Here is a 57,671-nt window from a genome sequence, read left to right as displayed (position 1 = left end):
CTAACAGCTATTACATTTGCATAAGGAGAATCTTTATCTTCAATTAATATAGAATCCTTTAAAGGATTTAATTTTGCCTCTATAGCATAGTTTGTATTTATTACCGCAGCATCTACATCATTTAATATTCTTGGTAATTGTGGTGCATCTATTTCCTCGATTTTTATATTCTTTTTATTTTCAGCTATATAACCCTTAGTTAAAGTATCTCCTTTTTTAAGTTTTATAAGTCCTGATTTTTCTAATAATCTCAGTGCTCTTGTTTCATTAGTAGGATCATTAGGAACTGCAATGGTAGCTCCATCTTTTAACCCCTCTAATTTTTTTGTTTTATTTGAATATAAAGCTAAAGGTGATATATAAATCTTTTTTACAGCCTCTAACTCTGTTTTCTTTTCTACATTAAAGTTATCTAAATAAGGTGTATGTTGAAAAAAGTTTGCATCTATTTCTCCATCATTTAAAGCAGTATTTGGAGTAACATAATCAGTAAACTCTTTTATTTCTAATTTATAGCCTTTTTTCTCTAATAAAGGCTGAGCCACTTTTAAAATTTCTCCTGCTGGTACTGGAGTTGCACCAACTACAATAGTTTTTTTATCATTAACTGTTTCTTTACTTTCTTTTGAAGAGCAACCTACCACTCCTAATGTTAAGAAAACTGATAATACTATTCCTAATAATCTTTTTTTATTCATAATTAGTTCCTCCTAAAATTTAAAATAATTTTTTAAATTTCTATATGATGCTTATTTATTTAATCTTTTGTAAAATACATTCCCTAAACTTTGTATTACCTGAACCAAAATTATTAATATAACTACTGTATATATCATAATATCTGTTTTAAATCTATAGTATCCGTACTTAATAGCTACATCTCCTAGTCCACCTCCACCTATAGCTCCTGCCATAGCTGAATATGCTACCACTGAAATTATAGTTAAAGTTATAGCCACAATCATAGAAGGCATAGATTCTTTTATTATTACTTTCAATATTATTTGAATATCACTAGCTCCCAAAGACTTAGCTGCTTCAATTACTCCTTCATCTACTTCCTTCATTGCAGATTCCAATACTCTAGTTGCAAAAGGTATTGCGGCTATTGTAAGAGGCACTATAGCTGCTGTAGTTCCAATGGTTTTCCCTACTATAGCTTTTGTAAAGGGAAGTATGGCTACCATAAGAATTATAAAAGGAAAGGATCTTAATAAATTAACAACAAAGTCTAAAGATTTATATATTACTTTATTAGGTTTTAGTCCTTTTTCGTCTGTAATTATAAGAATTATAGATGGTATAAATCCTAATAATATAGATAAAATAGTAGATATAGAAACCATATATAGAGTTTCCTTTAGAGCCTTAAATAACATATCTTGCAACATTTTATTGCACCTCCCAAACTATAGATTTTAAAGATAAATAATCACAAATTTTTTCTTTATTTTCCTTTGATACATTAATTACTAAATTTCCAAGAACATTTTCTCTAAACTTTTCTAGCTTACCCCAAACTATAGATATGTCTATATCTAATTCTCTTGCCATAGTAGTAATAATACTTTCATTGCTTAATTCCTTTGTAAAAAATATTTTTATATTTACCCCTTCTTTAGGCAATACTTCGTTTTCTCCTAATAATTTTTTTAGATGTTTGTCGGGGCTTAAAAACAATTCCTCTGAAAATCCTAAACTTTTTATTTTTCCTTTATCCATAATGGCTACTCTTTCACATATTTCTTTTATAACTTCCATTTGATGAGTTACTATAACTATTGTTATACTTAACTTTTCATTTATATCTTTTAATAAATTTAGTATATCTTTAGTTGTTTTAGGATCTAGAGCAGATGTAGCTTCATCACATAAAAGTATTTTAGGTTCTAAAGCTAATGCTCTAGCTATAGCTACTCTTTGCTTTTGTCCACCACTTAAATTATGAGGCTTTACATAGGCCTTGTCCTCAAGATCTACAAGTTTTAAAAGCTCCTTAACCCTATTGTTTATTTCATTTTTGCTCATTCCCCATATTTCTAAAGGTAATGCAATATTTTGAAAAACATTTTTTCTTTTTAATAAGTTAAAGCTTTGAAAAATCATACCTAAATCTTTTCTTAGAATTCTTAATTGTTTTTTACTTAATTCATCTATTTTTTCACCATTTATTTTTATGCTCCCTTCCTCATAGGATTCTAATCCATTTAGGCATCTTAACAATGTAGATTTTCCAGCACCACTATGCCCTACTATCCCAAAAACTTCTCCTTCTTTTATAGATAAACTTATATCTTCTAATATTACTTTGTCTTTTATTATTTTCTTTAAATTAGAAACCTCTATCAATTTTTATCCCTCCAGTAAAATTACATATCTATATCTATTTGGCCAAATAGAATAAAATAAAAAAATAAGCTAGAGAAAAATCTCTAGCTTTAATAAGCGAAATTTTCTCATCTTCCAGTTAAATCTGCAGGATTTAGCACCATGTATAAAATATATACTGGTTGCCGGGTTTCATAGGGCCAGTCCCTCCACCGCTCTTGATAAGAACGAATATATTCAGTTTTATTAACTTATTATTTAGCATGATAAACCATATTTGACAACTTGTCAATAGTAATTTTAAAATATATTTACTCATTTTTATAATTTTTCCGCTAAAATCCTTATATAAAGTGTTTTTTTATTTCTTAAAATAAAATATTGAGTTAGAGAAAAATACACCTCTAACTCAATATATTTTAATAATTTATATATTTAAGTTTATCAATACTTTATCTTATTCTGCTAGTTTCCAAGGAGTATCCCATGAATTTTCTACTTTTGTATCTGGAGCAAAACCTTTTGTCCACCATTTTGCTATATAAATCTTTCCTTTATAGCTAACTTTATCTCCTTCATAATATTCTTTGTTAGGAGTATATGCAGCGATTTCTCCTGTCTGTTCCCCATCTTTACCATCCTCTGGATCTACTGGATCAGTTGTACCTGGTTTTTCTGGTATTTCTGTACCATTATCTGAATCTCCTATTAGTTCCCATGGTGTATCCCAGGAATTTTGTACTGCTGTATCTGGTGCAAAGCCTTTTGTCCACCATTTAGCTTGATAAACCTTTCCTTTATAGCTAACTTTATCTCCTGCCCAATATTCTTGTTGTGGCTTATATGCAGGAACACCTTCTACTTCTCCTCCATCTTCACCATCGCCTGGTTCTTCTGGGTCAGTTGTACCTGGCTCTTCTATTATTTCTGTACCATCATTTGAATCATATTTTGAAAGTATTTTACCAAATTCAAATTTTTCTTGTACTATAGAACTATCAGTTATAGATACATAATCTGTTGCGCCTTTAGGATTTTGATAATCTCTGTTGACAGACCACATACCTATTAATCTCATTCCTACAGTTTTACCAAAGCTCACAGCCTCTCTTGCTTCATTTTGATCAAGTATACTTCCACTATAATCTAAACCATTCATAGGAGTTACTCCTATCATTTTCCAAATTTCTTTATCAGACTTTTGTATATTAGCTTGTGTGTATATATTCTTTAATTGTTTATGAACGCTTTTAGCTGATTCAATAACTAAATCTCCCATAGTTCCATCTGGAGCCTTCTGTCCAAAACACATAGTCATTACATTTACTCCGCTTAGCTGGACACCATTTTTAACAGCACTCTTTACTACATCCACACCATTAGTCATCCCTGAAGGCAATACAGGTAATGTATACCATATTTCAAGTGGATGATTTTCAGCTTTAAGTTCCTTTTGAAGTAACGCAATAGCCTGTGAACGCCTTTCTATAGAAGCGGTATCAGCTGTCCAAGCTCCTTCAATGTCAAAATCTACATGAGTTAATCCATAATCTTTAATTATTTTCTTATATGCATCTTTTAATTTATTAACATCTTTAATTGATGCTGCTAATGGGGTATTAGCTTCTCCTCCAAAGGAAACCATTACATCTCCACCCATTTGTCTTAAAGCTTTAATTTCTTTTAATAATCCTCCTCCTTGATAATCTGTAGGTCCTTCTTCCATATCATAATAAGTTCCCCAGGAAGGTTGTCCATTTTTATCAACTACAAATCCTAATATAAAATGTTTAGTTCCTGTAGTCTTTGCATATTCAGTAAGTGAAAACACAGGATATGAACAAGCATCTACATAAGGAGCGAAAACAGTAGATCCCCAATATTCTTGTCCCACTCCTATATTAGTAGCTATTTTAGATTGTACACTGTTGATTCCTACCTCTTTAGCTTGTACTACATTTTTCCCTGTAAAAACTGATACAGTGGCTCCTGAAGCTACCAATACGGATAAAATAATTGCAGTAATTTTTCGTGATTTCATTGTATCTACCCCCATATTATTAATATTTTTTTGATTTTTCATAAGTTGATACGGAACTAACAGTTGAAAGTATCGTAGTTCCCATTAACACACTAATGATAAATTTCTTTATGTGTACTTACCACCTAATAAATTTATTTTTAATGCCTTCTTACTTATGAACGCATTAATTCACATAAATTTTAAAATGCTAACCTAAAATTTAATAAAAATATTTAGATTTTCTAATTATTGAATTCCATGCATATTTATTTGATAATATAAAGTCTATTTTCTACTAGAACTGACTATACTCAAATATAATACTTAATTTTTTTAAATTTATTTTAACTTTTTTAGAATCATATCATATGATTATACAATTTTTCAATGTAAGTGGTACAACTAGCATCTATATTGGAATAAATGTTTTCTAACCTGTTAGTTTTACAATTAGCTAATTAATATTTATATTACATAATTTACCTCGTTAAAAAATACACAAACCTTAATACATTTTATAATTATTTTTAAAATAAACTTAGTGCTAATTTTCTTTTATGTTATCAATTAACGATATCTCTACTATCTTAAAGATAAAATAAAATTTTTTTTATAAAATTAGTTAATATAAATAACTCTTACTTTAAAAATAATAATTCTGCCCAATTATTATATATTATGTAAATAGAAACATAAACGTTAATAAAATAATTTATAATATTTATTTTGTCATCCTAAAGTTAATCTTTAATTTTGGACATCATTTTTAATAAAAATTATCCAAAATTATAATGAAAACACGCTTTACTATAAATCTAAAAAATAGAGATTAGTCAATTTTAAAATTAACTAATCCCTCTAAATATATAAAACTTCATATATATTTTTATTTCAAAAAATTTAAAATTTATTTGTCAAGTTACCTGTTCTTTATTACCATAAATTAATAGATTCTGGTGTTAATTTATATACCATATCTTTTCTTTCTACTATTATTTTCGTCTTTTCTTTTACATTTTCATCCTCTACTACCTTCTGAATTAATTCCTTTGTAGGATTAACACAAACAGGATTTTCTACCATTTTAAACATAGAAAAATCTCCAGAAGTATCTCCATAAGCATAACTTTTCTTCAAATCTATATCGTATTTTTCTACCAATTCATTTATAGCCTTTCTCTTACTGTCACTATCCCACATAGGAATAACATCCCCTGTATAAATACTTTCTTTATTAAGTACATATTGAGCTCCTCTAAAATCATCAAATCCATACTTAGATGCCATTTCTTTTACTAGTTCATAGGGACTTCCTGATATAGTTATTATTTTATGTCCTTGCTGCTTATGCCATTTAATACTATCTCTAGTAAAGGTATATACTCTATCACCCTTTTGTTCTACTACTTTCTTTGCAATAAATTCTATTTGGGATTTATGCAATCCTTTAATAGCTTCTATATATATATCTGCCATTTTTAAAAGATAATTATCATAATTACCCTGTCTTTTATCCCATTTAATATATTCTGGTCTTACTTCGTTATACCATCTTTCTGGCTCTATAACCTCATATTTTACTAATTTTTTAAAAACCTCTGTTATAAGTCCTTCTCTGTATAAAGTTCCATCAATATCAAAAAATGCTGCAATGTTCATAATAAACCTCCTTAACTACTTAATGCTCAATAAAAATTCACTTTAAATATTGTTGAATCTAATTATTAGTTTTTATCTATTATATGCTTTATATAAAAAAAGAAAAAGGGGTTAAGCCTTTTTCTTTTATTTAAATTAGCTCATCCAATTACTTACAATAATAAAACTATTAGTTACAACAACGCAATTCTTTTAATGAAACTTTACCTTAATCTAAGAATTACTTAATAGACAATACATATTTTTCTATGTCTCTCATTTGTTCTAATGTTAAAGATAAAAACTCACATCCTACTATAAAATAACCTTCATAGGTTTCTATCCTTCTTACTATAGCCATACACCAAAAGGAAGGTTTTTCTGATAACCTTAAAGAAAAGTTTATAAAATCATCTTCCTTTAGCTCCATTTTAGTTTTTAATCTAACTCCAAATTTAGATATATCTACAACTTCCATTTTGGCTAAATCTTCACCATAATTCTCATATATACTTTTATTATTTACTCTAGGATAGTATATATATATATTGCATTCTTTTCTTTTAGCTTTTCTCTTTTCATCGTCTTTTATATAAATATATTCACTGCTTTTATATATATTTTGTTTTTTTCTCAACTTATTTCACCTCTATAATTTAGCCCCTTAAACTTTACCATACAGCTTAAATAATTAAAATTATATTAGACATATTATATAATTATTATATCATTTAATAAAACCAAACATCTATTTGTTGTTTTTTACAGAATTTTCAGTTTTTATAAAAATCAAATGTAAATTTTATTTTCATATTATAATTTAATATTTTCCCTATAAATCTCCAATATTTATTCTACTCAAAACCTAATATTATTGTTATAAATTAAATTGACTTTCATTATTCTTGATGCTAAAATATTATTATAAATATTGATAACTATTTTCAACAAGGAGTGAATATTATGAGTATCTGTGAATTATTACCTGGCCAAACTGCTAAGATTTCTAGTATTTCTGGCAACGAAAAATTAGTCAAAAGACTAATGGCATTAGGCTGTATCGAAGGCACAGAAATATCCTTAAAAAAAAGGGCCCCTTTAGGAGACCCCATACTAATAAATTTAAGAGGATTTGATTTAGCTATAAGAAAAAAAGATGCTAAATTTATATCTGTAGATAAATAGACTGGAGGACAAATATGATAACAACCGCATTACTTGGTAATCCTAATGTAGGTAAAACCTCCCTTTTTAATCAACTTACCGGCTCTAATCAATATGTTGGAAACTGGGCGGGTGTAACAGTAGAAAAAAAGGAAGGTTTGGTTAATGATTCTATTAAAATTGTGGATTTACCTGGCATATATGCCATGGATACCTTTTCTAATGAGGAAAAAGTATCTAAGAATTTTCTCATCAATGGAAATGTTGATGTAATAATTGATATTGTAGATGCTTCAAATTTGGATAGAAATCTATACTTAACTACCCAATTAAAACAATTTAATAAACCTATTATTTTAGTGCTTAACATGATAGATGTAGCGGAAAATAAAGGCATAAAAATAAATTATGATATTTTATCTAAAGAACTTAATGTTAAAGTTATTCCTATAATAGCCTCAAAGGGTATAGGAATTGATAAACTAATAGAAACTTTAGAAAATAAAACTTTTTTAAGTTACAAAGATAACAATGATTATAATTTTGAAAGTGAAAGAGATGCTTATAAATTCATTGGTAATATTTTCGAAAAAGCAGTTACTTTAGAAGAAAAAAAGACTATTTCTAATACGGATAAAATTGATAAAATAGTCCTTAATCCAGTACTTGCCTATCCCCTATTTTTAGGAATATTATATATTATATTTAAGTTCACCTTTAACTGGGTAGGTACACCTTTAGCGGACTATATAGATGCCTTATTAAATGATAGTTTAATACCTTACCTAGGTACTTTATTAGCAAGCACAGCTCCTTGGTTTAAATCTTTATTATTAGATGGTATAGTAGCTGGGGTTGGCTCTGTAATAGTATTTCTACCTGTAATCCTTACTTTGTTTTTGGGTATATCCTTTTTAGAAGATAGTGGCTATATGGCAAGGGCAGCCTTTATAATGGACAAGCTAATGAGAAAAATGGGACTTTCCGGTAAAGCTTTTATACCTATGGTAGTTGGTTTTGGTTGTTCTGTACCTGGAATAATGTCTGCTAGAACCTTAGAAAGTGAAAGAGATAGAAAACTTACCGCATTATTGGTTCCTTTAATGTCCTGTAATGCTAGATTGCCTGTTTATGCTCTATTTGCTTCTGTATTTTTTTCAGGCCATGAAACTTCTATAGTTTTTTCTTTATATATTTTGGGAATACTATTAGCATTTATAATAGGACTTCTATTTAAAAACACTTTATTTAAAAAAGATGAAGAACCTTTTATAATAGAACTTCCTGAATATAAAATGCCTGAATTTAAAAATTTAATGCTTCATACATGGGATAAGGGTAAAGGATTTTTGAAAAAAGCTGGAACTATAATATTCTCAATTTCAGTTATTGTTTGGTTACTTTCTAATTTTAATTTTTCTGGAATGGTAGACATAAATGAAAGCTTTTTAGCCTCCCTAGGTAGAGTTTTATCACCTATCTTTAAACCATTAGGTTTTTCAGGATGGCAAACTTCTGTCTCCTTGTTAACAGGTCTTATGGCTAAAGAAGTTATTGTTGGAACTATGGGCGTTATATATGGTGGAGATTTAAAAGTTACTCTTTTAAATCATTTTAGTCCATTATCTGCTTATTCTTTCTTAGTTTTTGTTTTATTATATACTCCTTGTGTATCTGTAGTAGCTACTATGAGAAAAGAATATGGCTCTAAAATGGCTTTATTTTCTGTTACTTATCAGATTATATTAGCATGGATTATATCTTTCTTAATATACAACGTAGGTGCTTTAATCATATAATTTAAAAAGAAGGTGATTAAATACCATGGAAATAATTATAGCTATAGTTATAATACTTTTAGCCATATATATACTAGCTAAAAATATTAAAAAGAAAACCTCTGGACAATGTGATTGTTCATCGTGTCCAACAGGTTGTTCTTGTAGCAGTAAAAAAGAAAAAGAACAAATGAATAAAAACAAAGTTTAAGGTAAATAAGAATAACTATGCATTAAACTTTATAAAATACAAGTTTAATTTTTAAATTTAAAAACTATGAATTTAGAATATAATTTCTAAATTCATAGCTTTTCTTTCTTTAATTATTTAAACGTTCATTATATTTATAAGAATATTTATTTTAGTATGTTATAACTGACCCTTTATTTACTTTAATTTATATATTAAACTTTTTAATATATCCTCAATGGATACTATTCCTAAAAGTTTTTTTGAAGAATCCACTATTGGCATTGCTATTATATCTTTGTCTAAAATTTTCTTAGCTATAGATATAACATCCTCCTCCTCTGAGGCAGTAAAAACTTCTTTGGTCATAACCCACTCTACAGGACAAGTATCATAATGTCCTTCTTCCATCAAAAATCTATAAATATCCGCCTTTACTATCATTCCTATTAAATTGCCCTCTTCATTAGCTACAGGTGCTCCATTTATATTGTTTTCACTCATAAGATTTAATGCTTTTTTTATACTATCTTTAGGATTAAGAACAATAACATGTGTATTCATAATATCACAAACCATATTAATCTCCTCCATGAAATCATATATTTACATATAAAAATAGTTTTGTGAAAATTCTATAATTAATGATCATAGTTTAATGATAACACATATTTGATATATATTATATATTTAAAATTATATGGGTATAAAATTTTCTCCCGGGGAATTATCTATGAAAATATCCACTACTTAATATTTTTATTGATTGAAGTATAATTTATTTCAATCCTTTGAAATATGAATACAGCTTACCAAATAATATTGTTTAAAGTAACAATAACTCACTTGTAAATTTTTTATTGATTTTTTCTTCCTATTATCTTCTCGGAAGATTAGATATGAATTCACTAGTTTTCTCTAAACCTTCCATTAAGGTTTTAGAGTCAAAAGCATAGCCAATACGGAAACAATAATCTAAGTCAAAACATTCTCCTGGAGTATAAAATACTCCCGTTTCCTTTAAAAGCTTCTCACAAAATTTATAGGAATGCATGTCCGCATCGTAATAAATTAATGCTGTATTACCGGCAACTGGCTTTACATATGATACTCGTGGTTCTGCGCTCACCCACTGATGGAGTAATTCTCTATTTGTCATAACAATTTTTCGGTTTCTTTCTAAAATTGCTTCCTTATTTTCTAAGGCCAAAGAAGCAAAAATATCATCCAATACACCACAACTTATAGTATCGTAATCTCTTCTTTCCCTGCACAAATTAATTATTTTCTCGTCTTTTGAAACGATCCACCCAAGACGTAGTCCTGCAAGAGAAAATGTCTTAGACATGCTTCCTACACTAATACCTTTTTCATAGAGATCTACAATTGAAGGCATATAACTTCCATCCTCACTAATACCCCTATAGACCTCATCACTAAGCACATAAGCATCTACACTCTTTGCAATATCAACGATTTGTTTAATAAGCTCTACAGGAATTAAAGATCCTGATGGGTTATTAGGATTATTGATTGTGATAAGCTTTGTATTTGAATTCACCATTTTCTTTAGCTCTTGTAAGTCTGGTAAAAAATTATCTTCAGGTAAAAGCTTAAGAATATTAACCTCTGTACCCATAGACTCTGGAATAGAATAATGTTGCTGATATGTAGGGGCTACAGATACCATGCTATCTCCTGGCTCTAAAAGAGTTATAAGCACCTGGTAATTAGCACCGATAGCTCCGTGGGTTGGTATAATTTGTTCTGCCTTCACATCCTGAAAAAGAGAAGCTATTCCTTTTAAAAGATTAGGAGATCCATAGATATGGCTGTATGTCATACGAATATCCCCAAGACTCGCCATGTACTCTTCAAAATTCTTTCCAGCTAAATTTAATAATTCTCTCAATGTTAATGAATCTATACAAGTTTCTGCCAAATTATATATTGCATCATTCTCATATTGATTCATCCACTGCTCTACTTTAAAGGTTTTAATTTTCATTTAACATCTTCCTTTCCCCAATATATAGTTTACAAGGTATACTAGCCCCCTTGTAATGATCATTTACACATAAATTATATATATAAACGTATTCTATAATTTATCATCTAACTTAAAATTACTTGAAATCTCTTATTTATAACCTAATAAATCCAGCAATTTTGTATATCCATTTATATTAACTAATTTATAAGAGGGTGTCTTAGAAATAGATTTAATTTTAATATAGCAAAGATAAAAAATACATGTAATAAACATATAAATAAGCTTTAGTAGTTCTTAATCTGACGCAATTAAAAATTTACGTAATTCCTCACAGGACGTGAGGAGCCGGGAGTGAAGCCAAGGAAGGCGCCTCTACCGGGTAGGAAATTTTTAATGTAGTAAGATTTAGAACTTCTTAGCGAAATGAATTGATTTATAAGTGTATTTTTTATCTTTGCGGTGCTAAAATTAAATCTATTCTATTTTTAAGACACCCTCTTCAATGAATAAAATTATTTACTTTATTTTTTACATTTCTTCAACTACATCTATACCTAATAGGTTAAGAGCATTTTTTATTACTTGACAAGTAGCTTCTACAAGTTTTACTCTTGCTAATTTTACATCATTATCTTCTGCATTTAATATACCATGAGCATTATAAAATTTATTGAAAGCTTTTGCTACTTCAATTACATATCTAGTTACCATAGCTGGTTCTAATTTATTTATAGCGTTCATTATGGCATCATTAAATCCTCCAAGAAGTTTCGCTAATTCAAACTCTTCTTTAGATTCTAATTTAGAATAATCTACTTCTCCAGTTAATTCTCCTGCCTTTCTTAATACGCTTTTTCCTCTTGCATAGCTATATTCTACATAAGGACCTGTTTCTCCATCAAAGGATAGTATTTCCTTCCAGTCAAATACAATATCTCTTTCTCTATTATTTTTTAGATATGTGAATACAACTGCACCTATACCAAGTTTTTTGGCTGTATCTTCTTTGTTTTTCAAATTAGGATTCTTTTCATTTATAATTTTTAATGTTTCTTCTACAGATTGGTTTAATAAATCCTCTAAGAATACAACATCTCCATTTCTTGTAGATAGCTTTTTATTTGCTAATTTAACAAGACCAAACCCTACATGTTTACAATCATCTGCCCAATCATGTCCCATAAGTTTTAAAGTAGTAAATACTTGTTTAAAATGTAGGGCTTGAGGAGTTCCAACTACATATATACATTTGTGGAAATCATAAGTTTTCTTTCTGTATATAGCTGCTGCTAAATCACGAGTAGCATAAATAGTTGCTCCATCAGATTTTTTAATCATGCAAGGTGGTATATTGTATTCATCAAGCATAACTACCTTTGCACCATTACTATCTACTAATAATCCTTTATCATCTATTTCTTGAACTACTGCATCCATTTTATCACTATAGAAACTTTCTCCTGCAAGAGAATCAAATTTTATTCCTAACATGTCATAAACCTTGTTGAATTCTTTTAAGCTTAAATCTTTAAATCTATTCCATAACTCAGTTTCTTCCTCTGAACCATCTTCTAGATTTTTAAAGTTTAATCTAGCTTCTTTTTCAAGTTCAGGGTCTTTTTCTGCTTCCTCATGGAATTTAACATATATTCTTAAAAGTTCTCCTATAGCATCCTTTTCTAGTGCTTCTTCATCTACCCATCTTCTATATGCAGAAATAAGTTTACCAAATTGTGTTCCCCAATCTCCTAGATGATTGATTCCTATACAATTATAACCTTCAAAGGATAATATTTTATATAGTGCATTACCTATAGCTGTAGTAAATAAATGACCTATATGAAAGGGTTTTGCAATGTTTGGTGATGAATACTCAACTACTATATTCTTTCCTTCTCCTACCTTAGAAGAACCGTATTTTTCTTTTTCACTTAAAACTTTTTCTAATACGTCTTTTATTAATACAGTTTTATCTACAAAGAAATTCACGTAAGGTCCTACGGTCACTACCTTTTCAAAACCTTCTTTATTTATTTTTTCTTTTAATTCTTCTGCTATTAAATTTGGTGCTTTTCTAAAAGTTTTAGCTAATTGGAAGCATGGGAAAGCATAATCTCCCATTTCTTTCTTTGGTGGAATCTCTATAAGTTTTTCTATTAAATCAACTTCTAATTCTGTATTTTCTTTTATTCTTTCAGCTACTATATTTTTGTAATCCATGATTTAATCTACCTCCAAGTTTTTATATTTAAGTTTTATTATAGGATTTTAATATTTAAAGTTAATTTTTTATTTAATAATATTTTTAAGCTTCTATATAGTTATTTACTCTAATTTATAGAATATATCTTAAATTATAATTATTAGTTATTGTATATAAAAAACCGCCTCTGTAAAAACAGAGACGGATTATCCGCGGTACCACTCTAGTTGACTAAATAATAATACAAATATCTTTAATATGATTGTAAAGAATTCTCTTTAAATTCCACTTCTAATTATATTAGCTATGATATATTGATACTATTAAGTCCTCTTAAAACTTTAACGCAGTTAACGGCTTACTTATGGAATATATTTTTATTTTATATAAATATGCCTTTCTTAGTAAGCTTCTCCGAGACTCTCTTCCCTTTTAACTAGTTACAGGCTCACACCAACCCCGCTCGCTTTAAACCCTATTAAAAAGTACTCTTCTCATCAATGAATATAAATATTTTACTTTAAAATTATAATCTATTATATGTCTTATTTATTATTTTTGTCAAGTTCTAAAAATATATTCTATTTTTAACCTGCTACCTAAGCCATCTCTTTTTCTGATCTATCATGAATATTCCAAGTGAAAGATAAGAACACTATAGCTAATACAGAAGATATCATTAATAAAATAAATCCTCCATTCCAACTAAATTTATCAACAACTGCTCCCATTGCTACTTCTGCTAATACTTGTCCTCCCATATATCCAAATAATCCTGTAAAGCCCGCCGCTGTACCTGCTGCTTTTTTAGGAACTAAATCTAAGGCACTAACACCTATTAACATAACTGGTCCATATATTAAAGCTCCTATAGAAGATAGTGCACAGTTTATTGCTAGTATACTATTACTTTTCCAATATACATAAGTTGCTATAGTTACACCTATCATACAAAATACACCAACAGGTGCACGTCTACCATTAAACACCTTATCACTTAACCATCCAACAAATATAGTTCCTGGTATTGCTGCATATTCAAACAAAGCAAAGGCTAAAGATGAATCCTTAGGATTAAAATTTTTAACTTCTTTCAAATAGGTAGGAACCCAATTTATAACTCCATATCTAACAAGATATACAAAAATATTTGCAATAGCTATGTACCATAAATATTTATTATTTAAAACATATTTGAATAATATTTCTTTTCCTGATAATTCCTTTTCTCTATCCTCTACTTGTATTTCTGGATAATCATTTTTGTATTCCTCTATTGGTGGAAGTCCCACTGATTGAGGTGTATCCTTTGCAAATACTATAAATAAAATTCCTACTACAATGGCTATTACAGCTGGTAAATAAAAAGCTCCCTTCCAACTTCCAAACACAGATACACCAATTAAAACTACTGTGGCAATAAAACCACCACCTACATTATGGGCAGTATTCCATATAGACATTTTTACTCCACGTTCCTTGTCTGAAAACCAATGGGTCATAGTTCTTCCACAAGGTGGCCAGCCCATACCTTGGAACCATCCATTTAAAAGCATTAATGCAAACATTGCTGTGATACTTTTAGTTATAGGAAAGAATAGGTTTACAATACCAGATAGAATTAATCCTGCCGCTAAAAAATATCTAGGATTAGATCTATCTGATAAATTTCCCATTATAAATTTACTTACTCCATAAGCAAGGCCAAGAGCTGAAGCTACAAAACCTAACTGAGTCTTAGTAAAACCTTCTTGGATCAAGTAAACCTTTGCCAAGGAAAAATTACTTCTTACAAAATAATAAGTTAAATATCCTATATAAATACTTATAAATACCTGTATACGATATCTTTTATAAGCTGAATCAATTTTTTCCTTTGGCAACCTTTCTATATGAGGAGCCGGTTTAAATAAGTCTTTTAACATTATGTCATTCCTCTTTTCTTTTATTATGAATATTTATTAAATCTCTTAAAGGATAGCTAATATTAAATTAGCTATCCTCATTGATCTTTAATTTTTAACATTTAGGCATTTTGTGGCTATAACATTTACTCCTGTATCTGCTATATTTTCTACTATTACATCACCTATTTTTAGAGGTGCTTGTACAGTTGTATCCTTTAATATTTTTACACATTCCATTAGTTTTTCCTTTGGAATATCTTTTTCTGTTTTAACACAAACCACATCTTCTTCTCCATTTTTCACATTAACAGATATAGTTAATATTCTTGTAGGATTTGTGCATTCTTTTTCTGCATATATTTTACCTCTAGGGCAAGTATTTCCCTTAACTGATTTTACTTCTTTATTTTCAATTTCTACTTCTAGATTACATCCTAATGGACATCCTATACATATTAATTCTCTTATAGCCATAATTATTCACCTTCCACTTTAACAGTAATTTTTTTGCAATCTAAATGTTTTTCAAACATATCTTTAGTTAATTTTACTGTTTCCATCTCACCTGGAGCTATAACTTTTTTCTTTCTGTGAACTACTCTTTCATCATCAAAATATACAGATATGAAACTATCTTTAAACACATTTCTTACTCTAAATCTAACATCCACTGTATTTCCTATATTGTTTTTGTGTATTGATTTTGGTACAGTGTATCCTACACCATTTTCTGCAACTAAATCTATTTTTTCACCTTCTACTTTTTTACCCTTTACATAATCTGCAGCATTTTTACCTGCATTATAACTTTCCTCTGTTACAAAGTCTACTAAATCATGTACGTGAAGAACATTACCACAAGCAAATACTCCATCTATATTAGTTTGCATTGTTTCATCTACTTCTGGACCGCCAGTTACGCCTAACTTAATATCTGCTTTTCTTGATAGGTCGTTTTCTGGAAGCAATCCAACTGATAAAAGTAATGTATCACATTTTATATATTCTTCTGTTCCTTTTATAGGTTTTAATTTTTCGTCTACCTTTGCTATAGTAACAGCTTCTAATCTTTCTTTTCCTTCTATTTTAGTTATAGTATGAGCTAATTTTAAAGGAATACCGAAGTCATCCAAACATTGAACTATATTTCTTTTTAATCCTCCCGAATAAGGCATAAGTTCTACTACTGCCTTTACTTTAGCTCCTTCTAAAGTCATTCTTCTAGCCATTATAAGTCCTATATCTCCAGAACCTAAAATAACTACTTCCTTTCCTGGCATTTCACCCTCTATATTTACAAATTTTTGTGCTGTTCCTGCTGAATATATCCCTGAACATCTTGTGCCTGGAATATTTATAGCTCCTCTTGATCTTTCTCTACAACCCATAGCTAGTACTATAGATTTAGCTTGCACTTCTATCAATCCGTCTTCTTCATTAACTGCTGTTATTACTTTATCTTTGTTCATATCAATTACCATAGTATTTAATTTGTATGGTATTTTCATTTCTTCTACTTTATCTACAAATCTTTGAGCATATTCTGGTCCTGTAAGTTCTTCTTTAAAAGTATGAAGTCCGAATCCATTATGAATACATTGATTTAATATTCCACCTAATCTTTTATCTCTCTCTAATATTAATATACTGTCTACGCCTTCTTCTTTGGCTTTTATAGCAGCGGCAAGACCTGCTGGGCCTCCACCAATTATAACTACATCATATTGTTGCATACTACGCCCTCCAATGCATTTGCTTTAAATTACCTCATTAATTTAAATTAGTTTTCTAATATAATATTTTTGAATTTCCGCCAAACTTAGTAACTTCATTTCTTTTTATACCTAACTCTTCTGCTAATATTTCAACTATTCTGTTTGAACAGAACCCTGATTGGCATCTTCCCATACCTGCTCTTGTTCTTCTTTTTATTCCATCTACAGTTTTAGCGCCTAAAGGTCTTCTTATAGCATCTCTTATTTCTCCTTCAGTTACTACTTCACATCTACAGACTATTTTTCCGTAAGCAGAATTTTCTTTTATCATTTCTTTTCTTTCTTCATTTGTCATTTCTCTAAATTTAGGTATATCTTTTCTAATTGGATTAAACTCTTTATTTTCTTCTGGTTTTAATTTTTCAACTATCATCTCTCTTATATACTCACCTATAGCTGGTGCACTAGTTAAACCGGGTGATTCTATTCCTATAGCATTTATGAAGTTTTCAGCATCTTCTGCCTCTCCTATTATAAAATCACTATTTTCTTCATGAGCTCTAAGTCCTGCAAAGGATGTTATAACCTGTCTCATTGGTATTTCTTTTATACTTAATTTAGCTTTCTCTGCTACAGTATCTAGACCTTCTCTTGTAGTTTCAAAATCATCTTTTTCTTCTACATCTACAGAAGTTGGTCCTAAAAGTAAGTTTCCATCTGCTGTTGGAGTAACTAATACCCCTTTCCCCATCTTTGTTGGAAGTTGGAATATTGTTCTTTGAACCATATCACCTACAGTTTTATCAAATAATAAATATTCACCTTTTCTTGCAGTTATATGGTATTTTTTTTCACTTACCATGTTGTTTATTTTATCTCCAAAAACTCCAGCTGCATTTACTACAACTTTAGTTTCTATGTCGCCTTTATTAGTTTTTAATATATATACATCTTGTTTTTTCTCTATATCAATTATTTCTGTTTCAAGTTTAAACTCTACACCATTCATAGCTGCTGATTCTGCAAGAGCTATATTAAATTCATAAGGAGATACTATTCCTCCTGTAGGAAGTCTAAGAGCAGCCACTACATATTCTGATAAATTAGGTTCTAACTTTAAAGCTTCTTCTCTATTTAGTATTTCCATTGTATCTGGAAGACCATTTTTTAGCCCTCTTTGTCTTAGTTCTTCTAGCTTTTCAATATCCTTTTCATCAAAGCATAAAACAAAGGATTCATTTCTTTTAAATGGGAAATCTATTTCTTCTTGTAATTTGTCGAACATTTCATTTCCTCTAACATTCATCTTAGCCTTTAGAGTTCCTGGAATTGGATCTTCACCAGCATGTACAATACCACTATTAGCTTTACTTGTACCACTAGCTACATCTATCGCTTTTTCCACTACACAAGTTTTCAAATTATATTTAGATAACTCTCTAGCCACAGCAGCTCCTGTAACCCCTGAACCTATAATTGTAACATCAAACATATTACTTACTCCTCCTTATAAATCAAAAGAGCCTTAATTTAAAATGGGTATAATAATCCCGTTTTAAATTAAGGCTCTCAATATCTCTGCCTGAAATAATTAAATTTTATAATTAAATTACACTCATATAATATCATATCGTTTTCAAATTTTCAAGTTTTTTTTATATAATTAATTTTTTAACAATAATTACTGTATATATTATTATTTAAATACTAAATTTCTTCCTATATCCACATTTTCTACACAATTCTTCTACTGCTTCTCTCCTTGAAAAGCCATCTAAAATATTGCTAGCTCTTTCACTATCTATTATCCTAGAAAAATCAATCTCATTTATATTTCCAAGATTAATTACCCCTTCCCCATCTAAACAACAGGGTACTACTGTTCCATCTACTAATATAGCTACTTGATTTCTAAGTCCATAACAAAAGCCTTTTCCATCATCCTCTTTTGCTTTTAAATCTGGCCACTCAAATTCATGATCCTGATTTATATATATTCTATTGTAGACTTTGATCCCTTTACCTGGAGTTATTTTTTCTTCAATCTTATAAGGTAATTTAAATTCCTTCTCTATTATCTGGAGCAACTCAGCATTTCTCTTCTTCTTAAGATTTGTTATATTATCCTTATCTAGATTCCATAACCTTAAAGATATAAAAATATTATTATTTTCAATTGTATCTCTTATAAAGGAAAGAATATCATTAATATACTTATCCTTGTTTTTAGATTCTTCATTTCCATCAAAGCTATGTAGAGAAAAGTTAACCTGTCTTAATGCTTTCTTCATTATAATTTTATCTTTAACCTTATTTATTAAAGTTCCGTTTGTAGTTATATTAACCTTAAAACCTTTTTTGTAGCTTAAATCTAAGAATTTATCTATATCTGGGTGAAGAAGAGGCTCTCCCTTTACATGAAAATATATATAATCTGTATAAGGTTTTATTTGATCTAATATTTTATCAAAGATTTCTATTGACATAAATTGTGGTTTCCTTTTTGTCTCAGGACAAAAATCACAGGCAAGATTACATACATTTGTAATCTCAATATAAAATTTTTTAAATCTTTTCACTAATTTATACTCCAATCTTATATACTTTATTTTATTACTATTATTGTTACTAATATTCATATGAAAAACTAATCATTCTAATCAAGCTTCCCGAAAACTTAAAATTTACTTGATACATTTGAACTACCACTTATAATACATGCTATCTATAAAAAATACAAACTTCTCCTATTGCTACCCTTGCTAAAAATCACTTAATCCCATTCTTTCCAAATTTCAGGTTCATATCCTACTGTTGCTTTTTTTCCATTACGTACTATAGGAGTTTTATATAATTTAGGATTATTTAAAAGCAAATCTTCTTTTACACTGTCTGTTCTAATACTTCCTATATTAGTTTTTTTATATTCCCTACTATCTTTATTTATTAACTCATTTAATCCTATCGCAGATTTTATGCTTTGAAGTTCCCCCTTACTTAATCCCTTTATATTTAAATCTATAAATTGGTACTTTATTTTTCTCTCTTTAAAATATCTCTCAGCTTTTTTTGTATCAAAACATTTTTTTATTCCAAATATTTGAATGTTCATTTTTACTTATCTCCTTTAAATATCTACTATATCATATGATACACAGCTCATATTTGCTTATTTTATACATACACCATTATAAACAATTTTAATATATCTTCATAATATAATTTTATATTTTTATTTGTTAGAACTACTATATATTAGAATTATCATAGACTTTATAACTTTAATCTTTAAGTTATACATAATGATATATAAACAATATTTAATATGATTAAACACAGCGTAATATGTCTGGCTATATAAGCTAAATTTATATAAGTAATATTTTAAACTTATCTTTTACTTTTCAATAAAAATAGAGATATAGAATTTTAAAATTCTATATCTCTATTTTTACATTCTTTATTATATCACTAAAATACACTGACTAACATATAAATGATATGAGCTGATATTCCTGCTACTAATCCTCCAAAAGTATGGCTTAGTATAGCTTTACCTGTTAATTTTCTACAGTTTAGGCTATCCATCATAGCTATATGAGTACTTAAGTATCCACTCCAGCACATACCCATAGCAGTAAATACTGCTATTTCATTAGCACCAATCAAATTTTTTGATAAAAATTGAGGAACTAAACTCATAGCTGCACCAACTGCTCCTAAGGAGGTTATTGGAAATGCTATTGCTTCTGGATGTTTAAACCCAAATAATGGATTTAAAATAAAACTTAATTTTTCTCCTACCCAAGGGAAGAATGATATACCTTCATATGCAGCTCCAGTATATCCCTTTGGTGATGGCCCATTAGTTAACATTAATACTAAAGTACAAATTATAACTACCCCTGGAATTATAGCTAGTCCAAGTTCAACACCTGTTTTACCGCCTTCTAGTAAAGATTCAAGTAATCTTGCACCTACGCCGCCTTCTCTAACCTCCCTATATTTTAAGGAATCATAACCATCATCATCATTTTCATAAACCATATCATCTGCATGTTCTCCATAGAATTTTCTAGTATGTCTAACCATTAATCTAACACTTACAATACTACCAATAACAGCACCTATATCGCCTATTATAGCGGCTGTCACAAAATTTTCCCCTGCCGGAGATTTTTGTGCAATCATGAATGTGGTTAGAATTAATCCCATTCCAAAAGAAGTTCCTAAGTTAGTTAATGCTGGTACTTGATATTTTTTAAAATACTTTAAAAATCCTTTATCCTTAGCCAAACTTATAATTGCAGGGTTGTCTGATAAATAAGTTGTAACTACTCCTAATGCTGAAGCCCCTGGCAACTTGTATAAAGGTTTCATTAATGGAGACAAAGCTTTATTTATTAAAGAAATAACTCCAAATTCAGATAACAATCCTGATATAGCTCCAGCTAAAACAGCTATAGCCATAATATAAAAAACTGTTTCCATAAGTAGTTGATATCCTGTTTTCATTAATGTATTAAACATGTTTACTGTTCCCATTTTAGTACCTAAAATAATGAAGAATCCTAAGAACAAAGCTAAACATATAAATCCTTCTTTTCCTATTACAGGTCTAAGATTTTTCTTTTCCACCTCCTTAATTTCAATTTCTTGTTCTGTTATAGTATTTGAATCTGACATAAAATCGTCCCTCCTAGATTTTATATAAAATTTAAATTTTTATAAAAATTTAAGTATTTTTATAAATTTTTTAAGTATATTAATCAGTTTTAAATAAAACAGTTAACTTACATAGTAGTTTTTTATATTTTAACATAAAATCTGTTTTTAAAGATAAGTTTCAATTTTTAGAAAATTTAGATAATATTTTGTATTATATATGTACTGAGCTTAATATAAATATGATAAAGTTTTAACTATTTTTAGCTAAATTTTCCACACATATATATTAACACATAATTCATAATTTTACAAATTATTTATATAAATCAAATAATAGATATAGTTGTATAAAATATAGTCCTTTTCAAGTCTATATTTTATATGTTTTCAAAAAAATATCTTTATTATTTCTTTTATGATTTTGTTATTTTTTATACAATTACTTTTACACCTTAAAGTAGTTTATCAAACTATTTAAATAAAAAAAATTAAATTATAAAAATTTTGCAAGTTTACTTTCTTTAAATGAAATAAAATAAATCCATAAATATTTATACAATCTATTTTGTAATATTTATGTTTTACTATAAATGCTTTTTATAATAGAATATACATCATAGAGTATAAATTAAATTAACAAAAGGATGATTTTAATGATTATAGTAACTGTTGAAAATATATGTAAAAGTTATGGTGAAAAAACTTTATTTAAAGATGTTTCTTTTACCATAAGTGATGAAGATAAAATAGGTTTAATAGGAGTTAACGGTACAGGAAAGTCTTCTCTTTTAAAAATTGTTACCGGTGAAGATAGCCCTGATGGTGGTACCATTACTATTCCTAAGGGAGCTACCATTGAATATTTAGATCAAAATCCAGATTTAGATCCTAATGCTACAATACTAGAACAAGTATTTAAAAGTAATTCTAAAGTAATGTCTGTAATAGGTGAATATGAAAAGACTTTAGACCTAATTTCTAAAAATCCTGAGGATGAAAAACTCCAAAATCATTTGTTAACATTAACTAGTGAAATGGATTCTTTAGATGCTTGGGATCTTGAAAGCAAAATTAAAACCGTTCTTACAAAACTTAATGTAACAGACTTTGATAAAAAAATAAAAGAACTCTCTGGTGGCCAAAAGAAAAGAGTTGCCCTATGCTCCTCTTTAATATCTCCTTGTGACTTACTTATATTAGATGAACCAACAAACCACATGGATAATGACACTATAGATTGGCTTGAAAATTATCTTCAAACTAGAAAAGGTGCCCTTTTAATGGTAACCCATGATAGATATTTTTTAGATAGAGTTGTTAATAAAACTTTAGAACTAGATTATGGAACTATGTACACTTATAATTGCAATTATTCACAGTTTGTGGAAAAGAAAGCTGAAAGAATAGCATTAGAAAATTCCTTAGAAGAAAAAAGACAAAGTCTTTATAAAAAAGAATTAGAATGGATTAGAGCTGGAGTTCAAGCAAGAGGAACCAAACAAAAGGCAAGAATAAAAAGATTTGAAGAACTAGGAGAAAGTAACTACAGTCATAATAGTGATGATATAGACATATCTGTAGCTCATTCAAGATTAGGCAAAAAAATAATTAACATAGAACACTTAACTAAAAAATTTGAAAAGAAAACTTTAATAAAAGATTTTAGTTATATTTTACTTAGAAATGATCGTATTGGTATAGTAGGAAACAACGGTATGGGTAAATCTACCCTTTTAAATATTATTACAAATAAAATAAATCCAGATAGTGGTTCCATTGATATAGGTACTACAGTAAATATTGCATATTTCTCGCAGCATTCAGAGGATATGAATCCAAATTTAAGAGCTATAGAATATATAAGAGAAACAGCAGAATTTATAACCACAGCAGATGGAACTAAAATAAGCGCCTCCCAAATGATGGAAAGATTTCTTTTCACAGATGATATGCAATGGTGCTATATTTCAAAACTATCTGGTGGAGAAAAAAGAAGACTATATCTTTTAAAAATCTTAATGACTGCTCCTAACGTACTTATACTAGATGAACCAACTAATGACCTAGATATTGATACATTAAAAGTTTTAGAAAACTATATTGATGAATTTAATGGTCCCGTTATATCTGTATCCCATGATAGATACTTTTTGGATAGAACCTGTAATAAAATATTTCACTTTGAAGGTAATGGAAAAATTTCTGAATATATTGGAAACTATTCAGACTTTATAGATAAGAAAAAAGAAATCTCAAATATAACTTCAAAGGAAGAAAAAACAAATAAAGCTTCAAAGGAAACTAATAACCAAAAGGAAAAAACACCAAAATTAAAGTTCTCTTATAAAGAAAAACTTGAATATGAAAATATAGATAAGGAAATAGAAAAACTTGAAAAAAAATTATCCAATCTAGAAGAGGAAGTAGAAATAAATGCCTCTGACTTTATGAGACTTGAAGATCTTTTAAAGGAGAAGGATAAAGTTGAGGAAGAACTATTATTTAAAATGGAAAGACAAGAATACTTAGAAAATCTAGCACAGGAAATAGAGGAAAATAAAAAAACTTTATAGTTAGAGAATTAAAATAAAAAATAATTTTGTTCAATAGATAGCTATAAAAATAAAGAATACTAATATTTGTTCTCTAATATTTAAGCTAGCGCTCTAATTCCACGTCCTGTGGCAACAGAGCTAAGTAAACGTCCTGTTTACTTTACGCTTAAATATTAGCTCACAAATAAAGTATTCTAATTATTTTTCTAGATATCTATTTTCTCTAAAATTATTTCTTATTTTAATAACTGTAAAAACTATTTTAATAATTGTTATATAAAAAAACAACTAAGAATCTCTAATCTTATTCAAATGCCTTTTACAGCACATATCCTTATTTTTAAACCACGGGAAAATAGCATACTTTTTAAAGATAATTTCCATCAGTTGCTGTATACATTATGTTGAAATTAATATTAGTAATGTATACAATTAGACTATGATTTAGTATAAGTTTATAATTTATGGGAGAATTTATTTGCATTACATAAAGGAGTTAAAAATATGAAATTAAAAGTCTTAGTAGATAATAATACATACATTGACCAATATTATTGTGGTGAACCTGCTGTTTCATACTACATTGAAGATGAAGATACTAGTTTTCTATTTGATGTAGGGTATTCTGATTTATTTATTAGAAACTCAAATGCACTAGGGATAGATTTACAAAATATAAGTTCTATTGTTATTTCACATGGTCATGATGATCACACAAGAGGATTAAAATACTATTTTGAACAAAATTATAAAGAAAATATTTCTATCATTGCTCATCCCAATGCATTTAAAGAAAAAATGATAGGCAATTTAAAAATTTGCTCTCCTATTTTGGAGAAAGAACTAAAAGAAAAATGTAATCTAATTCTTTCTAAAGAACCTAAAAAAATTAGCAAACATATAACTTTTTTAGGAGAAATACCTGAATTAAATGACTTTGAAAATAGAAAGCCTATTGGTAAACAGATTATTGGTGAAAATTCAATTGATGATTACGTAATAGATGATACAGCTCTTGTATATAAAAGTAAAAATGGCATTTATATTATTACAGGATGTTCTCATAGTGGGATATGCAATATAATAGAATATGCAAAAAAAGTATGTAAAGATACTAGAGTATTAGGAATTATAGGAGGATTTCATTTATTTGAGGTGAATGAACAAGTTAATAAAACTATAGATTATTTAAGACAGAACAACGTAAAAGAATTATATCCTTGCCATTGTACTTCATTTTCTGTTAGAGCAGAAATACATAAAACTTTGCCCGTAAAAGAAGTTGGAGTAGGATTAGAACTGAATTGGTAATATCATGATATCAATTAAAAAAAGCAGCTGAAACAAAGGAAGAAATGGATCTTACCTCTTAATCGGAGATATAATAAAATAGAAATTGTTTATATTTTATGGAGGATAAAATGGTATGAATATAGATATACCAATAATAAAAAACAAATCTGTACAATTAATTATAATTACTTCTATTGTCCTGATGTGCTGTATCATTATGGGTATCGTGGATGCTATAATTAAACCCAGCTATGCTGTGAAATCTGCAATTAAAATCATTTTATTTTTAGGGTGTCCCTTGGTATATTCTCATCTAACCAAGCAGTTATCTTTAAAAAAATTGTTTTGTTTTAAAAAACAAAGCTTTTTTATGTCATTGTTCCTTGGCATGGGAGTTTTTATTGTTATAATGGGTACATATTTTTCCTTAAGAAATGTATTGGATTTGTCTGGAATTACAATTGCTCTGCAAAGTAATATAGGTGTTAGTAAAAATAACTTCGTGTTTGTCTCCTTATATATCTCCTTTATTAATTCGCTCCTTGAAGAATTCTTTTTTCGTGGTTTCGCTTTTTTGTCGCTGAAAAAATTTACCTCACGATCTTTGGCATACAGTATCAGTTCCATATCTTTTGCCTTATATCACATTGCAATGATGATTGGATGGTTCTCTATAGTTACCTTTGTGTTGGTAATGATGGGACTAGTAGTAGGTGGAATTATATTTAACTTTTTAAATGAGAAAAATGAAGATATATACTCCTCCTGGATGGTACATATGTTTGCTAACTTTGCAATTAATGTAATAGGATTTATTTTATTTGGAATATTTTGATTTATAACAACTGTAATTTGTAAGGTATTAACTAAATTTATTGATTTAAAGAGTTATGCTAGCTTCCCTTGGTTTAAAAAATAGGGCTATGTGGTGTAAAAGGCATTTCAACAAGATTAGAGATTCTAGCCTGTTTTTTCAAAATATATGTATGTTCCAAATTATTGTCCGAGCGTTCATTAAGTTTGATTTGGAACCATATATTTTAAGAAAAAACAAATTAGAATCTCTTATTGAAGTGAGTTGCCGATCTCGCCACATATCCCTTTTTTAAAGCACAGGTAGTATAACTTCTTTTTAAGTCGTAATTTCCTTATTTTATTCCTTTTTCTAGATACTCTTTCATTCTAGTATTCCATAAATTGTGATATTTAGGATCTTCCTTTTCAACTTGAAGTAAAAAATCATCTAATACTTTAAGTTTATTTAATCCTTTCATTAAATGTCTTGGATATATAACAGTTTTAGAATAATTATTTTTAGGGTCTATTATTCTTAGTTTGCATTTCTTATCTACATAAATATCTTTGCATCTTATATCTAATTTTTTAAATTTTAATCTTTCAAACTCTTTTATAAGTTTAATTATATTGTGAGTTAATCTTTTGTTAATTCCATTTTGTTTTATATAGTGATCCAATCTTTCTCCCCTTATGTACTCCCTTAGTATAAAATAGTCTCCATAATCATATACTTTCGGAAAATATTTGCTAGTATTAGTTTTTTGTAAAATTTCTCTTTCTTTTTTACATACCTTTTTTTCTTTAAAAATTTTGATTGCTTTTTTATCTGGTAATAGATATACTATACCGTTATGACCACTACCTAAAAACTCTCCTTTTCTAAGCATCCTTTCTGCTTTATTATTCAGTTCTATATAATATTCTTGTTTTTCCATAACTCCCTCTTATATATTAATCTCTTCATAGCTATTATATGAGCATAAAACAAAATAGTGCTTAAAGTTCCTCTTTGTCCTTTAGCACTACTGTATCATTATTTATAAATTTAAAAACTACTTTAATCTAATATTTTTAAGTTCCTTTAATATAAATAATAAGTTTAATTTTTGATTTCATAATCCTTCATTTTGTAATCTAATTTGTCTATGGTCTTTTTAAATTCATTTTTAGTAATTAAAAATTGTTCCATATCATTTAAAAATTGAAAAAGCAAAGCTCTATTTTCAAATTCTTCTCTTGTGCTTGGCAAATTCATATTTTTAAAACTTTCTCTTAAATCCTCTAAATCTAAAAGTAAATCCTCTCCTGTATTTTCTTCATGCAGAGAATCTGCTACTTTTTTTGTAAAATCTGCTATCATTTCTGTCTGCTCATAGGTCATAAAGAATTTTTGAAAGTGCTGTCTCATTTTTTTCAAAGTTTCGAATTGTTGTATTCTCATTTCCATATAAGTTGCATAATAACTTACATCTAAAAGAAAATAGTTATTTAAATTAATATATGCTCTTTTTTTTGCCTTAAAAAGTCTTTCTTCTAAATCCTTAAATATTTCATCTTCCTTAAGTGAAACAGACAGTTCTCTTAATGCTATGGACATTTGAATAAGTATTTCTTTCATCTTTTCTTCTATATATAATTGATCTTCCCTTATTTCTTTCTCTATACTTGGCATATATAAATTAAGTAATAAAGCAATTCCTGCTCCTATAAACATTAATAGAATTTCATTTAAAAATAAATTTATACTTACATATTTTTCTGCTAATATATGGGTCGCTAATACAGAGTTTACTACAATTCCTTCCTGTAAATTAAATTTAACTGCTAAAGGTATAAATACAAGTAAAAATAATCCAAAAACTATAGCATTATGACCTAACAGGGTAAACAAAATTGAGGATATAGCTAAAGCTAATATACAAGCTATCATCCTTTGGATGGCTACATTTAATGATTTTCTTTTTGTATTTTGAATACTTAAAATAGTAATTATTCCTGCAGATACTGAATACTTTAATCCTAAAGCTCCTGCAATACTCATAGCAATTGTAGCTCCAATTGCTGTTTTTAATGTCCTATATCCAATAAACTTCATATTTCATATTTACTCCTTCTATTTATTAATTAACTCTTAAATATGTGAAAATAACTATCATTTAGTTTATTATATTATAAATACCAAAATTAAAAAATAATAATTTTATTAATCAATCTTAAATTTTTTAAGCCTTCGCTATGAAACTATAACGAAGGCTTATATTAAATATTTCTTTACTATCCCTAAGAATCAGTAGATAATACAGATTTAAATTTTTCTAAATCCGTTATAGGTTCTCTACAAGCATAGTTTTGGCATATATAAACTGTGGTTTTATCTTTTATAGGAGTTTTATCTTTTAAATTTTTATTTATTTTTTCTATTTTATTACTTTTATCATTTAAGGTTATTATTGAAAAAGGTATATATCTATTATTCAATTCATTTATAAATTCATAAAAAGCTTCATCTTTTTCACTATAAGCTAATGTTATTTCCTTTACAGGTGATACATTATACATATAAGCTATTAGAGAAAACAAGTGATACATTGGTCCACTTTTTATATTTGCTGCAAAAAACTTAAATTGTTTATCCACTAGATCTTTATATTTATCTTCTCCTGTAATATAGTAAAGTAAACTCAATGCTAAAGATGCCACAGCGTTCCCTGACGGCATAGCTCCATCATAAATTTCCTTCGGTCTTACTATGAGCTTTTCACTATTCTTGCTGTATAAGTAAAATCCACCCTTTTCTTTATGCCAGAATAAATCTATCATGCTATCAGCAACTTCTATAGATTTTTTTAAATAATAAATATCAAAACTTGCTTCGTATAATTCTATAAGTGCCCATAAAAAGAAAGCATAATCATCTATAAATCCTTCATTTCCTCTTTCTTCCTCTCTAATTCTTGCATATAATGTACCCTTTTCATCCATTAAGTTTTTTATTATAAAATCTGCTGATTGTTTTGCTATGTCTATATAATTATTATTTTTAAAACTTCTACCTGCCCTACAAAAAGCTATTATCATTAAAGCATTCCATGAAGTTAATATTTTATCATCTTTATGAGGATGTATTCTTTTTTCTCTATACTCAAATAATTTTTCTCTAATTCTTTCTAATTTATCTTTATTATTATCAACATCCTTTAAGTTAGCCTGTATAAGATTAGCTATATTTTTGTTTTCAAAATTTCCTCTGGATGTTATATCATAAAGTTTACAGTAAAACGCTCCGTCCTCTTCTCCTAAAATATCTATTATTTCCTTTTTAGTCCATAGATAAAATTTTCCTTCTACTCCTTCAGAATCTGCATCCTCTGCAGAATAAAATCCTCCCTCTTCACTAGTCATAGATTTTTTTACATAGTCCAATATTTTTTCTGTTACAACTTTATATAAAGGATTCTTTGTAACCTCATAAGCTTCTGTATAAGCCATAGATAAGAGCGCATTATCATAAAGCATTTTTTCAAAGTGAGGTACAAGCCACTTATTATCTGTAGAATATCTTGAAAATCCAAAACCTATATGATCAAATATGCCACCTTTATACATACTAGTTAAGGTTTTATTTATAACATCTAGCACTTCTTCATCCTTTTTAAAATAATAGTATCTTAATAAAAATAATATATAATGAGCTGTAGGAAATTTAGGTTTTGTACCAAAGCCACCATATTTGCTATCAAAATTATCTAGTAGAGTTTGAGCGGCTTCTTCAATAATATATTCTTCAAGTTCATCTTCTCCATAATTATCTTGAAATCTTTCTATTTGTTCTAAAATTCTATTGCTAGATTCTAATATCTTATTTTTATCTTCATGCCAAAGCTTATTTATAGATTTCAAAATTTCCATAATTCCAGGTATATTATATTTTCCCCATTTTGGGAAATAAGTCCCTGCAAAAAAAGGCTTTTTATCTGGAGTTATAAGTATAGTTAAAGGCCACCCCCCACTGCCTGTATATGCTTGGCAAAAACTCATGTATATATTATCTACATCTGGTCTTTCTTCTCTATCTACCTTTATCGAAATAAAATTATTATTTAAAACTTCCGCAACTTCCTCATCCTCAAAGGACTCTCTTTCCATAACATGGCACCAATGACAGGTAGAATAGCCTATACTTAAAAATACAGGCTTCTCCTCTGCTTTGGCTTTCTCAAAAGCTTCTTCCCCCCAAGGATACCAATCTACTGGATTATGAGCATGCTGAAGTAAATAAGGGGATTTCTCATTTATTAATCTATTCGTACTTGTTAGGTTCATAAAAACACCTTCTTAAAATTTATTAATAAAATTAGTATACCCAGTAAAATTTCTTTAACTCCCCTTAAAATAAAAAAAGCAACAAAAAAGAGTAGATGAGTTACCCCTATCCTCTTATTATTTTTGTATAGTTTCTCACTATAAAAGCCTGATTACTCATAAATTACTAATATAAATTAAATCCATAGGCATTGAAATTCTTTTTAAACAAATAAGAGGGCGTCCCATAATGCATAAAATTCATTATGAGAAGGCCCTTCTCTGTTTATAGTTAAATTTTATTTATGACTATCTCAATCATAGATATAATTAAAATTCAATATATCTAGTTTGTCTTTTCCCAAAGGGTAGGAGTATTTATAGGTTCCCATCCTATTAGAGAAGTATGTGTCTGTATGCATCTGTAATTAATTCCTTCATAATTTACAATGTCTCCAGCTTTATATAAAATATTTGTTCCCCATTTTTCTACATCAGATTCAGATTTAGTCTGTACTATTATAGCTTTACTCCATTCGCTATTCCCTACTGAATTCACAGCCCTTACCTCATAGCTATGCATAGAGCCTGGTTTGAGATTAATATGTTTGTATGGATTATTCACATTATTTATTATGTTTCCATCCACCTTTAAATCATAGCTAGTTGCTCCAAGTGCTAAATTCCATGTTATATTTATTTGTGTCTTACTTATAGCTTCTCCCTTTAAACCTATTGGTATAGATGGTTTCTCAGTTACTGGTGGTTGCTTAAAATTATCAAAATATTCTCTATAACTTGTTGAAAATTCATAATTACTTTTTGCATCCCAATTAATTGACCATGTCATTAATCCTTTGAAAGCTGGATATCCATTACTATCTACAAGCTTATACTTTCCTCCATAAGGAATTCCTCTCATAAGATAGTCCAATGCCTTTTCCATTTCGCTAGGTTTAATATATCCTCCACTAGGAGCAGCTGACGGACAAGCTGGTAAACCTATTACCACCTGTTCTTGCTTTAATGGTGGAAATATATTATCTGCATTCCCTGCTACAGGAAAGCCTTGTAATAACATTTCTGCCATTGCCACCTCATAATCTGCTGTTCCCTGTGTATAATTGTTTCCATCAAGTGCTGTATTTCCTCCCGCATTATAATGTTGTACATGAATATAAGTAAGTTTGTCTCTTAATCCATGTATTATTGGTAAATAAGCTCCCCAGTTTCCTGCATAAGCCACATACCCACCTTGTACATATGCTGTTTCAGGAGCCATACTTAATATAAAATCTGAACCATAATGGTTACATATATCTCTAACAGCAGATATAAGATTTACAATTTGTGGAGTTTTAGGATTCTTAAAATCTTTATCATTATTTATTAAATTTATCCCAGATTCAAGATCAATATCTATGCCGTTAAATCCATACTTATCAATCAAAGATATCATAGAATCTATAAAATTCTTTTTTGCGTTTTCATCAGGTAATAATACTACCCCATTTTGCCCTCCAATAGAAAGAACAACTTTTTTTCCTATGCTATTAAGATATGCAATATCTTTTTTAAATTCTTGATCGGTTCCTATTTCCGGTGAAAATTTTATAGTAGCCCTATCTCCTATAGATTCTCCAAATGCTACATTTATAACATCCCACTTAGTAGATACATCTTTTAGTCTAATAATTCCAGTGCCATTGTCAAAATTATGCCAATATCCTACCAATATTTTGTCAGAAGAATTTGAGCTAGCAAATACATTAGTTATAGGCATAAACAAAAATAACATAACTAATACTAAAGAGATTGGAAATATCCTTTTAAATACTTTTTTCATTTTTCTAATCTCCTTTCATTATTAATACTTCCATACTAATACATAGGACGCTATCCATTAAATTATTCCAAATATATTATAATGATTAAATTTTTAAATAAAATTTGGCTATAAAGCAGATAAGGGACTTTTCACATTGTATTTTTATACATTGTGAGACAGCCCCTTTATTTTATATTAACAATTTTTAATGTTCATTCTTACAATCACATTTACATTTATTACAACAACGACATTTAAAACAAACTATAAAACATCTGCAAACCTTTATAGTAGCAGTTGATGTGTTATTACTTAGGTTTGGATCTGGTGTTGTTGAAGTTACTCTTGCGGTATTAGTTATATTAGTTATACATTTACATTTTGTATTTGATGATACTACCTTACCTCTTATTAGTATAGTTCTTGAAGCCCCTGCTGGTAATGTTCCTATGTCAAGACTTCCTGGCCATGGATTAAAGGTTACTCCTCCATCTATTGAAAATTCTGGTCTTATAATTTCAGGTGGAATAGTATCCGTTAAAACAACATTTTGGGCATCTGATGGTCCTGCGTTGGATACTACAATTGTATAAACTACCGTATCTCCTGGCCTTACTTGCTTTGTGATTGCTGTTTTTACAACTGAAACATCTGCTGATACACCAGCACTAACTTCTGTATTTACTGTAGATTCATTATTGTTTGGATTAGGATCTGGTGTTGATGAAGTTACAGCTGCAGTATTGGTTATAACTCCTGTAGCTGATTGTGACACTGTTCCTCTTATTAATATAGTTCTTGTTTCGCCAGCTGGTAATGTTCCTATAACATAAATTATTGGCCATGGATTAAAGGTTACTCCTCCGTCTATCGAAAATTCTGGCGCTATAATTTCAGGCGAAATTGCATCATCCAAAACAACATTTCGGGCATCTGCTGGTCCTGCATTTAATACATCAATTGTATAAGTTAATATTTCTCCCGGCGTTACCGGATTTGGGCTTCCTGTCTTTACAACTGAAATATCTGCTAAAGCACTAATTTCTGTATCTACTGTTGATGTGTTATTATCTAGATTAGGATCTGGTGTTGATGAAATTACACTTGCAGTATTAGTTATGGTTCCTGTTGCTGATGGCGATACTGTTCCTCTTATCAATATAGTCCTTGTTTCACCAGCTGGTAATGTTCCTATAACATAAATTGTTGGCCATGGATTAAAGGTTACTCCTCCATCTATTGAGAATTCTGGCCCTATAATATTAGATGAGATTTCATCATTCAAAATAACATTTTGGGCATCTGCTGGTCCTGCATTGGATACTACAATTGTATAAGTTAATATTTCTCCTGTTACTATTGGGTTTGGACTTCCTGTTTTTACAACTAAAATATCCGCTAAAGCATTAACTTCTGTAATTGTTGTAGATTCATTATTGTCTAGATTAGGATCTGGTGTTGATGAATCTATATTTGCAATATTAGTTATAGTTCCTGTAGCTGATGATGACACTGTTCCTCTTATCAATATAGTTCTTGTTTCACCACTCAGTAATGTTCCTATATCAAAGCTTCCTGTCCATGGATTAAAGGTTACTCCTTCATCTATTGAGAATTCTGCTCCTATAATATCAGGTGAAATGACATCCGTTAAAACAACATTCTGGGCATTTGATGGACCTGCATTGGATACATTAATTGTATAAACTAGCATCTCTCCTGGTATTACTGGATTTGGAGCTGCTGTTTTTGCAACTGAAACATCTGCTGATGGCACAACTTCCACATCTACTGTAGATGTGTTATTGCTTGTATTAGGATCTTCTGTTGTTGAACTTATCTCTGCAGTATTGCTTATAATCCCTATAGCTGATGGTGACACTGTTCCTCTTATTAAAATATTTCTTGTGTCACCAGCTGGCAATGTTCCTATATCAAGACTTCCTGGCCATGGACTAAATGTTACCCCTCCGTCTATTGAAAATTCTACTCCTATAATTTCAGGAGAAATAGCATCGGTTAAAACAACATTTTGGGCATCTGCTGGTCCAAAATTTGATACTCTAATGGCATAAAATACCATCTCTTCTGGAGTTACCGGATTCATCTCTACTGATTTAAAAACTCCAACATCTGCTACTTGAGTAGATCCATTAACTTCTATATCTACTGTTGATGTATTATTACTTGGATTAGGATCTGGTGTTGTTGATGTTACATCTGCAGTATTAGTTATGAAACCTGGAGCTACTGGAGCTACTGTTCCTCTTATTAAAATAGTTCTTGTTTCACCATTTAATAATGTTCCAAGATCAAGACTTCCTGTCCATGGATTAAAGGTTACTCCTCCATCTGTTGAAAATTCTGCTCCTGTTATTTCAGGTGGAATAACATCACTTAAAGTAACATTTTCAGCAAGGGATGGCCCAAAGTTTGATACATCGATTGTATAGGTCAAAGTCTCTCCTGATATTACTGGATTTGGACTTCCTGCTTTTATAACTGAAATATCTGCTAAAGCATTAACTTCTATATCTACTGTTGATGTGTTGTTATCTGGATTAGGATCTGGTGTTGTTGATGTTACCTCAGCAGTATTAGATATAATTCCTGAAGCTGATGCCGCTACTGTCCCTCTTATTAAAATAGTTCTTCTTTCACCATTTAATAATGTTCCTATATTAAAACTTCCTGGCCATGGATTAAAGGTTACCCCTCCATCTATTGAGAATTCTGGTCCTACAATTTCAGGTGGAATAGTATCCGTTAAAACAACATTTTGGGCATCTGCTGGTCCTGCATTTGATACTCTAATTGTATAAGTTAGTATCTCTCCTGGGAATGCTGGATTTAAATCTGATGTTTTTATAACTCTAATATCCGCTGTATTAATTTCTGTATCTACTGTTGACATATTATTATCCAAGTCAGGGTCAGGTGTAGATGAAATTACCCCTGCAGTATTCCTTATAGTTCCTATTGCTGATGGTGATACTGTTCCCCTTATTAAAACAGTTCTTATTTCGCCATTTAATAATGTTCCTAGATCAAGACTTCCTGGCCATGGACTAAAGGTTACTCCTCCATCTATTGAAAATTCTCCTCCTATAATTTCAGGTGAAATAGCATCCGTTAAAACAACATTTTGGGCATCTGCTGGTCCTGCATTTGTTACATCAATTGTATAGGTTAATATTTCTCCTTGATTTACTGGGTTTGGACTTGCTGTTTTTACAACTGAAATATCTGCTAATGCATTAATTTCTGTATCCACTGTTGATGTATTGTTATTTAGATCAGGATCTGGTGTTGATGAAGTTACAGCTGCAGTATTGGTTATAACTCCTGTAGCTGATGATGCTACTGTCCCTCTTATTAAAATAGTTCTTGTTTCACCTACTAATAATGTTCCTATATCATAAATTGTTGGCCATGGATTAAAGGTTACTCCTCCATCTATTGAAAATTCTGGATCTGTTATAGTAGGTGGAATTTCATCATCCAAAACAACATTTTGGGCATCCGCTGGTCCTGCATTTGATACATCAATTGTATAAGTTAATATTTCTCCTGGCATTACTGGGTTTGGACTTGCTGTTTTTACAACTGAAACATCTGCTAAAGCACCTACCTCAAGTGGAACAACATTAGACTCCTCAGTAAAACTAAGTGGTATTCCCCCTTCTACAGGTGTATAAGAATAATTTATTGTTGCTGTATTAAGGGTTGGATTAGGGGTTGGAACAATTTTAACTACAGCATCAAAAGTCACAGTAGCAGTAAAACCTCCAGGAATATCCGGTATATTGAATCCCACATTAGGATCTAAGCTTGCATCTAATACTCCATTAACTGTTACAGTTCCAGATACAAAAGATAAACCATTTGGTACAGTATCTTGAAAAAATACATTTGTAAGTGGACTACTACATGTGTTAGTTAAAGTTACTGTATAAGTTACTGTTTCCCCAACAGTTGCAATAGGAGTATTAACAGTTTTTACAGGAATAAATTTAGGAATCTCAACCTCTCTAAATGCTATATCATCTACAGCATAATCATTTCCCGTAGCAGCTGGCCCTTCACTTACGAATTGCACAGTTAGTTGTGTATTATTTTGAGAATTAATTACAGTACCTATTTCTTTCCATTGTGGAGCGTTCGTATTAACAGGAATCTCAGTTCCCAATGTTTCACTAAATAGCACATTTCCAAATTGATCCAATATTAGTACGCCAAACTCAGGATTTACAAGTCCTGTTAATTTAACTAGATTTAAAATCCAAGAACTAAATAAATAGTCTGTATTAGGTTGTACTGTAATTACATCTCTAAAGAAAATAGCTCCTGGATTAAAACCATTTACCGCCATAAACCTACCTGTTTCATTACCTGTAGTATGGTCTGCAATACGCCACCAAGTTCCTACTAAATTTGAGTGGGAATTATTCATGATATTTTGTACTGTATACTGACCATCATTAGGTGTAACTACAGCTGGATTTGGCAATACATAAGTGAAATCTGGGGTTACACCTGGATATGGTTCAACTGGAGCACCCGTATTAGCAAGAGTACCTGCAGGGAAAAAACCAAATGTTCCATCATCAGCAACATTAATAAGATTTACATTGGAAATTGATACACATGGATCTAGTATATTTTGTATAGGTGTATATATAACTGGACCATCAAGAAAGTTTTGATTTGTTAAATTTGCTCCAGATACAGTTACCAAAAGTGTATCTCGAGTTACAGAATCTAAATTAGTTGAACCTGGTGGAGGATTCGTTGCAAAGCTTATTGGAGGATTTGTTCCAACTGGAACAGATCCAACTACTGCGTTATTGAAATTTCCTGGTGTTGGAACACCTCCAGATGTTCCATAGGATTGTACAATTCTATAACTTCCATTTGGGACATTTATAAATGAATAATTTCCATTAGCATCTGTAAGAACTACAAGTCTAACATTTGTTATTGTATTCTGTAATACTACAGGCACATTAGCTATACCTGAATCTCCAGCATCAATTGAATTACTTCTATTTCTGTCGAATACAACTCTACCTGATATTGTTGCCATGTATACTCACTCCTTATAATTATTTTAAATAATAACTACTTTAATAAGTAATAGCTACTTATTTCATATTACTTTAAAACCTAATTTTTAGATGTCTCAATTGCATTAGTTACATTTCCTACTACTATAAATTCCTAATTCCTTAATTACAACATACATTAGTAGTCTAAAAAATGTGCCTAATTATATAGTATTCATTTTACTTATCTGGTGATATGTAAACTAATGGGATTTTCACTACTTAAATAAAGTTTAAATTTATCCGATGACTACCCGCTCTAATACTCCCATCTTCTTCAAAGTGGGAGTAAAGAGTGGCTATGTACCTAGATAACGATTTCTCCTAAAGGATAACGACTTCTAAGGAGTAAAACTCCTAAGAATTCTGTTAATAAGCCTTAGTGGGAGTAAAAACTCCCTCTAAAGCCAAGAACTCTGTTTATGATAAATACCGTAATAATATTTATTAACATTTTCTCATTCTCCATTTTGAAAATAAACTATTTTTTAACTTTTATCTTCTTTTAAAAGCATTACAACAACATAATCATATTATATAAATATGGATCTAATTTTAAATTAAAAATTAATTTCCTATATATTTTTTAATACCTTAAAAGGAGTTGATATAGTGGAAGCTAAGAAAAAAATAGCATTCTTTATTTTACCAGGATTGGATAACTTTATTGATGATATTATTGAATATTTATCGGAAGAGTATGATACAAAAAAAGTAATTGTAAATTATTATGATCAAATTGATGAAGAGATGAAAAAGGCTGATATTTGTTGGTTTGAATGGTGTGACCCTCTTGTAGCTTATGGAAGTAAGCTTGAAATGGCAAAAGATAAAAAAATAATATGTAGACTCCATAGTTATGAATCCTTTACTAACTATATATATCAAGTTAACTGGAGCAATGTTGATAAGATTATATTTGTAGCAGAGCATATAAAAAGATTTGTTTTGAGTAAGGTTTTTATACCTCAGAATAAGGTTTATGTTATTCCTAATGGTATCGATTTAAGTAAGCAGGAATTCAAAGAAAGAAAAAAAGGATTTAATATAGCCTATGTTGGATATATAAATTTTAAAAAAGGACCTATGTTACTTATGCATGCCTTTAAAAAAATTTTTGATACAGACAATAGATATAAACTTCATATTGCTGGAACTTTTGATGAAGAACGATATAGATTATATTTTAATCAAATGATTAAGGAATTTGGATTAGAAAAAAACATTATATTTTACGGATGGCAAAAGGATATAAATAAATGGTTAGAAGATAAAAATTATCTCATTTGTACCAGTGTATTAGAGAGCCAAGGTCTTGGGATTATGGAGGCTATGTCAAAAGGGATCAGGCCTCTTATTCATAATTTTGTAGGAGCTAAAGAAGTTTATCCTGAAAAATACGTATGGAGCTCTTTAGATGATATCGTAAATATGCTCTCTGATGAAGAATATTCCTCTATAGAATATAGAAATTTTATAGAAAAAAATTATTCAATATCGGATACAAACCATAAGATTATAAGTGAAATTATAGAAGGAAAAGACACAAAAACACAACAAAACCATAATTTAATAAATCTTAATTCTGAAATATCTTTATATAATAATAAGATTATAAATACTCAAGGGAAACTAATATACAGTCATAGCAATATAGAAAAAGAAATTACTGTAGTTACACCTATTTATAATGGAGAAATTTTTCTAGAAAATATTTTTAATAGTATAGGAAGTCAAACTATTAAAAATAAAGTGGAATGGATATTAGTAGATGATAAATCCACAGATAACAGCCTAAATAAGTGTGTATCTTTAGCAGAAAAAAATAAAGACAAAATAGGAAATATAAAAATTTACTCTTTGGATAAAAATTCCGGAGCAATATATGCTCTTAAATTTGGGTTTAATATGGCTGAAACCAATTATATAGGATGGATAAGCGTAGATGATTTATATGTAGATGCAGATAAATTAGAACAAGATCTATATCTATTAAAGAATAAAAATTATGATATTGTTTTCTCAAATAAAATGATTCTTGGAACTAATATTACACATGGAGCATTATATAATATGGATAATAATATTCTCAACTTGATGCAATCAGATAATACAATGAAAAAATTAGCATATTTATCATACAGTAATCCTATAAATGGAAGTAGCCTTATTTTTTCAAAGAAAGCATATAAAAAATGTGGAGGTTTTGATACAAGCTTAGTTAGTGTGGATGGTGATTGGGATCTACTAAGCAAAGCTATTTTATTAAATCTGAAATTTATTCACGATGATAAAACTGTTTTTAACACTTCTCATCCAAATCAAACCTCTAAAAGTACAATAAAAATGATAGTAGGTTCAAATATAACTAGACTAAGAATTTTAAATTTATTAAAAAAACATGGAAATATGAAAGACTTTTTAAAATTTATAGAAGAATTTAATTGGTTTAACGATAGCTGTTTAAATATACGTCCTATATTTAGTTATCATCTAATTAAATTAAATAAAGATACTCTTAAAGATATAGGAAATAATTTTGCATATAAAATGGAAAATACATTTTATAAAAAAGATTTACAAAATATTTTTGAAAAATCAATAGAACTAATGGATAGTGAATCCTTTAGTGAATTTTATAAAAATATTAATCTTATAAAGGGGATGTAAAGAATTGAAAGATGTTATTTTAGTTACAGGTGGATTAGGCTTTATAGGTAAAAAATTAGTTGAGAAATTAAAATTAGAATATAAGGATTACAAAATAGTTGTTTTAGATCAATATATTAGAGATTATGATGATTATATAAGATCAGACATTACCGATTTCGGTGAAATCTATACTAATGTAAAAAGAATAGATGGGAATATAAAATATATAATTCATGCTGCAAGTGAGGTTGGTAGAATAAATGGTGAAGAGCATCCTTGGAAAATGATTGACTCTGCAGTAAAAGGAACTTTGAATTTAATAAATATTGCATTAGAGTATGATGCTAAATTTGTATATTTTAGCACCTCAGAGGTTTATGGAGATATTTTTGACGATAAAGAAGTTATGGAAGATGATATGCTAAATGTAAGCCCTTTAACTTTAAATAATGTTTATGCTATAAGTAAATTATTTGGTGAAAGTTTAGTTAGACATTATGTTAAAAATTATGGATTAAAGGCAGTCGGTATAAGACCTTTTATGGTATACGGACCAGGAGTATATTCTTCAAAATATAAATCTGCCTTGGATATTTTTACATGGAAGCTTTTAAATGGCGAAGAAATTAATGTTGATAAAAATTGTGTTCGTTCTTGGTGTCATATAGATGATTTTATAGAAGGAATATTATTAATAATTAAAAAGCATAATTTTGATAGTCATGAATATCATGCATATAATATAGGAAATAACAAAGAATATAAAACTATAGAAGAAAGTGCAGAATTTATCAGAAAAGAATTATCTGCAGATCCTAGTTTAATAAAAAAGCAAACATTTAATGGCAAGTTTAAATCTCAAAGCAAATATTTTAATGCAGATAAATTGCAAAATCTGGGATTTATTCCAAAAGTAAGTATTGAAGAAGGTATAAAACAAATGATTGATTGGTATAAACAAATTAAAGAAGAGAATATAAAATGATAGCAGTTTTAGGAGCTAGTGGATTTATAGGACAAAATATTCAAAGTATCTTAAGTAAAAACTATGAAGAAGAATATAAAGATATATTAATGATATACTTTAATAAATCAAATAATATATTACAGGGATTTAATAAAATAAGTTTTGATAATTTTGTAAAAAATGAAAAACTTATGGATAAAATTGATACTTTAATAGTTACTTGTGGAAATAGCAACACGAATATTAATACAAATAATTTCTATGAATTTATAAAAAAAGACACCAATTATATATTTGAAATGAAAGATAAAATAAAATGTAATATTGTATTTCTCTCTAGTGCAGCTGTATATGACGGAAACTTTGGCTGTGTTAAAGAAAACCAAAATATATATCCTAATAGTCTATATGGGATATGTAAATATAACGCTGAAATGGCTATAAAATATATAATGAAAGATGTAAAGAATAAAAAATTGATTATATATAGACTTACCTATGGTTATGGAAGGTTTGAAAGAGATAACAGATTAATGTCCTTAATTGACAGGTGTATTAAAGAAAATAAAGTTTTAAAAGTTAATGGCTATAATAATTATTTTAATCCACTATCTGCTGAATTTATATCTAAAGTTATGATTGAGTCGGCTAAAAATATCAGTGTTTTTCCAGGGGAAGAAATTATAAATTTAACACCTTCAAAAAAAATCAAATTAAAGGAAATGTTATACATTATTACATCCAACACCAATCTAAAATATGAATTAACCGTAGAAGAGCCTATTATTAAATACTTTCCTTGTAATTATAAACTAGAATACTATTTAAAAAAATTAAAATTACCAGAAGAGGATTTTGAAAAAAATATAATAGATTATTTTTCTTAGTTATAAAAATGGGGTTTAGGCTTTAAATTTTTATTTAATAGCTTGAGCTCTATTTTTTTAAAACAATTTTATTTTTTATTGTAGCATTTACTATGAAAACTGCATAGTATGTATTGAAGCTTTTGAAGGCTTCATTTTTTATAGAGGAAGTGATTTTTATATGGCTAACAGTATAGTTTTCTCGAATTCAGCTGAGGAACTAAAAACCTCTGTTTTTGGGTATGACGGCAGTAATTATTTACCTCTTAAAGTAAATCAATATGGTGAATTAGATATTAATGTAGGAACAATAAGTAAAATAGATTCTATCACTAGCGGTACTGTAAATGTAACTCAGGTTAATTCATTGACAAATGGTACTATTACTAAAGTAAGTTCCATCACTAATGGTACTGTTGATGTTACTCAGTTGAATTCATTAACAAATGGTACTATTACTAAGGTAAGCTCTATCACTAATGGTACTGTTGATGTTACTCAACTAAGTTCATTAACAAATGGTACTATTGCTAAAGTAAGTTCCATCACTAATGGTACTGTTGACGTAACTCAATTAAGTTCACTGACAAGTGGTACTGTAAATGTAACTCAAGTTAATTCATTGACAAATGGTACTATYRCTAAAGTAAGYTCYATCACTAATGGTACTGTTGATGTTACTCAATTAAGTTCATTGACAAATGGTACTATTACTAAAGTAAGCTCTATCACTAATGGTACTGTTGACGTAACTCAATTAAGTTCATTGACRAGTGGTACTATCGCTAAAGTARRYTCTATCACTAATGGTACGGTAGATGTAACTCAATTAAATTCATTGACAAGTGGTACTATTACTAAAGTAAGTTCCATCACTAATGGTACTGTTGATGTTACTCAGTTAAGCTCATTAACTAGCGGTACTGTAAATGTAACTCAAGTTAATTCATTGACAAATGGTACTATTGATGTAACTCAATTAAGTTCATTGACAAATGGTACTATTACTAAAGTAAGTTCTATAACTAATGGTACTGTTGACGTAACTCAATTAAATTCATTGACAAACGGTACTATCGCTAAAGTAGATTCTATCACTAACGGTACTGTTGATGTTACTCAACTAAGTTCATTAACAAATGGTACTATTACTAAGGTAAGCTCTATCACTAATGGTACTGTTGATGTTACTCAGTTAAGCTCATTAACTAGCGGTACTGTAGATGTAACTCAAGTTAATTCATTGACAAATGGTACTGTTGATGTAACTCAATTAAGTTCATTGACAAGTGGTACTATTGCTAAAATAAGTTCTATAACTAATGGATCAGTAAATGTAAACATCACTGATAGATATTTTAACGAAACTTCTGAAACAGTTTCTTCTATAGCATTAGCTACGCCACAATATAGTACTGCAGTAGACACTTCAAAAATGCAGGACATTACCTGGTATGTTAAGAAAGTTGCTGGTGGAACTATGCCAGTAACAGTTAGCGTAGCAGTATGTCCGGAAGAAAATGGCACCTATGTGCTAGTTGGAGAAACAGCTACTATAGGAGCTGTTGGTAGTGCCAAAGCTTTGAGTAGCTCTTATTATATGCACTATACAAAAGTTTATTGCACAACTGCTGCAACTACAAACCAAAGTGTACAAGTCTTCTTTAATGGTAGGTATTAATAAATTAGCTGAGAAGTACCATTTGGTACTTCTTGGTTTCTTTGAAATAGAGGTGATAATATATAATGGGTCATGATATAAGTTTATGCATGATTGTTAAAAATGAAGAAGAAAATTTAGGAAGATGTCTAAAAAGTGTACAAGATTTAGTAGATGAAATAATAGTAGTAGATACTGGCTCCACAGATAAAACTGTAGAAATTGCAAAAGAATATGGTGCAAAAGTTCATTATTTTGAGTGGTGCAATGACTTTAGTGCTGCTAGAAATGAATCTTTAAAATATGCCTCAAAAAATTGGATTTTGATAATGGATGGCGATGATGAATTTTGCAGTGAAGATAAAGAAAAATTTAAAAATCTTATAAAAAAAGATTTAAATGAAGATACAATATACTTTTTTGAAACATTAAATTACTCTGGATATAGTGTAACCACTACAGATATAACCATAAACTTAAATCCACGACTATTTAAAAACAATTATGGATTTCATTATGAAGGTGAGGTTCATAACCAATTAGTTAATTATGAAAAGGATGTAAAAGGTAAAACCTATGATATAAGAATATACCACTATGGTTATTTGAATAAAAATATTGTATCTAAAGATAAAAGAAATAGAAATATTACTCTTTTAAGAGAGCAAATAAAAAAAGGTGAAGATATTAAATTTGCATATTTTAATTTAGGTAATGAATATTTTGCTTTAGATGATAAAAAATCAGCTTTAGATAATTATTATAAATCTTATAATGATTTTGATCCAAGCACTGGATATGCTTCAAGATTAATAGAAAGAATAGTCATATCAAACTATACTTTGAAAGATTATGATAAAGCTCTAGAATTCATTGGAATTGGAACAAGATATTATCCTGAGTTTACTGATCTATATTATTTAAAAGGACTTATATTAAAAGAAGAAAATAGCCCTCTTTTAGCAATAAAAGCCTTTGAAAAATGTATAGAAATTGGAGAACCACCTTCAGTTTTAAAATCCATTTATGGAGTAGGTGGATTTAGACCTAAATATGAACTATCAAAAATTTATATGAATCTAAAAGAATATGATACTGCATATAAATACTCTGTTGACACTATTAAAGCAAAGCCAGATTTTTTAGTTCCCCTTTATAATATATGTCATATACTAAAAGAAAAAAAATTAAATATAGAAGAAATTAAGAGAATTATAGAAAATTTCTTCACTGATTTTCCAAGAGAATATCCTATAATTGCAGATTTATTCTATATGGAAGGAGACTATGAAACAGCCTTAGAGTATATAAACAAAAGTGAAGAATCCGGGGTATTTTCAGAAAATTTAAAAATATTCAAAGTGAAATCTCTACTATATTCTCGTGAAATTGATGAGTGTATAAAATATATTGATACCATAGATGAAAAAAATTTATATTATTTCCAAATAATGATGTATAAATCTCTATGTTTTATTATAAAAGATAAATATGATCTAGCACTTGTTGCAATAAATCAATTTAATAAAAGTAATTTATCTGAATACAACAGGACTACTTTAAAAGTATATAAAGAAATGCTCAATTTATTTACAAACAAAAATACTAATGTTTTATCTGAGGATAAAACTATGTTAGATTTTACTCCAGCTATTCTACAAATATGCGAAGTTATGCTTATAAACAAAGAATTTAATAAATTTGAAAAAACCTTAAATTTATTAAATTTGATAAGCGACCAGTCAGTTTTACTAAATTTAGGTAAATTATATTTTAAATATGACTATAAAGAAATGGCTAAAAAAGAAATTATTAGATCAATAAAAATGTTTGAAGTTATTGACAAAGAAGGAGCAAATATATTAGAAAGTCTTCTATAATTTAACCTACTAAAAATATTTACTAAAGATTAAAAAATTGTAAAAGTAGGAGAAGATATTTTATAAAGTCTTCTATAATTGGGAGTGATAAAAATGCTTACTGAACCTACTAAAATATTTACTAAAGATGAAGAACTTATAGAAGTAACCGAAGATATTTTAAACTGGCTTGAAACCTATAGTCCACCGCCATTATCAAGTAATGTAACTCTAGTTGGAAAAAAATTTACTGAATATAGTTTAGATATTACTGCTCTAAGTAGTTATCAATATACTCCACCCTTTGAAACAATGCAACAATCTCTAGTTACTTTTTTCGTAAAAAATATCGGTTCAAATAGTGCAAAGGTTAAATTACAAATAAGTCCTAAAGAAAATGAAGCAGATTATGGATATACTGATGATAGTGTTGTCACTACAGATGTAAATCCAGGGAAAATAGTTACGTTGGTGCCTATGATTTTTTCAAGATATGTTAGAATAGCATATAAATCAGATTTAGGAACAAATTTAAAAATAATTGCTCAAATGCAAATATAAACTTCAAATCAAAAGGAACTATCTCATTTTGAGATAGTTCCTTTTGATTTGAAAGAAAACACTAATAAAATACTTTTTAATATATAATTTTATTTTTATTTCAAATATAAAACATATTTAAACCTTAATTGTTTTATATATTGTGACTGTAGCATCATCAACAGGATAACTTTCAGCATGAGTAATTAAAATTCTAGCATAAGACATATATGCAGTTGTAGTTAATATTATATTATCATCTTTTAAAAGAATATAATCACTAATATAAGGAGGTTTATTATCTATCCAATTTATATTATCAGAACTAAGCTGAATCCTTACACTAATAGCTCCAAGCCCATGATTTTCTATTGCAAAAGTACCTATACTAGGACCAAGAGGAATAGATGAAGAATTAACAAAATCATCTGTTGATAATAGTTCAATCGTTTCAGCAGGGTACTCACTCAATCCTTCATTATATCCGTAGTATATTTCTAGATTAGGAAATTTAGTATCATCACTATCAAATGTGCTAGAAAAACCGACAAAGCTAGCCTGAGTTTCTAACCCTTTCATTAACATTCCATAATTAAGTGTAGGTGAATTGTACCACTTTATTAACAGATTCTTTATATCGACTTCAACAAATTGATTAATCTCTGCATTTATATTTAATGTTGCATAAGGGTTGTTCTCAAATGATGGTTGATTTGAGTAAGTGACAGTATTTTTATCAAAGGGCTGGAGTAAATTGTGGATTGTTATCGGTTTTGTAATATTATTAACAATGTTTATTTTGACATAAAGCCTTAATATAGCTTTATCAATAAATATATTAGATGGAAGACCTGAAATATCAAAGTACATTAGTGTTCTGTAAATATTATCTTGAGTATAGTATCTACCACAACCTAGCAGAGGTTCACCATTAAAATTAGTATTGGGATAAAGCTTTGCAACATACAAATCAGCTTGGGGAATTTTTCTTACATTTCCTACAAAGTCCATAAAATCCACTCCTTTATTGTAGTTAACAACTTGTAAATTTCATATAAAATTTTTCCCCTATAAATCATAATATGCTTATAATTTATGATTTGTGATTAAAGTAAATTCATTAAAATTTACTTTTCATTATTACCAAAACAATAGCTCTTTGCCCTGCATCATTGCTCAAATCAGCTGGATCTATTTTAGTATTTTCACTCATATATTTAAAATATCTTTCTTTTACTACTTTATTTATTGTTTCAAATACTATCTTTCCTCCCTTTGAAACTTCTCAACCTATTATGATCATTTCTGGATCAAAAGAAGTAATTATATTAGCAACACATATTCCAAGATAATTCAAAGCTTTATTAAGTACACTTTTAGCTACAATATCTCCCTTTTTTGCTTCCTTAAATACTTCATAAGCAGTTACTTTTTCATAATTAAATAATGAAGTTTTTCCCCTTTTCTTACTTGTCCACTTGCTAATTTAGCTATGGCAGTACCTGAAGCCAATGCCTCTACACATCCATAATTCCCACAGTTACATCTTGGGTAATCTTTTTCTAAAGTCATATGCCCTATTTCTAATGCATTGAAAGTACTACCCTATATATTCTGTCATTTAATATGGCTCCCCCTCCTATACCTGTTGAAACTGTTATAAACACCATATTATTTGTCCCTTTCCTACTCCAAAGATTTATGCTCCATCAAAATTATTTCCTTTCTATTTATACTATCTTCCTATTTTACCATTATAAAAATATCATAAATATCTTTGTATATCAAATAATGCTAATCCTAAAAAACTAAATAAAAATTTATTCTTTTGTATTCCTACCTTATCTCCTTTTAACTTCTATTTTCCCTATTGTATCATCCTATTGTACATTATCATAATATGTATGGATAACTTAAATATATCAGTTATTAATTACTTTACGGAGGTCACTATTTATGAATGTTTTTCGTTATGATGATATTCCCCCACTATATTGGAATAAAAATAATCGTATAGGAAAAGTAAGAATTACAACTGAAGCTACACCCTTAAGAGTTGAGGATAAAAATCTACCTGGAAGAAGACAATTGTGGGTTATTAATGATGCAGCTACTTATATTTACCACTCTACAGATCCAAACTTTACACTTGAAAGTGGAAAATATGTTTTTAATGTTCCTGCAGAAGTTATTGTGTATGATCTTAATCCAGATGAAGATTTAACTATTTATGCTAAAACTAAAGAATATCCTGTAACAATTAGAGTATTTGAGGTGGTTTGATATGGCAATCTCCAGTTATCAATTTAGAAATCAACCCTATTGGCTAGGATTCGTTTTTGCTGGTCAGGCATTTACTATCTCATCTAGAAAGATAGTTTTACCAGGTAAAAGTCTTAATATACAAATATCCACAGGGAAAAATACTATTACACACATAAAAGATCAAAGAATTATAAGCCAAGGAGAACAATTAGGCATTAAACTAATTAAAAGTCCTAAATTTACTCCTGGGACTAAAAAAATTCCTGTAATAAACCTAGATGATAGATCCAAAATAAAAGCAGATACATCCTTTTATTACGATGCTTATAACATACAAGATGGTATAATATTAGAACAAAATCTTATACCAAGATTTTCATTTAGCCAGGGTGGAACCCCCATAGAATCTGCATCTTTCGAAAGAATATTACAATATGATACTAATTATATATTACAAATAAAAAATGAAGGTTTTTGTTCCACTAACGTTATGCTAAATATGGTATTTTATGAATCAGGTAATTAGTCCTGTATATAAAGAAGCTGTCTCAAAATATATTTAGTTTTAATATATCAAATATAAAAGTTTATAAGTGTATTTTTTATATTTGTGGTTTTAAAACTAAATATATTTTATTCCATGACTAACAATTCTAATCCCCCCTATCCTATAAGAGCTAGATAAACATTGTAAACTCCCTATATCTGTTAAATTAAAATTAGCATATAGTAAAATATGTGAATTAGGTTTCATTTTATAATACTTTGAAATAACTACTAGTATACTTATAAAATCTATTCAATACATTTTAAAGACTTGTTGCTACAAACTAATGAAATTAATTCCATATTCTACGATATAATAAGTGTAAAAACCATACAAAACTTGAAAAATTCTATTAAAGGAGGCATATTTATGAATATATCTTTTTCACCCAAACATCAGATGGGTTCAATAAATTTAAATTATCCATCTAATGCTAAAACTTTTGTTAACAACAAGAAATCTCAAAAACAGAACCTTATTAATAAAGGTAATAAGGGCACATCCTTTACAGGAAATTCCCGAAAAAATGATATATTAAAAAATCTAATGGAACAAAAATCAAATTTGATGGAAAGTAAAAATTCTATTATGGAAAGAGGATTGAAAAATGGTAACGATCCTTTAACTATAAAAGAAAAGCTTCAAAGTATTGATAAACAGATTAAAGAGATTGATAAACAAATAAATGATCTTCAATTAGAAGAACAACGTAATTCAATGGGCATTGAAAGTAAAGATAAAGACAAAAATAAGAAAAATCCAAACTCTAAGAAGACATCAAATACATATTCAGAAAAGAATATGAAAACAGATGAATCTATGGACAATCTTTTAAATCTTTCTACCAATCTATCACAAGCTAAATCATTATCTTTTCAAAAAACTTTAATGTCAGGTACAGCAAGGGTTTTAGATTGCGAAATAAAAACAGATGAAAAAAGAGGACTAGACCCTGTTAATAAGAAAAAGCAACTTGATAAAATAAAAAATGGTCTTGAAAATATTAATAAAGAACTAGGTAACAACTTAAAAAATATAAACAATAATAATACAGAAAATAACACTTCTAATAATATAGTTGATAATAATAAACAAAGTAAAGATGCAAATTCTAGTTCAGCCTCTGAAAATTCAAATGAACTATTTATAAAGCAACAACAAATTGCACAAAATATTAAGCATTATGAGGACAATCTTCCTGATAAAGCTAGAGATAATAAATCTAAAGATAATAAAGAACAAATTAATATAATTGCTTAAAACTCATTTTATTACCATCTAGTTTTAGCCTATAAACAGATTTCTAAGGGGCTGTCGCACTAAGAATAAATCCTACAATATATTGTGTTAACTTTAAATTTGCAAAACAATATATTGTATGTAAATTTTTTAATGCGACAGCCCCTTATTAACAGACTTCTTAGAAGTTTTACTTCTTAGAAGTCGTTATCCTTTAGGGGAAATCCTTATCCAGAGACGTAACCGCTCTTTACTCTCACTTTGAATAAAATGGGAGTATTAGAGCGAGTAGTCATCGGATAAAAATTTTATTTATAGACTTAATTAGATGGTATACTTATTTTGGAGGTGATTCAATGCTAAAGTTAGCTATTTGTGATGATGAAAAAGGCCAAAGAGAAGAAATAGTAGGTATTATTGTTGAAGCTTTACATTTAAAAAATAAACAGTATAAAATATTTCAATTTGATAATGGAGAAGATTTAATATCCTCAACGGATGACTTTGATATATATTTTTTAGATATAAAAATGGATAAATTAACAGGCTTAGAAGTTGCAAGAAAAATTAGACTTATAAATGAAGAAGCAGTTATTGTATTTATAACAGGACTTAAAGATTATGTTTTTGACGCATTTGATGTAAAAGCTTTTCACTATATTTTAAAACCCATTAATGAAAGTAAACTTAAAGATGTTTTATATTCAGCTTTACTGCAGTTTGATAAAAAAGATACGTTTATTATTGCTAAAACAATTAGCAAAGCTACTAAAATTTTTCTTAAAGATATAATGTACATAGAATCACAACATAGGAAACTAAAAATCCATACTAAAAATAATATTATTGAATATTATCATAAAATATCTGATATTGAAAAAGAACTTTATGGATGTAATTTTTTTAGATGTCATAAAAGTTATATTGTAAATTTAAAGTATGTTGAAAGCTATGATAATGTATTTATAACCCTAATAAACTCAGAAAAAATATATGTTTCAAAATATAGATTAGATGATTTTTCAAAAGCCTTTATGTATTATTTAAAAAATGAGGTTCAGTAATTATGGAAAAACAACAAATATTAGAGATTTCTCGATTTTTATCAGGATATTTAACAATGCTTTTTCTATATGCAATCAAATACTATTTCTATAAAAATTTTTTAGGATTTAAAAGTAAAGTTTGGCATTTTACTTTATGTGCATTATTAGTAACAGTTATTGATTTTTATATGATGAAATCAATGTCCCTACTATGGAGTATAATTATAAATAATATAATTTGGCTACTAATTATATGTTTTTTATGTAATGGTAATTTCTTAATGAAATTTTATGCTGTTATTCTTGAAGAAGCAGCATTACTACTTATTAATCTGACTTTTTTAACCTTTGATTTTACAATTTTGCCTACTATCCATAACATTAATGTATCTTTTAATAAACATATAATTATTAGTTTTATGACCAACATTATTAATGATCTTATACGTTATACTATATTATTTGTATTTTTAAAAAACATTTGTAAATTTCTAAATTTAAAAGAAAAATCAATAAAATTATATGAAAACTTATTTTTGCTCATTCCTTGTTTATCAATTTATAGTTTAGGACTTATTTTTTATATCATTCAACCTATTAATATTGATAATAAAAGATACTATTTACCTTATATTTTTCCTAGAATTTATTATACCCTCCCCTTTATAACTTTTGCTTTGTTAATATCATTATTAATTATGGCCTATACCTTTAAAAAAATGCTTGAAGGCCAATTAGAAGAGAAAAAAAGCATTCTTATGGAACAACAATTTAAGCTACAGCTTACCCATAGCAACAACATAGAAATGCTTTATAAAGGGATAAGAGGCCTAATCCACGATATGAATAACCATGTTTCTTGTTTAAAAAATTTAGCTGCTACTAATAACATTGAAGATATAAAAAAGTATCTTATAAATATTAATGAAACTATAAGTAAACTTGATTTTAAAATAAAAACAGGTAATTCTATATCTGATGCAGTTATAAATGAAAAGTATAACATTGCTAAGGCTAATGAAATAGAGTTTATATGTGATTTCCTATTACCTACAAAAACCTTATTAGAGCCTGTAGATTTATGTGTTATTTTAAGTAATGCATTGGACAATGCCCTTGAAGCTTGTATGAGAATTACAGATAGTAATATTCTAAAAAAAATATGTATAAAATCTTACATAAAAAATATATATCTAATAATTGAAGTTTCTAACAGTGCTACAGATAAGATTCAGTATGCTGAAAATAAAATTATCAGTACAAAAACTGATAAAACTAATCATGGTATAGGGATTTCTAACATAAAAACTGTTGCAAAAAAATATAATGGCATAGTTGATATACTAGAAGAAAAACATAAATTTATTATTAATATTATGCTTAAAATAAAATAATAATAACATATAATGGCTTATATAAAATTCATATATATATATTCCTTAAAAATCATATAATAATTATCTCTTTTATATAAAAAGCTACATAAAAAATAAAAGTCTATTAAAAGACTAAAATTAATGTTTGTCTTTCAATGGACTTTTAATTTATAACACTATTCCATTTTATATACTTATAAAATTTCAAAATAAATTTATTTTACTCTTCAGATACCTGTTGAAGTTTCCACAAACGAGCATAAAGTCCCTTTAGCTTAATTAGTTCTTCATGTTTCCCCTTCTCTACTACCTTACCATCATCTAATACAATAATATTATCTGCAGAGTGTATAGTCTTTAATTTATGAGCAATAACAATTACAGTTCTTCCTTTAATTAATTGATTTATAGCCTTTTGTACATCCATTTCATTTTCCGGATCTAAAGATGCAGTGGCTTCATCTAACAATACTACCGGGGCATCTTTAAGCATGGCTCTTGCAATAGAAACACGTTGCTTTTCACCACCGGATAAAGTACAGCCACCCTCTCCAACTGGGGTATCATATCCCTGTGGCAATTTCATAATGAAATCATGACAACAAGCTTTTTTTGCAGCCTCTTCTACTTCTTTTTGAGTTGCATCCTCTCGCCCAAAACGGATATTATTTCCTATGGTATCCTGAAACAAATATACATCCTGAAAGACCATGGAAATCCTTTTAAGTAAACTTTCTGGATTCATACCTTTCATATCTTCTCTACCTAAAAGTACTTTTCCCTGTTGTGGATCATAGAATCTAGCAACCAATTTTAGCACCGTACTTTTTCCACTACCAGAGGGTCCTACTAAAGCTGTTAATGTACCCTCTTTCATCTTAATTGATACATCCTTTAGTACCCTTACATTATCATAGCTAAAATCAACATGTTGTAACTCTATATCATTGGAATATGGTGGATTCTTTTCTCCTGACATAACAGGCTCTTCCATAAATTTTATAATTCTTTCACCAGCTTGAGCATCATAGCGAAGCTCCGCTAAATTTACAATAGCTTCAGAAAGAGGTTCAAATATTCTTGTACCTATAACTAAAAAAGTTGCTAGTGTCATAATAGTTAGAGTACCACCCATTAAAAGATAACTACCTACATAAACCATCGCTGTAAGTCCTGCCCTAAGTAAAGGGGTTACTGTTAACACAATAGATTGTAAAAGCCCCTCCATTTTGATACTTTTCTTCATTAAGTTGTAAAAAGAACCCTCTAGATGATGAAAATGTTCTCCTGTCATGTTACAGGACTTAATGACACGAATACCTGTTAAATACTCCTGTAGACGATTAGATGCATCTATCTTTGCCTCTGTTAATTCTCTACCCAATACCTTCTGCAATTTGGAAGTACCTATGATAATAAGCAATGCTACTGGCATTGCAGCAAACATAGAAAGGGACATACGCCAATCCATAAAAGCAAGTCCTATAAAAGCTAATACTGGTGTCACTAAAGCGCCCATTAATTTTGGAACAACATGACTCATACCATTCTCTACCATGGCAAAATCACCCATCATCATGTTTCCAAGCATTCCAGCATCCTTACAAAATAGATATCCTAGTGGTAACTTCCTCATATGCTCTGCAAGATTTGCTCTCCCCTCAGCAGCTGTCATGTATGCATCCCTATAAGCATGTCTATAAGCAGGGATTTCTGCTAAAAACATAATTACCATGGATAAAATAAGGCCTACTACAACTATCCATAACTTTCCTATATCAAGAGGTACTCCTGGTGTTACAAAGGGTTGAAAAATTATTTGAATAGCTCCTATTGCAAAGCCGAAAGGCAACATACCTATGACATTCGCTAAAATTGTATAAATAACAGGTTTTACTAGTTTTTCTGGATGTCCTGCTGTAATATTTCGGAAAATTTTCATGCTAAATCCCCTCCTTTGTTCATACCCCACTTAGACGCCACTGTATATGAATTCCAAAGCTTTCTATATAATCCATCTTTATTTACAAGAGCATCATGAGTACCCGCCTCTACAATAGTTCCATCTTTCATAACTACTATATTTTCAGCATCTTTAATAGTTGTTAACCTATGTGCAATCATGATAACAGTTTTATTTTTCATAAGCTCCCTTAGAGCTAGCTGCATGTGATGCTCATTTTCTGGATCTGAAAAAGCAGTAGCCTCATCTAAAACTAGTATAGGAGAATTTTTCAAAATTGCTCTTGCCACACATACTCTTTGTTCTTCACCACCTGAAAGATGAGTTCCTCCTTCACCAACAATAGTGCCATAACCTTTTTCAAGTCCTGTAATAAACTCATGACACTGAGCAGCTTTTGCAGCCTTAAATATTTCTTCCTTTGTAGCATCTGGTCTGCCTACACGGATATTTTCATATAAGCTATCATGAAATAAAAATGTATCTTGAAAAACAAAGGAAACTAAATCCATCAAGTTCTCTGTAGAAATTTCTTTAATATCTATTCCACCGATTCTAATATGACCTTTTTGAATATCCCAAAAACGTGGAATAAGATTAGCCACTGTAGATTTTCCAGAACCTGAAGGTCCTACAAGTGCTGTACATGAACCTTTTTTCGCCTTAAAACTTACTTTTGATAATGCTTCTTTCCTAGTGGATGTGTCCTCAGACTCATAAGAAAAGGACACATTATCAAACTCAATATCATAAGAGGAAGGTATCCTAGGATTCTTTGCCTCACAAATAGTTTTCTCAGCAAAGATCTTATCAATACGCTGAACTCCCTCAGAAATATCTCCTAATGAAGATGCAAAAGTCATAAAGCGCAACATAGGTGATGCAACTCCTGGTGCTAAAATAATAAAAAATAAAAGAGTTTGTGCAAAGGAAAGATCTCCTGATCTTCCTCCCATTAAAAAGATACCCACTGGCAATATAAATGTTAGAGTTGAATTTAATAATACCTTTGAACTTATATAAGTATTTTGATACTGATCTGTATATTTTACACAATAATCCCTATAAGATATCATATCATCATAAAATTTACGAAAAGAATATACGTTTCTACCAAATATCTTTACAGCAGGCACTCCCTTTACATATTGAATAGTTGATGAGTTGATTCTCTCTAAGGCATTATAGTATTTTTTTGCACTTTCCTCTGCTGCCTTACCACTTCTTTTTTTCATCTGTATTAAGAAGCCTAAAACAAGTGGTATCATAGCTGCTAATGTAAGCCATGGATTTAAAGTTAGCATCATAATTATTGTAATAATCATTGTTACAAATACATTTACCATATCCGGTAACTGGTGAGCAACAAAGGCTTCAATCTTTTCTACGTTTTGTTCAAAGGTTTTCTTTACTATCCCCGTTGATGTATTACTTAAATAGCCTAGAGGTAATTTACCAATATGCTCTGACATACGAACCCTTAAGCTATATAATATCCTGTATGCTGCTGTATGAGACATTAACCCAGATATATACATGAAAACAATTCCCCCAACCAATCCTACAAGAGCAATGGTTCCCCAATGCAGCATTTGTGTAGAATCAATATTTCTAGGATTGGAAGCATTTTTTAAAAGTTCCGCCATTATAAAATAAACCGCTATATATGGTAATAGCATTAAAATTGCACTGATAGCTGAAAATATGGATGAGACAATAAGTAGCCCTTGTTTTTCTCCAGCTATTTCCAAAAGCCTTGGAATGCCTTTCTTTTTCTTCTCCATTTGCAATTCCTCTTTTCTATAAATTAATTATTCACTTATACCGTTACTATCTACCCTAATACTCCTATCTTATAAAAAGTTAGATATATTAGAATTCTTCAGCTTAAGTCTCTTAGAATTCTTATACTGTGTATAAAATCTGCTAAGTCTTTAGATAAGGATTTCTAATCCTAAATTTGAATTAAAACTTCCTCCAAAACTAATGATTTTCTTTATGAAATAATTTATAAAAAGTAAAACCCCTATAATTGATTCCCATTATCAATTATAGGGGTTTATTTATCTCATCTCTACTCAAATCAGGATTATGTTAGCTCAAATTAGGATTTTTACAAAAAAATACTGCAATACAATAGCATGTATGCAGTAAAAATTAATAATTTATTTTGAAATATCTTTTACATATTCACTAGGATTTGCCCCATATTTTTTTCTGAAAGCTGCTGCAAAATGACTCATGTTACCATATCCAACAAGATTAGCTACATCACTAACACGGAATTTTTTCTCCTCTAAAAAAAGTTTAGCAAGCTCCAATCTTTTATCTAAAAGATAAGTGTACACGGGCATTCCGAACAATTCCTTAAATCCTTTTTTTAGTTTAAATTCATTAAGACAAACTTCCTTTGAAAGATAACTTAATGTTATTTTCTGAGTAATGCTTTTATCTAGTATGTCCTTTGCTTTATAAATACTTTTAACATCATCTTTAGATAAACTTATACTCTTTGAAATTCCTTTACTCTGATACATAACCTCATTTAAATATACAGCTACAAGTTCCATAAGCTTGCCTTCCATATATAAATATCTTAAGGATTCTTCATAAGGACATTTTAACATCTGATGTAAAATTGCATTGATAGAAGGTGTTATTTTTAAATTATCACACCATACTCTTTCTGAAAAATAATTATAAAAACCAGAATCTTTACAAATTTTATCAATATTATCTTTCATTTTCTTCAAAGGCATTTTAATTTCAATCAATTTAACATCACACTTCGCAGGATAAATGCATCTTTTCACAGTTTCCTCACTAGTACCCATATAGCTTTCACCGGACAGCATCTCAAATCTTTTACCGGTTTGGGGTAACTCCCACTGTAGATCATCACCAAGACAAAAGAGCATATCTATGTGAGGCACTCCCGAAGTACCATTAAGTTCCACTTGTTTTAGCAAATTCATATCAAATTCCATAATACGAGCATTTTCACAACTTAATAATTGTTTTAAATGTCCACTTCCTAGCTCTTGGGGAATTTGGTAACTATATTGTCCACAGCCTTTATTGTAAATTTTATTAAAGCCATCACAAATGCAACAATCATTAGCTTTTGAACTTTTTATTTCATATTGTTTAACTGTACACAATTCCATCCCCATTACTCCCTTCTCAACTGCTATATCTAAATT

Annotated in this window: 42 protein-coding genes, 1 pseudogene and 1 riboswitch (1 of these 44 only partly in view); of the genes and pseudogenes, 17 read left to right on the top strand and 26 right to left on the bottom strand. The window is 28.8% G+C overall.

Translation table 11 applies throughout. The features are described from left to right. From ACYUEW_RS11730 to ACYUEW_RS11705, 6 genes are all read right to left on the bottom strand, one after another. A protein-coding gene (locus ACYUEW_RS11730; protein WP_460276828.1) for a MetQ/NlpA family ABC transporter substrate-binding protein crosses the window boundary here: on the bottom strand, positions 1 to 698 show its 5' portion. The gene continues 115 nt to the left of window position 1, outside the view; only the first 698 of its 813 coding nucleotides appear in the window; it begins with the start codon at positions 696 to 698; its stop codon lies off the left edge, out of view. A gap of 51 nt (positions 699 to 749) precedes the next feature. Beyond that, entirely contained in the window at positions 750 to 1,391 is a 642-nt protein-coding gene (locus ACYUEW_RS11725) for a methionine ABC transporter permease (RefSeq protein ID WP_003489516.1), read from the bottom strand. A 1-nt stretch (position 1,392) separates the two neighbouring features. Beyond that, positions 1,393 to 2,349 (bottom strand): methionine ABC transporter ATP-binding protein, encoded by a 957-nt coding sequence (locus ACYUEW_RS11720; protein WP_460276827.1) that lies wholly within the window; start codon positions 2,347 to 2,349, stop codon positions 1,393 to 1,395. 104 nt (positions 2,350 to 2,453) lie between these two features. Beyond that, positions 2,454 to 2,556: riboswitch (SAM riboswitch) on the bottom strand. Positions 2,557 to 2,785: 229 nt separating this feature from the next. After that, positions 2,786 to 4,369, bottom strand: coding sequence for a chitinase (locus ACYUEW_RS11715; protein WP_460276826.1), 1,584 nt, complete (start codon positions 4,367 to 4,369; stop codon positions 2,786 to 2,788). A 915-nt stretch (positions 4,370 to 5,284) separates the two neighbouring features. Next, entirely contained in the window at positions 5,285 to 6,010 is a 726-nt protein-coding gene (locus tag ACYUEW_RS11710; protein ID WP_003489511.1) for an HAD-IB family hydrolase, read from the bottom strand. A 220-nt stretch (positions 6,011 to 6,230) separates the two neighbouring features. Continuing rightward, positions 6,231 to 6,626 carry a PilZ domain-containing protein gene (locus ACYUEW_RS11705; RefSeq protein WP_003489510.1) on the bottom strand — a complete coding sequence of 132 codons (396 nt, stop codon included), beginning with the start codon at positions 6,624 to 6,626 and terminating at the stop codon, positions 6,231 to 6,233. A gap of 326 nt (positions 6,627 to 6,952) precedes the next feature. On the opposite strand from ACYUEW_RS11705, the gene ACYUEW_RS11700 reads away from it, so the two are divergent. The 3 genes from ACYUEW_RS11700 to ACYUEW_RS11690 are packed head-to-tail and all read left to right on the top strand — an operon-like array spanning position 6,953 to position 9,142. Further along, on the top strand, positions 6,953 to 7,174 hold the full coding sequence (locus tag ACYUEW_RS11700) for a FeoA family protein (protein ID WP_003489509.1): 222 nt from the start codon (positions 6,953 to 6,955) through the stop codon (positions 7,172 to 7,174). 14 nt (positions 7,175 to 7,188) lie between these two features. Beyond that, a complete protein-coding gene (gene feoB, locus ACYUEW_RS11695; protein ID WP_003489508.1) occupies positions 7,189 to 8,952 on the top strand; it encodes a ferrous iron transport protein B in 1,764 nt (587 codons plus the stop codon). Positions 8,953 to 8,977: 25 nt separating this feature from the next. Continuing rightward, positions 8,978 to 9,142 carry a FeoB-associated Cys-rich membrane protein gene (locus ACYUEW_RS11690; protein WP_003489507.1) on the top strand — a complete coding sequence of 55 codons (165 nt, stop codon included), beginning with the start codon at positions 8,978 to 8,980 and terminating at the stop codon, positions 9,140 to 9,142. A gap of 177 nt (positions 9,143 to 9,319) precedes the next feature. Here the strand turns inward: ACYUEW_RS11690 and ACYUEW_RS11685 are convergent, their stop codons facing one another. The 10 genes from ACYUEW_RS11685 to ACYUEW_RS11640 form a co-directional block, all read right to left on the bottom strand. Then, on the bottom strand, positions 9,320 to 9,700 hold the full coding sequence (locus ACYUEW_RS11685) for a CBS domain-containing protein (protein ID WP_042386407.1): 381 nt from the start codon (positions 9,698 to 9,700) through the stop codon (positions 9,320 to 9,322). 298 nt (positions 9,701 to 9,998) lie between these two features. After that, positions 9,999 to 11,129 (bottom strand): aminotransferase, encoded by a 1,131-nt coding sequence (locus tag ACYUEW_RS11680; RefSeq protein WP_460276825.1) that lies wholly within the window; start codon positions 11,127 to 11,129, stop codon positions 9,999 to 10,001. Between the two features lie 513 nt (positions 11,130 to 11,642). Beyond that, positions 11,643 to 13,334: an arginine--tRNA ligase gene (argS, locus tag ACYUEW_RS11675; RefSeq protein ID WP_003489504.1), complete on the bottom strand. Its 1,692-nt coding sequence runs from the start codon at positions 13,332 to 13,334 to the stop codon at positions 11,643 to 11,645. A 582-nt stretch (positions 13,335 to 13,916) separates the two neighbouring features. Further along, positions 13,917 to 15,242, bottom strand: coding sequence for a glycerol-3-phosphate transporter (gene glpT, locus ACYUEW_RS11670; protein ID WP_460276824.1), 1,326 nt, complete (start codon positions 15,240 to 15,242; stop codon positions 13,917 to 13,919). Between the two features lie 87 nt (positions 15,243 to 15,329). After that, positions 15,330 to 15,698: a DUF1667 domain-containing protein gene (locus ACYUEW_RS11665; protein ID WP_460276823.1), complete on the bottom strand. Its 369-nt coding sequence runs from the start codon at positions 15,696 to 15,698 to the stop codon at positions 15,330 to 15,332. A gap of 2 nt (positions 15,699 to 15,700) precedes the next feature. After that, positions 15,701 to 16,957, bottom strand: a complete 1,257-nt coding sequence (locus tag ACYUEW_RS11660) for an NAD(P)/FAD-dependent oxidoreductase (RefSeq protein ID WP_163243767.1) — start codon at positions 16,955 to 16,957, stop codon at positions 15,701 to 15,703. 55 nt (positions 16,958 to 17,012) lie between these two features. Continuing rightward, complete coding sequence (locus ACYUEW_RS11655) at positions 17,013 to 18,431, bottom strand: FAD-dependent oxidoreductase (protein ID WP_460276822.1); 1,419 nt, start codon at positions 18,429 to 18,431, stop codon at positions 17,013 to 17,015. Positions 18,432 to 18,639: 208 nt separating this feature from the next. Continuing rightward, on the bottom strand, positions 18,640 to 19,533 hold the full coding sequence (locus ACYUEW_RS11650; RefSeq protein ID WP_080443696.1) for a radical SAM/SPASM domain-containing protein: 894 nt from the start codon (positions 19,531 to 19,533) through the stop codon (positions 18,640 to 18,642). 179 nt (positions 19,534 to 19,712) lie between these two features. Beyond that, positions 19,713 to 20,051: an arsenate reductase family protein gene (locus tag ACYUEW_RS11645; protein WP_003489491.1), complete on the bottom strand. Its 339-nt coding sequence runs from the start codon at positions 20,049 to 20,051 to the stop codon at positions 19,713 to 19,715. Between the two features lie 359 nt (positions 20,052 to 20,410). Next, on the bottom strand, positions 20,411 to 21,625 hold the full coding sequence (locus ACYUEW_RS11640; RefSeq protein ID WP_003489489.1) for a CD0519/CD1768 family membrane protein: 1,215 nt from the start codon (positions 21,623 to 21,625) through the stop codon (positions 20,411 to 20,413). A 635-nt stretch (positions 21,626 to 22,260) separates the two neighbouring features. Between ACYUEW_RS11640 and ACYUEW_RS11635 the strand changes: the two genes are divergently transcribed. From ACYUEW_RS11635 to ACYUEW_RS11625, 3 genes are all read left to right on the top strand, one after another. Further along, positions 22,261 to 24,180 (top strand): ABC-F family ATP-binding cassette domain-containing protein, encoded by a 1,920-nt coding sequence (locus ACYUEW_RS11635; RefSeq protein WP_045516164.1) that lies wholly within the window; start codon positions 22,261 to 22,263, stop codon positions 24,178 to 24,180. 486 nt (positions 24,181 to 24,666) lie between these two features. Next, complete coding sequence (locus ACYUEW_RS11630; protein WP_003489484.1) at positions 24,667 to 25,473, top strand: MBL fold metallo-hydrolase; 807 nt, start codon at positions 24,667 to 24,669, stop codon at positions 25,471 to 25,473. A 115-nt stretch (positions 25,474 to 25,588) separates the two neighbouring features. Then, a complete protein-coding gene (locus tag ACYUEW_RS11625; RefSeq protein ID WP_003489483.1) occupies positions 25,589 to 26,290 on the top strand; it encodes a CPBP family intramembrane glutamic endopeptidase in 702 nt (233 codons plus the stop codon). A 313-nt stretch (positions 26,291 to 26,603) separates the two neighbouring features. On the opposite strand, the gene ACYUEW_RS11620 is transcribed toward ACYUEW_RS11625, so the two are convergent. The 5 genes from ACYUEW_RS11620 to ACYUEW_RS11600 all read right to left on the bottom strand — a co-directional run bounded on the left by ACYUEW_RS11620 (position 26,604) and on the right by ACYUEW_RS11600 (position 37,469). Further along, positions 26,604 to 27,188 (bottom strand): hypothetical protein, encoded by a 585-nt coding sequence (locus tag ACYUEW_RS11620; protein ID WP_003489481.1) that lies wholly within the window; start codon positions 27,186 to 27,188, stop codon positions 26,604 to 26,606. A 164-nt stretch (positions 27,189 to 27,352) separates the two neighbouring features. Beyond that, positions 27,353 to 28,348 carry an aromatic acid exporter family protein gene (locus tag ACYUEW_RS11615; protein ID WP_460276821.1) on the bottom strand — a complete coding sequence of 332 codons (996 nt, stop codon included), beginning with the start codon at positions 28,346 to 28,348 and terminating at the stop codon, positions 27,353 to 27,355. A gap of 185 nt (positions 28,349 to 28,533) precedes the next feature. Further along, the gene (locus ACYUEW_RS11610) at positions 28,534 to 30,576 is read right to left on the bottom strand and encodes a thioredoxin domain-containing protein (protein WP_460276820.1); all 2,043 of its coding nucleotides are present in this window, start codon (positions 30,574 to 30,576) and stop codon (positions 28,534 to 28,536) included. 325 nt (positions 30,577 to 30,901) lie between these two features. Then, positions 30,902 to 32,401 carry a glycosyl hydrolase family 18 protein gene (locus tag ACYUEW_RS11605; protein ID WP_460276819.1) on the bottom strand — a complete coding sequence of 500 codons (1,500 nt, stop codon included), beginning with the start codon at positions 32,399 to 32,401 and terminating at the stop codon, positions 30,902 to 30,904. A 187-nt stretch (positions 32,402 to 32,588) separates the two neighbouring features. Next, on the bottom strand, positions 32,589 to 37,469 hold the full coding sequence (locus ACYUEW_RS11600) for an SdrD B-like domain-containing protein (RefSeq protein WP_460276818.1): 4,881 nt from the start codon (positions 37,467 to 37,469) through the stop codon (positions 32,589 to 32,591). A 631-nt stretch (positions 37,470 to 38,100) separates the two neighbouring features. On the opposite strand from ACYUEW_RS11600, the gene ACYUEW_RS11595 reads away from it, so the two are divergent. The 6 genes from ACYUEW_RS11595 to ACYUEW_RS11570 all read left to right on the top strand — a co-directional run bounded on the left by ACYUEW_RS11595 (position 38,101) and on the right by ACYUEW_RS11570 (position 46,053). Continuing rightward, positions 38,101 to 40,158, top strand: a complete 2,058-nt coding sequence (locus tag ACYUEW_RS11595) for a glycosyltransferase (RefSeq protein WP_460276817.1) — start codon at positions 38,101 to 38,103, stop codon at positions 40,156 to 40,158. Positions 40,159 to 40,162: 4 nt separating this feature from the next. Next, on the top strand, positions 40,163 to 41,125 hold the full coding sequence (locus ACYUEW_RS11590; protein ID WP_003489470.1) for an NAD-dependent epimerase/dehydratase family protein: 963 nt from the start codon (positions 40,163 to 40,165) through the stop codon (positions 41,123 to 41,125). Further along, positions 41,122 to 41,994, top strand: a complete 873-nt coding sequence (locus tag ACYUEW_RS11585) for an NAD-dependent epimerase/dehydratase family protein (protein ID WP_045516610.1) — start codon at positions 41,122 to 41,124, stop codon at positions 41,992 to 41,994. The genes ACYUEW_RS11590 and ACYUEW_RS11585 overlap by 4 nt, the downstream gene beginning before the upstream one ends. A gap of 160 nt (positions 41,995 to 42,154) precedes the next feature. Continuing rightward, entirely contained in the window at positions 42,155 to 43,654 is a 1,500-nt protein-coding gene (locus ACYUEW_RS11580; protein ID WP_460276816.1) for a beta strand repeat-containing protein, read from the top strand. 65 nt (positions 43,655 to 43,719) lie between these two features. Further along, positions 43,720 to 45,513, top strand: a complete 1,794-nt coding sequence (locus ACYUEW_RS11575) for a tetratricopeptide repeat-containing glycosyltransferase family 2 protein (RefSeq protein ID WP_460276815.1) — start codon at positions 43,720 to 43,722, stop codon at positions 45,511 to 45,513. A gap of 93 nt (positions 45,514 to 45,606) precedes the next feature. Then, the gene (locus tag ACYUEW_RS11570; RefSeq protein WP_243190763.1) at positions 45,607 to 46,053 is read left to right on the top strand and encodes a DUF6385 domain-containing protein; all 447 of its coding nucleotides are present in this window, start codon (positions 45,607 to 45,609) and stop codon (positions 46,051 to 46,053) included. Between the two features lie 117 nt (positions 46,054 to 46,170). On the opposite strand, the gene ACYUEW_RS11565 is transcribed toward ACYUEW_RS11570, so the two are convergent. Together ACYUEW_RS11565 and ACYUEW_RS11560 are read right to left on the bottom strand one after the other, a co-directional pair. Beyond that, complete coding sequence (locus ACYUEW_RS11565; RefSeq protein WP_460276814.1) at positions 46,171 to 47,043, bottom strand: DNRLRE domain-containing protein; 873 nt, start codon at positions 47,041 to 47,043, stop codon at positions 46,171 to 46,173. Between the two features lie 109 nt (positions 47,044 to 47,152). Then, a pseudogene (locus tag ACYUEW_RS11560) lies at positions 47,153 to 47,717 on the bottom strand (ROK family protein); the annotation flags it as partial. A 271-nt stretch (positions 47,718 to 47,988) separates the two neighbouring features. On the opposite strand from ACYUEW_RS11560, the gene ACYUEW_RS11555 reads away from it, so the two are divergent. The 5 genes from ACYUEW_RS11555 (at position 47,989) to ACYUEW_RS11535 (ending at position 52,523) form a co-directional block, all read left to right on the top strand. Next, a complete protein-coding gene (locus tag ACYUEW_RS11555) occupies positions 47,989 to 48,315 on the top strand; it encodes a hypothetical protein (protein ID WP_265203541.1) in 327 nt (108 codons plus the stop codon). 1 nt (position 48,316) lies between these two features. Continuing rightward, positions 48,317 to 48,823 carry a hypothetical protein gene (locus ACYUEW_RS11550; protein WP_460276813.1) on the top strand — a complete coding sequence of 169 codons (507 nt, stop codon included), beginning with the start codon at positions 48,317 to 48,319 and terminating at the stop codon, positions 48,821 to 48,823. A 390-nt stretch (positions 48,824 to 49,213) separates the two neighbouring features. Continuing rightward, complete coding sequence (locus tag ACYUEW_RS11545) at positions 49,214 to 50,104, top strand: hypothetical protein (protein WP_460276812.1); 891 nt, start codon at positions 49,214 to 49,216, stop codon at positions 50,102 to 50,104. Positions 50,105 to 50,439: 335 nt separating this feature from the next. After that, positions 50,440 to 51,147 (top strand): LytR/AlgR family response regulator transcription factor, encoded by a 708-nt coding sequence (locus tag ACYUEW_RS11540; RefSeq protein WP_460276811.1) that lies wholly within the window; start codon positions 50,440 to 50,442, stop codon positions 51,145 to 51,147. Positions 51,148 to 51,149: 2 nt separating this feature from the next. After that, positions 51,150 to 52,523: an ATP-binding protein gene (locus tag ACYUEW_RS11535; protein ID WP_460276810.1), complete on the top strand. Its 1,374-nt coding sequence runs from the start codon at positions 51,150 to 51,152 to the stop codon at positions 52,521 to 52,523. A 202-nt stretch (positions 52,524 to 52,725) separates the two neighbouring features. On the opposite strand, the gene ACYUEW_RS11530 is transcribed toward ACYUEW_RS11535, so the two are convergent. From ACYUEW_RS11530 to ACYUEW_RS11520, 3 genes are all read right to left on the bottom strand, one after another. Further along, the gene (locus ACYUEW_RS11530; protein ID WP_460276809.1) at positions 52,726 to 54,447 is read right to left on the bottom strand and encodes an ABC transporter ATP-binding protein; all 1,722 of its coding nucleotides are present in this window, start codon (positions 54,445 to 54,447) and stop codon (positions 52,726 to 52,728) included. Continuing rightward, positions 54,444 to 56,252, bottom strand: coding sequence for an ABC transporter ATP-binding protein (locus tag ACYUEW_RS11525; protein WP_460276808.1), 1,809 nt, complete (start codon positions 56,250 to 56,252; stop codon positions 54,444 to 54,446). Before ACYUEW_RS11525 ends, ACYUEW_RS11530 begins: the two co-directional genes overlap by 4 nt. 381 nt (positions 56,253 to 56,633) lie before the next feature. Next, on the bottom strand, positions 56,634 to 57,635 hold the full coding sequence (locus ACYUEW_RS11520; protein WP_460276807.1) for a helix-turn-helix domain-containing protein: 1,002 nt from the start codon (positions 57,633 to 57,635) through the stop codon (positions 56,634 to 56,636). Positions 57,636 to 57,671: the final 36 nt, after the last annotated feature.

This window comes from Clostridium sp. CTA-1, from assembly GCF_054768215.1.
The sequence above is the reverse complement of the archived record's forward strand: the minus strand, read 5'-3'. Positions and strand labels throughout refer to the sequence as shown.

Bases quoted from the DNA above. Each gene is read 5' to 3' on its own strand.
- ACYUEW_RS11555 (WP_265203541.1), top strand. From the start codon at position 47,989: ATGAATGTTTTTCGTTATGATGATATTCCCCCACTATATTGGAATAAA.
- ACYUEW_RS11710 (WP_003489511.1), bottom strand. From the start codon at position 6,010: ATGAACATTGCAGCATTTTTTGATATTGATGGAACTTTATACAGAGAA.
- ACYUEW_RS11585 (WP_045516610.1), top strand. From the start codon at position 41,122: ATGATAGCAGTTTTAGGAGCTAGTGGATTTATAGGACAAAATATTCAA.
- ACYUEW_RS11575 (WP_460276815.1), top strand. From the start codon at position 43,720: ATGGGTCATGATATAAGTTTATGCATGATTGTTAAAAATGAAGAAGAA.
- ACYUEW_RS11640 (WP_003489489.1), bottom strand. From the start codon at position 21,625: ATGTCAGATTCAAATACTATAACAGAACAAGAAATTGAAATTAAGGAG.
- ACYUEW_RS11690 (WP_003489507.1), top strand. From the start codon at position 8,978: ATGGAAATAATTATAGCTATAGTTATAATACTTTTAGCCATATATATA.
- ACYUEW_RS11545 (WP_460276812.1), top strand. From the start codon at position 49,214: ATGAATATATCTTTTTCACCCAAACATCAGATGGGTTCAATAAATTTA.
- ACYUEW_RS11535 (WP_460276810.1), top strand. From the start codon at position 51,150: ATGGAAAAACAACAAATATTAGAGATTTCTCGATTTTTATCAGGATAT.
- ACYUEW_RS11605 (WP_460276819.1), bottom strand. From the start codon at position 32,401: ATGAAAAAAGTATTTAAAAGGATATTTCCAATCTCTTTAGTATTAGTT.
- ACYUEW_RS11600 (WP_460276818.1), bottom strand. From the start codon at position 37,469: ATGGCAACAATATCAGGTAGAGTTGTATTCGACAGAAATAGAAGTAAT.
- ACYUEW_RS11660 (WP_163243767.1), bottom strand. From the start codon at position 16,957: ATGCAACAATATGATGTAGTTATAATTGGTGGAGGCCCAGCAGGTCTT.
- ACYUEW_RS11570 (WP_243190763.1), top strand. From the start codon at position 45,607: ATGCTTACTGAACCTACTAAAATATTTACTAAAGATGAAGAACTTATA.
- feoB (WP_003489508.1), top strand. From the start codon at position 7,189: ATGATAACAACCGCATTACTTGGTAATCCTAATGTAGGTAAAACCTCC.
- ACYUEW_RS11635 (WP_045516164.1), top strand. From the start codon at position 22,261: ATGATTATAGTAACTGTTGAAAATATATGTAAAAGTTATGGTGAAAAA.
- ACYUEW_RS11565 (WP_460276814.1), bottom strand. From the start codon at position 47,043: ATGGACTTTGTAGGAAATGTAAGAAAAATTCCCCAAGCTGATTTGTAT.
- argS (WP_003489504.1), bottom strand. From the start codon at position 13,334: ATGGATTACAAAAATATAGTAGCTGAAAGAATAAAAGAAAATACAGAA.
- ACYUEW_RS11520 (WP_460276807.1), bottom strand. From the start codon at position 57,635: ATGGAATTGTGTACAGTTAAACAATATGAAATAAAAAGTTCAAAAGCT.
- ACYUEW_RS11625 (WP_003489483.1), top strand. From the start codon at position 25,589: ATGAATATAGATATACCAATAATAAAAAACAAATCTGTACAATTAATT.
- ACYUEW_RS11610 (WP_460276820.1), bottom strand. From the start codon at position 30,576: ATGAACCTAACAAGTACGAATAGATTAATAAATGAGAAATCCCCTTAT.
- glpT (WP_460276824.1), bottom strand. From the start codon at position 15,242: ATGTTAAAAGACTTATTTAAACCGGCTCCTCATATAGAAAGGTTGCCA.
- ACYUEW_RS11620 (WP_003489481.1), bottom strand. From the start codon at position 27,188: ATGGAAAAACAAGAATATTATATAGAACTGAATAATAAAGCAGAAAGG.
- ACYUEW_RS11685 (WP_042386407.1), bottom strand. From the start codon at position 9,700: ATGGTTTGTGATATTATGAATACACATGTTATTGTTCTTAATCCTAAA.
- ACYUEW_RS11530 (WP_460276809.1), bottom strand. From the start codon at position 54,447: ATGAAAATTTTCCGAAATATTACAGCAGGACATCCAGAAAAACTAGTA.
- ACYUEW_RS11655 (WP_460276822.1), bottom strand. From the start codon at position 18,431: ATGTTTGATGTTACAATTATAGGTTCAGGGGTTACAGGAGCTGCTGTG.
- ACYUEW_RS11715 (WP_460276826.1), bottom strand. From the start codon at position 4,369: ATGAAATCACGAAAAATTACTGCAATTATTTTATCCGTATTGGTAGCT.
- ACYUEW_RS11525 (WP_460276808.1), bottom strand. From the start codon at position 56,252: ATGGAGAAGAAAAAGAAAGGCATTCCAAGGCTTTTGGAAATAGCTGGA.
- ACYUEW_RS11680 (WP_460276825.1), bottom strand. From the start codon at position 11,129: ATGAAAATTAAAACCTTTAAAGTAGAGCAGTGGATGAATCAATATGAG.
- ACYUEW_RS11700 (WP_003489509.1), top strand. From the start codon at position 6,953: ATGAGTATCTGTGAATTATTACCTGGCCAAACTGCTAAGATTTCTAGT.
- ACYUEW_RS11540 (WP_460276811.1), top strand. From the start codon at position 50,440: ATGCTAAAGTTAGCTATTTGTGATGATGAAAAAGGCCAAAGAGAAGAA.
- ACYUEW_RS11550 (WP_460276813.1), top strand. From the start codon at position 48,317: ATGGCAATCTCCAGTTATCAATTTAGAAATCAACCCTATTGGCTAGGA.
- ACYUEW_RS11645 (WP_003489491.1), bottom strand. From the start codon at position 20,051: ATGAACATTCAAATATTTGGAATAAAAAAATGTTTTGATACAAAAAAA.
- ACYUEW_RS11615 (WP_460276821.1), bottom strand. From the start codon at position 28,348: ATGAAGTTTATTGGATATAGGACATTAAAAACAGCAATTGGAGCTACA.
- ACYUEW_RS11665 (WP_460276823.1), bottom strand. From the start codon at position 15,698: ATGGCTATAAGAGAATTAATATGTATAGGATGTCCATTAGGATGTAAT.
- ACYUEW_RS11725 (WP_003489516.1), bottom strand. From the start codon at position 1,391: ATGTTGCAAGATATGTTATTTAAGGCTCTAAAGGAAACTCTATATATG.
- ACYUEW_RS11630 (WP_003489484.1), top strand. From the start codon at position 24,667: ATGAAATTAAAAGTCTTAGTAGATAATAATACATACATTGACCAATAT.